The following is a 56,515-nucleotide window of genomic DNA, read 5'->3' on the forward strand; positions in this document are numbered from 1 at the left end:
CAACGACAAAAACAACGACAAGAAGGCGGCTTGAGCCCGACGACCGACATGAGCCACATCTCCACCTCCCCCTTGCTCGTTGAACTGTTTGTCGAGGAGCTGCCGCCCAAGGCGCTGAAGAAGCTGGGTGAATCCTTCGCCAGCGTACTGGCCGAAAGCCTGCGCAGCCAGGGTCTCGCGACGGCGGATGCCGTGGTGACGCCCTTTGCCACGCCGCGTCGCCTGGCGGTGCACATCAGCCAGGTGGCCGACAAGGCGGCCGACCGGGCGGTGCAGCAGAAGCTGATGCCGGTCAGCGTGGCGCTGGACGCCGCAGGCCAGCCCACGCCAGCCTTGCTGAAGAAGCTGGCGGCGGCCGGTGCCGATGCGTCGGTGGTGCCGCAGCTCAAGCGCGCGCCGGATGGCAAGGCCGAAGCCCTGTTCCTGGACACGGTGGTGCCGGGCGCGACTCTGTCGCAAGGCCTGCAAAAGGCGCTGGACGACGCGCTGGCCCGCCTGCCCATTCCCAAGGTGATGACCTATCAGCTGGCCGACGGCTGGAGCGACGTCAAGTTCGTCCGCCCCGCCCATGGCCTGGTGGCCCTGCATGGAGATGCGGTCATGCCGGTGTCGGCGCTTGGCCTGCAGGCCGGCCGAACCACCCGCGGCCATCGTTTCGAGGCGCGCCAGTCCGAGATTCAGCTGCGTCAGGCGGACACCTACGAGCAGCAACTGCGGGAAGAGGGCGCCGTCATCGTTTCCTTCGAGCAGCGCCGTGCCGACATCGTTCGCCAGCTGCAGGCCAAGGCCGATCCGCTGGGCCTCACCCCGATCGACGCGCCCGAGCTGCTGGACGAAGTCTGCGCGCTGGTCGAGCTGCCGAATGTGCTGGCCTGCCAGTTTGAATCGGACTTCCTGACCGTGCCGCAGGAGTGCCTCATCCTGACGATGAAGGCCAACCAGAAGTACTTCCCGCTGCTGGACAGCCACGGCAAGCTGACGAATCATTTCCTGGTGGTGAGCAACATCCACCCGGACGATGCCAGCGCCGTCATTGAAGGCAATGAACGGGTGGTGCGTCCGCGTCTGGCTGACGCCAAGTTCTTCTTCGACCAGGACCGCAAGCGCACGCTGGCGGACCGGGTGGGCGGCCTGGCCAAGGTGGTGTACCACGGCAAGCTGGGCAGCCAGGGCGAGCGCAGCGAACGGGTGCGGGCCATTGCCCACGGCATCGTCAATCAGCTGCGCATGGCCACGCTGCCTTACACGGTGGAAGCCAAGGACGAATTCGATGTGCTGGACAGCAAGGTCAAGGAAGCCTCGCTGCTGGCCAAGGCCGACCTGCTGACCGACATGGTGGGCGAGTTCCCTGAGCTGCAGGGCATCATGGGCGGTTATTACGCCCGTCATGAAGGCCTGCGCGACGGCGTGGCCATCGCCATCGAAGACCACTACAAGCCGCGTTTTGCGGGTGATGCGCTGCCGCGCAACCACACCGGCACGGTCGTGGCGCTGGCGGACAAGCTGGAAACGCTGGTGGGCCTGTTCGGCATCGGCCAGTTGCCGACCGGCGACAAGGATCCTTTTGCCCTGCGCCGTCATGCGCTGGGCGTGATCCGCATCCTGGTGGAGAAGAACCTGCCGCTGGAATTGCCCGCGCTGATCCAGTCGGCGGTACCGGCTTTCGGCGAACTGATCCAGGATCCGACCGAGGCGCTGCTGGGCTTCTTCGCCGACCGTCTGGCGGTGAGCCTGCGCGACCAGGGCTTCAGCGCCCAGGAAGTCGATGCGGTGCTGGCGCTGTCCCCGGCCCGTCTGGGCGACATCCCGCGCCGCCTGGAAGCGGTGCGCAGCTTCGCGGCGCTGCCGGAATCGGCTTCGCTGGCGGCAGCCAACAAGCGGGTCAGCAACATCCTCAAGAAGATCGAAGGCGAGCTGCCGACCGAGGTCAGGCCCGAGCTGCTCCAGGAAGACGCCGAGAAGGCGCTGGCCGAGGCGCTGGCGGCCGTCGGACCGGAGGCGGATCAGCGGTTCGAGCAGCACGACTACGCCGGTTCGCTCAAGGCCCTGGCCGCCCTGAAGGCGCCGGTGGACGCGTTCTTCGACCATGTCATGGTCAATGCCGACGACCTGGCGCTGCGGGCCAACCGTCAGGCGCTGCTCAAGCGCCTGCATGACGCGATGAATCGCGTGGCCGACCTTTCCCGCCTGGCGGCCTGATCGGCCGAGGACTGACACGATGCCCAACCGCTCCGACCATCCGCATGGCATGAAGCTGGTGATCCTGGGGCGGGATGGCACCATCAACCGCTACCGGGACGACCATGTGAAGTCGCCGGAAGAGCTGGAGCCGATGCCCGGCGCCCTGGAAGCCGTGGCGCGCCTGAACCATGCCGGCTGGCACACGGTGATGGCCACCAACCAGCCCGGCATCGGTCGGGGCCTGCTGGACATGGCGTCGCTCAATGCGGTGCATCTGCGGCTCAACCAGCTGCTGGCCGAAAAAGGCGGGCGTCTGGATGCGGCTTTCTTCTGCCCTCACGCGCCGGAAGACAACTGCAGCTGCCGCAAGCCGCTGCCGGGGTTGATCGAACAGATCGGCGAGCGCTTCGGTGTGGATCTGCCGCTGGTGCACATGGTGGGCGCGTCCATGCGGGATGTGCAGACCGCCATGGCGGCGGGCTGCCGTCCGCATCTGCTGCGGGGTGAGCGCATGGCGGGCGTGGACGAGCAGCAGTTGCAGGAGCAACTGGCCCTGGTGCCGGGCGTGCGTGTGCATGCCGATCTGGCGTCCTTCGCGGACAGCCTCATTCAAGAAGAGCGTCGTGCCCGCGCGGATGCGCGCGGCGGGACGCCTGTTCCCGATTCCCGTCCTGGAGACCTGAGCTGATGCTCGCTGCCCTGCGTTCCCTCCTGTTTGTTCTCTGGCTCGCCGTCACCGTCATTCCCTGGGGAACGGCGGTGGTGCTGGTCTCTCCCTTCCTCAGCAGCACCCGGCTCTACTGGATGTGCGCCGGCTGGCTGACGGTGGCCATGTGGGGCGCGCGGGTCATCTGCGGCGTGCGCTGGAAGGTGCAGGGCATGGAGCATCTGCCCAAGGGGCCCAGGGAATCGGTCATTCTGCTGTCCAAGCATCAATCGACCTGGGAGACCTTCGCTTACCCGATGCTGATGCCGCGCCCGCTGGCCTATGTGTTCAAGCGCGAGCTCATCTATGTGCCGTTTTTTGGCTGGGCGATGGCGCGCCTGGACATGATCCACATTGACCGCAGCAAGCGCAGCGAAGCCTGGTCCAAGGTGGCCGCGCAGGGCAAGCGCCTGGCGGCGCAGGGCACCTGGGTCATCATGTTCCCGGAAGGCACCCGTGTGGCGCGTGGGACCGCCGGCGACTACAAGACCGGCGGCACCCGCCTGGCGGTGGAGACCGGCCAGCCGGTGGTGCCGATTGCAGTGAATTCGGCCCGCTGCTGGCCGCGCAAGAGCTTCCTGCTGCGCCCGGGCGTGGTGGATATCTCCGTCGGCCCGCAGATTCCCAGCACCGGCCGTGCGCCTGCGGAACTGATGCAGGAAGTGCAGGCCTGGATCGAGGCAGAAATGCGCCGACTGGATCCGGACGCCTATCCAGCCAGCGCCCCTGCACCGGTGACGGCCCCTCCCGCGCCGGCACCGGTCTGAGTACACTTCGCGCCCATGCCGCCTTCCAAGCTGCGTGGCCTGGCCGAGCTTTTGAAATTCACTCAGCTGTCGCTCTTCGACAGCGCTCCGCCACCTGCCTCTGCGCCGACTGTCTCCACAGGTTCGCCTGAAGATCCGCCCGCTATGCGGGAGCGGCTGGGCGGGCCGGTGCAGCCGCCGCTGACGAAGCAGCCGTCTTTTCTGGCGCCGGACCCCAGCACTTTGACACCCTCGCCGCGCGCCCGCGCGGATGGCGCGGCCTTGCGCCAGGTGATCCTGCATGGCCAGCCGGTGCCTTACGAACTCAAGCGGGCCCGCCGCCGCAGCATTGGCTTCACCGTCAGCGAGGACGGACTGCGGGTCTCTGCGCCCAAGTGGGTGGCGATCGGAGATATCGACAAGGCCCTGCAGCAGAAGGCGGAATGGATTCTGCGCAAGCTGGTGGAGCAGCGCGAGCGTGCGCGCCGCACCCAGGCCGCGCGGGTCCACTGGGGAGATGGCTGCAGCCTGCCTTATCTGGGTGAGCCGCTGATTGTGGTGCTGGATCCCAGCATGAGCGGCGCACGTCTGGACGAAGGCCGTAGCGATGCCCAGGGCACGCTCTCCACTGTCGCCCGCCGGATGCTCTATCTCGGGCTGCCGCAGCAGGCCACGGCCGAGCAGATCCGCGACACGGTGCAGGCCTGGTTGCAGCGTCAGGCCAAGGCCTGGTTCGAGCCGCGCTGCCGTCACTTCGCCTCGCAACTCGGCGTCACCATGACGGGGCTGCGCCTGTCATCCGCGCAGACGCGGTGGGGCAGTGCCAATGCGGACGGCATCATTCGCCTGAATTGGCGTCTGATTCATTTCTCGCCGGCGCTGATTGACTATGTGGTGGCGCATGAGTTGTCGCATCTGCTGGAAATGAACCACAGCCCGCGTTTCTGGGCCGTGGTGCGCTCCGTCATGCCCGACTACGAACTGGCCCGCGACCGTCTCAAGCAGGCGGTGCTTCCGTTGATGGATACGGAGGGGGACGGAGCCGCGCCAGATCTCGACGGGGATGCCGGCCGACACGTGGGACGCGGCCACCCGCCAATGCCTTCCGGCTATTGAATCTTCTCTGACGCGGGGCACGGCTGGTCGGCCCGGCCGAGGGCAGTGCACGGTGTGGAGAAGACGGGGAGGCGGGGTCTGTTTGCGCAGGTTAAGGAAGGAATGGCCGGCGAAGCCGGACAGGAGGGACACGGAGCAAACGGACCCCGCCTCCCCGTCTTCGGACGGAGGCCACCGGGGCATTTCCAGAGACCGTGACAGCCCCGACCCCACCGTGTAAACCTCACACCGCCGCCGCCAAGGTCCTGAGTGTTTACCCGCAGCTTCATAGGTCATTTCCCCATCCCATCGGGGTAGCGGCTCAGGTTTCCCCCTTAGGGGGGGCTTGTCCCTCATTCTGGGTGGACGCACACTCGCCAACGCTGTCATCACCGCATCTGAGCCCAGGTTGTCCCCAGCTCCGTGCGGCGCTTACGATTTCCGCAGCCTGCGCTGTGTTCGGTCGATCCGCGCTGACGTTAATTGATGCATACAAGGCTCAGCGCCGCCGCCCCCGGAAGGGGCGGCGGCGACTGATTTCAGGCCGAGAACCGATACACCCCGTCGTCATCCAGACGACGCCGCAATTGTCCACCGAGCCACAGATGGTTCAGGTGCGCCACCGCTTCCCCCATCGCGAACGTTGTCTGGTGCAAATCCAGCGGCCGCCGGAACATCATCGGCAGCAGTTCTGCCGCATGGCTCGGCTGGGCCGTGCAGGCCTCCAGCACTTCCGCCAACCGTTCCGCATGGTGTTCCTGCAGCTGATCGATGCGGGCATGCAGCCCCTTGAACGGCTTGCCATGCGCCGGCAACACGAGCGTGTCGTCCGGCAGCGGCAACAGCCGTGCGAGCGAATCCAGGTATTGACGCAGCGGATCCGCCTCCGGCTCCACATCCACCACCGACACATTGGTCGAGATCCGCGGCAACACCATGTCACCGGCGATCATCACGCCCATGGAGGCGGACCACAGGCTCATATGCTCCGGCGCATGGCCATGCCCCACCAGGCAGGTCCATTCGTGACCGCCAATGGTCAGCACCATGCCGTCCATCAGCCGCCGGAACGCCGGCGGCACCGCGGGGACCATGTTCGGGTAATAACTCGCCCGTCCGCGGATCTTCTCCAACGCCGCCGGGTCTGTCAGCCCATGGCTGCCGAAGAATGCCGCGGCCGCTTCGCCCCCCATGCCCACCGTGGACGACGACGCCACCCGCGCCAGCTGGTAGTCCGTGGCGCTCATCCACAGCCGGCAGTTCCACCGCTCCGTCAGCCAGTGGGCCAGCCCCATGTGGTCGGGATGGAAGTGGGTCACCACCACGCGCAGCACCGGCAGCCCGTCCAGGTGATTCGCAAAAATCGTCTCCCAGTGAGCGATCGTCGCTTCACTGTGGATGCCGCAATCCACAATCGTCCAGCCGCGCTGACCGTCCACCTCGTCCTTCAACAGCCACAGGTTGATGTGGTCCAGCGCGAAGGGCAGGCCCATGCGCAACCAGCGCAAACCGGGCGCCACTTCCAGCACGTCGCCGGGAGCGGGCAATTGATCACCGAGGGGGTAGGACAGTTCGGATTCGCGCGGATTGGCCATGGCGGTAGACTTCAGGTTTACGTTTACGTCAACGTCACCGCAGTGTAGCCATGAGCACCGAGTCCCGCCCGACCCTTCCCCCCGACCCGCTGGAGGGTGTGCTCTCCGCGCCGGACAGCGACGACGGCCTGCCCGAGGTCCATCTGGGCGCCGGTCCGCTCTTCACCATCACCGAGCTGGCGACGGAATTCGACATCACCCCCCGGGCCATCCGCTTCTATGAAGACATGGGCCTGCTCACCCCGGCGCGCGCCGGCCGCAACCGCGTCTACACCCAGCGGGACCGCACCCGGCTCAAGCTCACCCTGCGGGGCAAGCGACTGGGCCTCTCCCTGCAGGACGTCAAACAGCTCGTGGACATGTACGACAGCCAGTCCGACACCGTGCCGCAATTGCGCGCCTTCCTTTCCGTGCTCGACCAGCACCGCCGTCAGCTGCGCCAGCAGCTCAGCGACATCGAAGTGACTCTGGCCGAGATCAGCCAGCATGAAGAGCGCTGCCTTGCGCTGCTGGCTGAAGCGGGACATCCTGCCGAACGCTGAGGCCGGGCCGCATCGCCATCGTCCCGAGCGGTCCTACACTGCCCGTTCATGAATGGACTGCATCTCACCGCCGACCTCAGCGGCTGCGCCGACCTGGCGTTGCTGGTGGACCGAACCGCCTTGGCGGCGCATTGCCGCCGCATTACCGAAGCGGCCGGCCTCACCGTGGTGGGTGAGCACTGGCACCAATTTCCCCACGGCGCCGACGGCCAACCCGGCGGCCTCACCGGCATGCTGCTGCTGGCGGAATCGCATGTGGCGCTGCATACGTGGCCCGAACTGGCAGCCGTCACGCTGGACGTCTATGTCTGCAACTACGGCAGCGACAACAGCGCCAAGGCCCGCGCCTTGATGGACGGCCTCGTCACCCAGTTCCAAGCGCGCAGCGCGGATCTGCAGTCGCTGCAACGGGGACGACGGCCCCTCTGATTCAAGCCCGCTGGTCCGCCAGGTGGCCGGTGTGTGCCGAAATCAACGAATCCGCGCATTCCGTCATGTACGTAGCGCTACCACCCGGGTTTCCACTCCCCTGAGCCGCGCACACCTGCGCGGCCGCTCTCCTAGACTTTGCGCCATTGCCCGCGAAGACGGGATCAGGGGAGTGAAGTGGAACAGAGCAACACCCGCCAGTGGGAGGCCGGGTGGCGGCCGTGGCCGTCGTCCGGAACCGCAAGACCTGACATGACCTTCAGCGCTCGAGCCGGAGCTTCCGGGTCGTCGGCCGTGCCTGCGTCTGCCCTCCGCATGGAGCAGAGCGAGGCGCAGGACGAGGACTTCGTCAGCACCCTGCCTTCCGATCTTTTCGATGAGGACGATGTCGACATCGTGCTGTCGGCGGAAGCGTCGCCGGCGCGCACTGCCGGTCCGTCGCGGCTGGATGCGATCGTGGCGTGGAGCCATGGGCAGATGCACGGTCGGCGCCTTGACGGCGGCGGTCGCGGCGAGCGCGGTGAGCCACCCTCTCTGATGAGCGGGACTCGATTCGACGTCTCTGCACATGCTGCCGACGGGCGCGCTTCTTCATTCGTCTCGGCATCGGCGGCATCCGCATCAACATCTGCATCTGCATCTGCATCCGCATCCGCATCCGCAGCGTCACGTGCCTCCGAGATGGCCGCGTGGACCGAAGGTCCCGCCCCTCGTCTGCGCTTCACCGGCACCGGCAGCGAATACTTCCGCATCTGGATCGTCCAGCTGATGCTGAGCGTGGCCACCCTCGGCCTGTATACCGCCTGGGCGCAGCGCCGCCACCTGCAGTGGTGGGCCCGTCACACCCTGCTGGACGGCGATCCCTTTGACTTTCACGGTGCGCCGCGCCGAATGCTGGCTCATCGCCTGATGGGTCTGGTGCTGGTGGTTGGCGTGTGGCTCTCGCTGCTGCAGCCGTTCTGGACCGGCGCGGCGATGCTTGGCGTGATGATGCTGGGCGCTGCCGCACTGTCGATTCGCATCCGTCGCTTCCGGCTGCACCACCTGAGCTGGCGCGGCCTGCGCCTGGGGCAGCGTCTGAGCGACGCGCCGCGAGCCGTCACCGCGCTGCCGCCGGTGCTGACGGGGCGTCCGCTGCTGCGTCTCACGCTTGCCACCCCGGTGCGCCGCCATGGCCCGTCTCCGTCCGTCCGTCTGTTGATCAGCCATGGCTGGCTGCTCCCGCTGACCTTCGGTCTGTACTGGCCCTTCCTGGCGGTGCGTCTGGCCCGGTTGCGTCTGGACGCGATGAGCGCCCGCGCGGACGACCTGCGGGCCGCGCTCGACACCCCCGCCCTGTCCAACGCCGACGCATCGGGTGCCACCGGCCGCGCCCTGGGCCTGGACATGGGCTGGTCGCGGTGACCGACGTCTATTCCACCAACGCGCGCTGGTTCAATGGCCGCGACCCGCGGCCACGCATGGCCCTGGTGCGCATCCATGGTCAGCACCTCGAACTCGTGCCGCATTCCAGTGAGTCCTCCGCTGGCTGGCCGCGCGGCGTGGCGGGCGACGATGCGGCGTTCGAGTGGCAAGGCTCGTCCCGCCGCTACGCCCGCAAACTGCTGAAGGTCGGCGAGCGCTGGCGCGGCACGCCGGTGCCGGTGCAGCTGCCCGACGGCGGCACGGTCCTGCTCAGCGCGGACAGTGCCGTGGCCAAGGCCCTGGCGTCGCAGGGCCTGGCCACGCGGCTGATGGGCAGCTGGACCGGCGTGGCCGCCAGTCTCGCGCTGCTGCTGACACTGCTGATCGGCGCCAGCGTGCTGGTCAACGCTTACGGACGGACCGCCTGGGACGCCTGGCTCGGGGTCTTCGCCGCGGCGGAGGCTGCGCTGCCCGCGCCTGCAGCGGCCGCCGCACCGGCCGAACCTGCCGGGTTCGCCACAGGCTCACCCGCCGCCTTCGGCTTGAACAGCCCCATCACATCGCGCTTGCCGCGCTCCAGATACGGCACCGGCTGATCCATCCACGCCGGCCGCGGCGCGTTCAGCAGGTAGTGGTCGAAGAACTCTCCCATGTGCACGGTGAAGTGCTTCATGTGGTCGCGGTCCTTCAGGCCGTGTTTCTCGCCGTTGTAGTTGAACCAGTAGGCTTCCTTGCCGAGGCGGCGCAGCGCGGTGAAGAACTCGATGCCCTGGTACCAGGGCACCGCATCGTCATCGTCGTTGTGGATGGTCAGATAGGGCGTCTGCACCTTGTGCACGTTGAAGATGGGCGAGTTCTCCATGTACAGGTCTGGCCGCTCCCAGGGCGTGGCGCCGATGCGGCTCTGGCCGTGCTCATACTGGAACGCCCGGCTGATGCCCGCGCCCCAGCGGATGCCGCCATAGCCGCTGATCATGTTGGCCATCGATGCCCCGGCCTCGGCGGCGCGGAACATCGTGGTGTGGGTGATCAGGTAGTTGATCTGATAGGCGCCCCAGCTGTGCCCCTGGATGCCGATACGCTTTGGATCGACAAAGCCCTTGGCCACGACCTGGCGGATCGCCGGCAGCACCGTGTTCATCGCACTCCGGCCGGGATGGCCGGTGGTGTAGACGATGTCCGGCCGCAGCACGATGTAGCCGTTGCTCACGTAGCGCGTCACATTGATGTTCTGCGCGGGCGCGGGCGGTACATAGCGGTAGCGGTTGTCCGTCATCTTTTCGTAGATGTAGACCATCAGCGGATACTTCTTCGACGGGTCGAAGTTGTCCGGCTTGGTCAGCAGGGCACGCAGCTTGCGGCCGTCCGCGGCGGTGTAGTCGATCTGCTCCTGCGTGCCCCAGATGAATTGCGATTGCTGGGGATTGGCCTGGCTGATGCGCGCCGGCTGGCGCAGGTCCAGCGACGAGGTCCACAGGTCCGGAAATTCGCTGAAGGTCTGCTGGGTGAAGACAATGCGGTCAGCGGACTTGGCCTTGATCAGGCCGCCGATCATCTTCTGGTCCTGGATCAGCACCGTCGGCTGTCCGCCGGTGGAGGGCACACGATAGAAGCCGCTGTCGCGGGTGCGGTCGTTGGTGCCGGCGAGGGTCCAGGCGCCAGTGTCCAGCGGACGCTTGTCCGCATCTTCCGGATCCAGCGCCACCAGGCGCAGCTGCACCTGCTGGCGGCGACCCCAACCCTGGGTGAGGTGGGTGGCCTGCAGGGTGTCCGGCTGCACCTGCCACAGGTCGTAGCGGTCGTAGAGCACGACGCTGCGATCGCCCTCGGTCCAGCCGGCCATGCCGTAGGACTCGGGCAGATCGGGCACGTCGCGTTCATCGTTGTCGAAGCGGGTCGGCAGTCGGGCGGTGAGCACACGCGCCGCGCCGGTATCGGTCCGCCACGCCGTCCAGCGGCGCTGGGCAGCCTCGAAGCCCAGGATGTAGCGGCCGGCCGGGGACAAGGTCGGCACCTGGCGCTGCTGGCGCGCCACCAGACGGGCGTCGCCGGTGCGCAGGTTCACCGCGTAGGCATCGGTGAATTCGCCGTCCCACGAGCGCAGCGGGCGGTAGGGCAGGTCGCTCAGGCCCAGCGCGAAGTCGGCGTTTTCGTTGACCTGCACGGTGGGCAGATCCAGGCGGGCCAGCTGCACGAAGCGGGCTTGATCCACCGAGGACGCCAGATGCACCACGGCGCGATAGCTGCGCTGCTTCTCCCGTTCGGCCTTCGCCTTCTGAGCGGACTGCAGTTCGGGATCCTTCCAGTGCCACAGGTCGACCTTGACCGGCTCGGGCGCATCGGCGGGTTCGGCCTTGGGCGTCTCGGCGGTGCCGAGGAACAGGCGTTGGCCGTCCTTGCTGAAACTCAGCGAGGCGAATTCACTCGGGCTCCAGCCGGCGGGCATGCCGGGCGTGGCCGAGGTGACCAGCGGCTGAGCGCTGGCAGCGGCGACCTCGGTGGAGACACCCCCGGGGCCGCCACTGCGCCAGAGGTAGAGCTTGTAAGGCGTGGGGGCGGGCTTGTCGGCAGCCTTGTCTGCTGGCGGCTCGCCGGGATTGGCTGCGGCGCGGGGGGCCGACGCGTCCGCGCCGGACGCCTTCGCTTCACCAGCCTTGGCGGCTGCACGGTCTGCGATCGCATCGCGGTTGCTCACGAAAGCCAGTTGCTCGCCCTGCGCGTCAAACTTCAGCTGGCGATAGCTGCCAGCGCCGCGAAGAACGGGGGAGCTGTGGTCGAGATGGGCGGGGTCCAGCAAATAGACCCCTTCGCGCGCGGCGGCGGCGTCGGCCATCAAAGGCACGACGGAGCCGGATACGCGCGTGGGAGCAGACGAGGATGCGGCCTCGCTCGACAGGGCGGCTGCGGAAGCAGCGCTCGATGCGAGGGATGCATTGGATGCTGCTGCTGATGCTGATGCGGGCGCAGACACGTCTGCCGTCTTGCGCTTGGCGGGCGATGTTTCCTTCACCGACACGACATACGCCAACCGACGTCCATCGTCCGTCCACACGAAGTCGGACACCTCCCTGATCGCTGACCGGGTGCCGCTCACGACATCCAGCAGGATCAGCTCGGTGCCTGGGGTCTTCTTGGTGGCCGCCACGGCGGCAGCTTCAGGATTGGCTTCCTGGTCGGCAGTGGTGGCGTCGCGCCAGCCAAGGCCAGGGTCCGCGCGATCGTCGAAGGGGGCAGAACCGAGATCATCGGCATTCGTCAGGTCCGCATCCGCCGCAGCCCCCTTGGCGCCATCGCCGTCCTTGCCTGCGTCCTTCTTCGCTGGCGTCGGCTCCAGCAACAGGGCCAGCGTACTGCCGCCGTCCTTCGGCCAGGCGAAGCGTTTCACCCGCTCGATGACTTCGACGCTGCCGCTGGTGAGGTCCATCACGGCGGCGCCGGCCTTGGGCGCGTCATCGCCTTTTTTCTTGTCCTTCTTCGCCTGACCCAGCACCGCGCGCGTGGGCTGCACCGCAAATGCGACGTAGCGGCCATCTGCACTGAAGATCGGCGCCGTGCCGCGCGGCGAGCGCCACTCGCGACCGTCCGTCAGATGGCGCACGACCAGTTCTCCATCCGCTTCCTGCGCCACCAGGGCGTAGGCCACCCACTGACCGTCGCGGCTCAGCTGGGTGCCCTGGATGCTGCGCCAGTTGGCGTAGACGTCATAGGTCAGCGGACGCCTGGCGTCAGTTGGTTGGACGGCAGCGGCGACTGGTGTCAATGCCGCGACCGAGGCCGGCACGGCAGATGCCGCGGACCCGGACGTGGGCGTGGCCGCGGGCAGCGCGGTGCTGGCCTTCGCCTTTGCATCCGGTGTCGCGGCCTGCAGGACCGCAGGCAGACCGGACAAGGCCAGCGACACCATCAGCGGCCACGCCAGCATCGGCTGCCGGTGCGAAGGCACCGCAGCCGAACCTGCGGAAGTTGCGGAAGTGGTGAACGCCGACGAATGGGCACGGAGGGAACGATGCGGAGAAGTCATGAGCCGGTGTTGAAAGCCGGACGGGGTCCGGCGAGGCAGGGATGGCGGGTTATAACAACCGCCACGCCCGCCGGAACAAAGACATTCCCGAAGCCCCGTTCAGGCCGGGTCGATTGGCGGAACGGGCGTGCGCATGGCGCCGAAGAACGCACTGGCTGGTATGGAGTGCCAAACCTTCAGTCTGAGCGCATGCCGCGCGTGGAGAGCGAGACGTGAAGAGCAAAGAGCAAAGAGCGAAGAGCTAAAACCGATCAGCCACCGTCGCGCATCGACAAGCGATCACCGACCCTCGACCTGCGGCAAGCTACAAGCGCTCAGCCGATCTTCACCAGCAGCTCACACAGCCACTGCGTCAGGTCGCCGACCTCTTCCTGGCAGACCTCATGCCCCATCGGATAGGTATGCCAGCTCACCGGCTGATGGAGCCGCTGCAGTTCCGCCAGTGAGGCGAGCGCGCGGGTGGGCGGCACCACCGGATCATGATCTCCGTGCGCCAGAAACACCGGCGTGTTCGCATTGGCCACGTGGCGTTCGGCTTCAGTGCTGTCCAGCATCGGCAGATAACCACTCAGTCCCACCAGCCCCGCCAGCGGGCGCGCATGGCGCAGCCCTGTCAGCAGCGTCATGGCGCAGCCTTGCGAGAACCCGGCCAGCACCACCCGCTCCGGCGGAATGCCGTGCTCCTGCTCCTCGCGTTGAATCAGCTCCTCGATCAGCGCCTGAGACTGCCGCAGCCCTTCGGCATCCTCCCGCTGACGCAGGTCGCCGTGGCGGATGTCGTACCAGGCCGGCATGGCCATGCCGTTGTTGATCGTCACCGGAATCACTGGCGCATCGGGCAGCACAAAGCGCAGGCCGCCCACCCGCTCCACCACGGGGCGCAGGTCCAGGGCCTGGCACAGCGGGGCCAGGTCATCCGAGGAAGAGCCCAGCCCGTGCATCACGATGATGCTGAAGCGAGGTGTCTCGCGGGTTTGCATGTCGAGGGTTTGCAAGGTCATACCCCCATGCTAGTGCAAGTGCAGAGGCCACCGTGGCGCCACGAAGTCCCGAAGCCGTGAAGCCGCGAGCCGCGAAGCCGTTTCGGGGGCCGCCATCGGCACTGTGTCGCCAGGGATGGCAGTTGATCGCAATCCGCTCGAAGATTTGGCCCATCCCGATAGTCTGCGAAGCATGCAAGCCATGAACGGAATACTCTCCATCCCGGAGGTGTCCGCAGCCAGAAGGAGCCCATCATGTCTGCCAGCGAAGAACTCCAGCGACTCGCCGACCTGCATCAGCGCGGCGTCCTCAGCGATGAGGAATTCGCCCGTGCCAAGGCCCGGGTGCTGGGGGACGACGAACGCTTTGCCGGTCCTGGCGGCGCCGGTGACTGGACGTCCGCCAGCGGGCCCCGCATGAGCGCCGGCACCAGCCCGCGCGCACCGGCCGTGGACGCCATCAACGCACTGCGCCGCAGCCGCGACGACCGCTGGCTGGGCGGCGTCTGCGGCGGCATCGGGCGCCTCAGCGGCCTGCCGTCCTGGTTCTGGCGCATCGTGTTCGTGCTGCTGGTGGCCTGCGCCGGAAGCGGCTTCCTGCTCTACCTGCTGCTCTGGATCTTCGTGCCGCTGGAAGATTGAGCGCCGCTGCCCCGCTGCACGTGCCGCAGCGCGGCGCGCCGATGCACGGGCTGGCGGCGCTGCATTGCCGCCTCCCTGCGTGGCTGTGCCGCTCCGCCACGTCGCACAGCGCTGAGCTTCGCTACACCCGGCCCGTCAGCAGATAGGCTGACTCCAGCCAGCGTCGCTCCACCTCGGCGCTGGCCAGTCGCGGTGGCAGGTCGTGCCAGGGCGCATCCAGCCGCTGCGGACTTGCGATCGAATGCGTCGCGGCGCCCCAGACGAACAGGTTGCTCAGCGGCCACCACGGCGACGCCCACACCAGCCCCGCGGCCACCACCCGGGCACCCGGTTTGAGCGCGCGGAACACCCGGTCCAGTCCCCGCGGTTGCTGCAGGGCATCATGGGTGAAGAAGAACAGGGCGGCATCGGCGCTGGCGACGGGCAGCAGCGACTCCAGCGCGGCGTCTTCCACGGCGCAGTCCAGCAGGTCCACCGGCGTGCGCCAGGGGCCGGCCTCGATCCGGCGCCTGGCCTGCGCCATCATCGCCTCACACGGCTCGACGCCGATGATGCGGCCGCTGTCACCGACCGCCTGCGCCAGGCCCGGCAGGCTCAGACCGGTGCCGGTGCCGATGTCGAGCACCGTCTCACCGGGCGACAGCGCCAGTGCATGAATGGCTTCCTCGCGCAGCGGTGCGACGGGCATCAGCTCATAGTCATACACGGCAGCACGACGGGTGTACAAAGCCTGCAGCCGCTGCGTCGTCAAGCTCATGGCGTTCCCTGAGGCCTCACGGCCGGATGACTGCGAATAACCGCGCAGCATCGGTGACATCACCCAAGCTTCGCGGTGCGCGCGGGTCCCGTCAAGCCATGCGGCGCCATCAGGGCCGACAGAATTTCCCGGGGGCGATACCGTACGTGTCACGGACCTGTCACAGCCCGCCGGAAGAATCCGCGCGCATGTGTGCCAACCGCTCCAGGGGCATGAAGCTTGCCCCGCTCCGTCCCTTCCTCCATCCCCGCCTGCTGGCGGCCCTCCCGGCGCTGATGCTGGCCGCAGGCCTGCAGGCCTCACCGGCGTCCGAGGCAGCTCCGCTCGCTGCGGTGGCCGCGCCACTGGACATCAAGTTCTCCCAGTTTTTCCGCCAGCCCATCGGTGATCGCGGCCTGGTGCTCTCCGACGCCCTGCGGGCGGCCGATGGCCGCGAGGTGCGTCTGGTGGGCTACATGGTGGCGCAGGAGCAGCCGCAGCCCGGACGCTTCTGGCTGACGCCGCGCCCGGTGCGCATGAGCGAGCATGCGGACGGCGAGGCCGACGACCTCCCACCGGCCACCGTCACCGTGCGGCTGGACCCTTCCCAGCAGGACCGCCTCATTCCCCATCAAGACGGCCTGCTGGTGCTGACTGGCCGCCTCCGGGTGGGCCGCGTCGAGGACGAGACCGGACGTGTGTCCTGGGTCCGTCTGGAACTGTCGCCTGACGCGCTCGCGGCTCAACCCGGCGCGCCGGCGGCGGCCCATGGTCACGCCTATGCGGCACCGACACCCGCACCGGCAACCGGGATCGCGCCCACACCCGCACCCGCCGCGCTCCCTCCCACCCATTGAGTCATCCACCTCCAGGCCTCATGACCTCCAAACCTCTGCCATCGCTGCTGATCCTTGCCAGCGCCCTCCTTGCCGCAACGGCCGCCCCGGCGGCGCCCACGGTGACCCGCCTCACGCCCCCCAGCGAGCTGTTCGCCAGCGGCCAGCCGGAGCCGGTGATTGCCCGCTTCCTGCCGGGCCAGCGCTTTGATCTGCAGGCGACGGTGAAGCCCGACGCCGGTCAGCGCATCACCGCGGCCCGCTTCTTCATCGACGGGAAGCCGGTGACGGGCAACGTGGCGCTGCGGGACTGCGCCAGCGGCTGCGTCAAGGGACTCGCCGCCGAAACCGCCATCGCCACCGTCCGTGCGGTGAGCCTGGACAAGCCGGGCCGCCACGAGCTGCGCATCGAAGCCACGCAGGCCGACGGTCAGACCGCCACCGCCCGTGGCAACTTCGACGTGGTGCCGTTCGCCGCCGCCATGGGCCCGAAGGTCAAGAATGTGATCATCCTGCTGGGCGACGGCATGGGCGCAGCCCAGCGCACGGCGGCCCGCATCGTCAAGGGCGGTTATGCCCAGGGCAAGGTCGTCACGCCGCTGGCGATGGACAGCTTCCCGGCCACCGCGCTGGTGAAGACCGCGTCGCTCAATTCGGTGGTCACCGACTCCTCGCCGGGCATGACCTCCTATGTGTCGGGCAACAAGAACAACAACAATGAAGAAGGTGTGTTCCCCGACGACACACTCGATGCCTTCGACAATCCCCGCATCGAATACCTCTCCGAATACCTGCATCGCACCGAAGGCAAGGCGCTGGGCATCGTCACCACGGCGGACGTGTTCGACGCCACCCCCGCCGGCAATGCGGTGCACACCAGCAATCGCGGCGCCGGGACCGGCATCGTGGACCAGTTCTTCGACGACCGCGAGCGCACCGGCCTGACGGTGCTGCTGGGCGGCGGCCGCAAGTGGTTCCTGCCGGCCGGCACGCCGGGTTCGGAGCGCGCCGAGTCAAACGACTACGCGTTCTCCAGCACCGATGCGCACACCGCCGACATCGTCAGGCGCTGGGGCGTCGCCCCGGGGGCCAAGGACAAGGACCGCGACCTGATCAAGGACTTCCAGTCCGCCGGTTACCGCTACGCCCCCACGCGCACGGAGCTGATGGCGGCCGATGGCGCCGACAAGCTGCTGGGTCTGTTCTCTTTCTCCAACATGAATGTGGCGCTGGACAAGATCGACGGCCGTCGCGGCGCGAAGAAGGGGCTGAGCGGCACGGTGGTGGACGACTACGGCTTCCCGGACCAGCCGATGCTCGACGAAATGGCGCGCGCCGCCCTGAACACGCTCAAGAAGCAGCCCAAGGGCTTTGTGCTCATGATTGAAGGCGCGTCCATCGACAAGCAGGCGCACAACATGGACACCGAGCGCTGGATGCTGGACACGATCGAGTTCGACCGTGCGGTGCAGGTGGCGCAGGACTTCGCCCGCGAGAATGGCGACACGCTGGTCATCGTGACGGCGGACCATGAATGCTCTGGCGCCGCCCTGATCGGCGGCTCGATGCTGACCGACAAGGCGCTGCAGGAGGCCATTCAGAAGAAGGGCGCGGCCCACCTGCGCGACAAGGTGGTGGGCGTTTATGAGAAGGCCGGCTTCCCACGCTATCGCCTCGCGGCCGACGGCTATCCGGAAGCGACGGACATCGACTACCGCCTGCTGGTGGGTTACGGCGCCAACGCGGACCGCTATGAAGACTGGCGCACCAACAACACGCCGCTGCGCGATTCACAGCAGCCGATGGCCAAGACCGAGCCGCTGAAGTGGTACCCGCCGGCACCGCTGGAGCGTGACGATGCGCTGGGCGACTTCCTGGTGACGGGCCAGGTGCCCGGCGAGTCCGCAGTGCACACGGCCACCGACATTCCGCTGTCGGCCTTCGGCCCGGGCGCGCTGGCGTTCACTGGCGTGATCGACAACACCGACGTGTTCTTCAAGCTGGCTCAGGCGGCGGTGAAGGGGACCACGGCACCGGCCGATACGACGGGGGCCAGGCGGCCGGCCAAGGCGCGTCGCTGAGTCGGCTGAGGCGGCTGAGGCGGCTGAGCGGCTGGGGCGCTGAGCCCTCGGGCCACTCAGGCCACTCAGGCCACTCAGGCCGCTGAGACGTCTGCGGCGCCAAGGCCCTCGGCGCCTACTGTGGTCACGGCGCTGGCCCACCCAGTGCGCGGATCAGTGCGATGCGGTTCTCCAGCTCGGTCTGCTGCAGGCGGATCAGGTCGTTGTCCTGCGCATAAAGATTGCGCTGCGCGTCCAGCTCCTCCAGATAGCCCGCATAACCGGCTTCGTACCGGTCGTGGGCATATTGCAGCGACCGGGCCAGCACGTCCCGGCGCTGCAGTGCAAAGCGGCGCTGCTCGGCGAGTCGGTCGATCCCTGCGAGCGCGTTTTCAACTTCCGAGAAGGCGTTCAGCACCCGGGCCCGGTAGGTGAAGGCGGCTTGGTCACGCTGCGCCGCTGCAATGTCGAACTGGGAGCGCAGGCGCCCGGAATCGAACAGCGGCGCCAGCACGCTCGCGCCGACCGACCACACGCGGATCGGGTCGTAGTCCAGCGCGTTCACATACAGCCGACCGGCGGATGCGCTCAGCGACACCTGTGGCAGGAAGGCCTGCCGTCGAGCGGCGAGCGTGGCATCGGTGGCGGCCAGCTGGCGCGCTGCCTGGACGATGTCGGGGCGTCGCTCCAGCAAGGCCGAAGGTACGGCGGCCGGCGGGGCAGGCAAGGCCAGCCGGTCGAAGGCCACGCCGCGGGGCTGCTCGGTGCCGCTGTCTCCGGTCAGCAGCGCCAGCGCTTGCTCCTGGCGGCGGATGGCCAGCTCCTGCTGCGGAATCGCCTGGGCCACCGACGCGTATTCCGCCTGCGCTTGCGTCAGCTGCAACTGCGAGATGTAGCCGACCCGCGCCTGATCCTCGGCGAGGCGCAGCGCTTCCTGCCGTGAAGCCAGCGTGGCGCGGGACAGGGCCAGCTGCGCATCGAGCGCCAGCAGCGCCACATAGGACTGCACCGTGGTGGCGGAGATGCTGAGCGCCGCGCCGCGCTGGTCGGCCTCGCTGGCCTGCAGGCGAAGGGCGGAGGCGCGTGTCAGGTCTCCATTGCGACCCCACAGGTCCAGCTCCCAGCTGGCGGCGATGGCCGGCTGGATCACGCGGCTGTTGGAAACGCCCGAGGATTGCAGGGATCGGGTGGCCTGGTACGGCACCTGAAGATTGACGGTCGGGCCTTCTGTGGCGCGACTGGCGGCCAGGGTGGCACGGGCTTCCTCCAGCCGTGCGCCGGCCAGCAGCAGGTCGCTGTTGTGGGCCAGCGCGCGGGCGACGAGGTCGTTCAGAACCGGATCACCAAAGACGTTCCACCAGGGAGCGACCAACGCACCATCGGTCGCCGTATCGGAGAGTGTCCCGGCGGGTGGGCCAGCGGTTGGGGTCACGGGATCGCTGGGGAGGGTGGGGGATCCGTTCCGCCATTGATCGGGCACCGTGACGCGGGCCGAGTCTGGTAGCGGCGGCAGGGTCGGGGCGCAGGCGGTGAGCAGGCCCAGCATCGCCAGCGACGCGCCGGTTCGTGCGCGCGTCTGCGGCCACCGCCCTTGGATGCAGCGGTTCATCGTGACGCTCCGGGAGTGGAGTCACCATGCGCTGCCGGGCGGGCGTCGCCAGTCGCCGGGTGGCTCGCCGCATTGGGCGAGGCTTTCGGCGCCGCGGTTGGCGCCGCGGTTGGCGCCGCAGTCGGCGTCGCACTGGGTGCCGCAGGACCCGCAGCGCCATTCACGGACCCGCTTGCCGCCGTGTCCACGCTGACCACCACCGACATCCCGGGCCGCAAGCGCGCGGTCATCACCTGGTCGGGGTCCAGCGCGATCCGCACCGGCAGCCGCTGCACCACTTTTGTGAAGTTGCCGGTGGCGTTGTCGGCCTTCAGCACACTGAACTCCGAGCCTGTGGCGGGTGCGATCTGCTGCACACGTCCGGTGAACTTCACGCCCTTGAGCGCATCCGCCTTCAAGCTGACGGGCTGCCCCACATCCATGCGCCCGGTCTGGGTTTCCTTGAAATTGGCGACGACCCAGAACTGCTTCGGCACCAGAAAGAGCAACTGTGATCCGGCGGACACGTATTGCCCCAACCGCACCGACACCTCGCTCACCTGGCCACTGGCAGGCGCCTTCACCACCGTGTTGGCCAGATTGATGCGCGCCTGTGCCAGCTGGGCGTCGGCCGCTTCCACCTGCGCCCGCAGACCGGCGCGGCCGACCGTGGTGGCCTTGACCCGTTCTTCGCCGATGCGGATGTCGGCCCTGGCCTTTTCCACATTGACCTGCGCGAGTCGATGGCTGCTGCGCACCCGGTCGCGCTCATTCAGCGAGACCGATCCGCGCTGGGCCAGTGCTTCCACCCGGCCCAGCTCGGCGTCGGCGCGCGCCAGCTCGGCCTGCGCCGACGCCAGCGTCGCGCGGGAGGCGGACAGCGTCGCCTGGTTCTGCGCCTGGGTCTGGGCGAAGTTGTCGAACTGCGCCGCAGCGTTGGCGCGCTGCGCCTGCGCAAGGTCCACCGCTGCCTGATACAGCCGATCGTCGATGCGGACCAGCGGCTGGCCGGCCTGCACCTCCTCAAAGTCCTTCACCAGCACCTCCACCACATAGCCGTTCACCTGTGGCGACAACACGGTGACAGCCCCCCGCACGTAGGCGTTGTCCGTGGTCTCGACGCTGCTGTTGAACGGACCGAGTTCCCACGCCCGCAGGATGAGCACGATGCCGACCACCATCACCACCAGCATCAGCACGATGGCGGTGGTGGAGGCCTTCAGATACTTCGGAGGCGAGGCGGGTGGCGGCGCCGCTGGCGGGGACAGAGCGGGCGGAGGGGATGAAGGGGGCGGGGGCGGCAGCGGGGCGGGCGGCGAGGGGGGCGGCGTCGGCGGCATTGCGGACGTGGGGGCCGAAGGCGTCATGGCGGCGGATGGTGAGACGGTCGAGTCGACCGTGCGGAAGGGAGCGTCGGCCTCCGACGCATTCGCGACGCCCGCCGCGTCCCCGGTCGTTCCTGAAACGGACGCTGGCGAAGGTCGCGGCGTCGTGACCGACACGTCTTCGGGGGTCGTGCTGTCCGTCGGCAGCGGGATGTCGGCACTGGCGCTGTCGGCGGACGACGAGGCCAGATCCAGTGCGACGGCAGCCTGCGCGTCGCCGGTCGTGGAGGCAGTGGCACGCTCCGGCGGATAACCGGGCACGTGGCCCGACGGATGGACCGGAGCGGCGCCGGGTGTGGGGCCCGGTGTGGGGCCCGTTACCTGGCTCGAGGGCGGCGCGGTCTGCACGCTTGCGGAGGAGGTCGTCACCGGCGGAATGTCAGGGCGGCGGTCTGAGGCAGGCGGCTTGGAACTCATGCGGGTCGGCTCGGTGCAAGGGCGGAAGAAGACAGGGGCGGCGAGGGGGAGGATCCAGACGGTGGCCCTGTTGCTGCTGCATATCCCTCTGCATGTTCCTCTGCATTTCGGGCCGCCGCCGCGTCCGCGTGAGGCACCGCTCGTGCCGCTCGTGCCGCCTCACGCCGTTTCGCCCACGCGGTGCGGCCGAGCAGCGCCAGCAGCCAGACCAGGAATCCGATCGCCGTCATGGCGCTGAACATGAACACATCGTTGTAGGCCCGCACGTTGGACTCGCGCCGCGCCACCTGCGCCAGTTGCGCCGCCCCCTGTGCGGACCGCAGGACCGGGTCGCTGATGACGCCGGACAGGGCTGCCGCCTGCGCCGCAATGCGCTGCGCCACCAGCGGATCGGTCCGGTCCAGGGTGGACACCAGCGACGCCGAAAACTCATGCTCCCGGTGCAGCTGATAGGTGTTGAGCAGCGCCGACCCCATCAGTCCGCCCAGCGTCTGGGTGACCGAGAACATTACCGAAAACGTCACCATGTAGGCGGGACCGTTCTTGAGCGCCTGCCCGATGCCGATCAGCATCAGCGGCCCCATGAACATGCCGGCACCCACCGACAGCAGGAACTGGCTCAGGAAGAAATCCTGCGGCCGGTCCAGGCTGGTGCGGTGATGGTCCAGCAGCCCCGCCACCGCAAACAGCACGATGGAAAAAAGGATCTGCGGAATCAGCGTTTTGGGGGTGAAGGTGAGGGAGCAGGCCAGCATGCCGATCACCATGCCGGCCAGCACCACGGCAAACAGCGGTTGCAACTGGTCCGGCCCCATGCCCTGCGCCCGCAGGAAGTTCACTGCGCCGACCGACTGCTCGGCCGTCAGAAAGCGCAGGATCAGCGCCCCCAGCACAAAGCGCAGGGTGGCGCCATTGGCAAACCATCGCGTCTGGATCAGTGGATTGACCCGGTGGTGCTCGATGAGCACCGAGAGGGTGACCAGCACCAGCGCGCCGATCAGCAGCCAGGCCAGCCACGGGGTGTCCAGCCACCAGTGCAGGTAGCCCTGCACCAGCACCGCCACGATCATCGCGACCGCGGGTGCCATCAGGGCGAAGGTCAGGAAGTCCAGCGGTTCGAAGACCTTCATCTGTACGCCCGGCGGCAGCTTCAGCATGACCACGCTCGCGAAGGCACACAGCGCCAGGCCGGCTTCAAACAGGTAGAGGTTGTGCCAGGTGCCGCCGCCCTGGTCCAGCAGCGCGGGTGAGATCACCCAGGCCAAGGGCGCCGCCAGTTGCCCGATGCCCACGCCGATGACCAGCATCTTGCCGGTATGGGTGCGCGGCATGCTTTGCAGCATGTACAGCAGGCACAAGGTGCTGCAGGCGGCGCCGGCCAGGCCGCTTGCCGCCCGCACCATCAGCGTGGTGGCGTAGCCGCCCACCAGCAGGTGCAGCAGCGCCAGCATGGCGTAGATGCCCAGTCCCACTTCGGCAAACCATCGCATGCCGAATTGCTGGCGGCATTTGAAGACCAGCAGATTGGCCGTCACATTGACCATCACATAGGCGGCGGCCAGCCACGCGCCCTGGCTGGGGGTCAGGCCGAGCTGGCCCTGCAGCACCGGCAGGTTGGCGGTCACCAGCCCGCTGCCCAGGGCCCCGGTAATGCCCACCAGCACGGCCACCAGCGCATAAGCCACACGCCGCCAGGGCGGATGCCACGGCATGGACGGGGAGCCCGGCATCGACGGCTTTTCGTGCTCCTGCCAGTCGGGAACCGGCTTGAGCAGCTGCGGCGTCGCGGTCGGAGGCGGCGACGGGGCAGGCGGCAGTGGCGATGGGGGCGGCGCGGGCACGGAACCTCCCTGGGCAGGTCCCAGAACAAGTGCCGGGACATAGGGCAAGCGACGGGCCCATTATTCGGACGGCGGACAACTGCGGCCATCCCCCTCAACGGGTGGCTCCAGCGGATCACGTTGTGTCACGGCGCGATCGCCGCTTAACACGGACGCGGGTGGATCCGTGCGATCCATTCAGGTGCCCGTTGCACCCGCTTCGGTGCGACGTCCCCCAGCGGCCGAAGCCGGTGAGGTCCGGCGTCGTCAGGCGACTGGGCTGAGCTGCTCGCCCAGCCTTGCCCTCCACGACTCCGCTGCCCGGACGAGGCACACCGCTGACGCGCCGGCCTGCCACGCAGCCTCCACCTGGCGCTCCTCCAGAATGCCGCCAATGGCCACCACCGGCCGACCGGCCATCGCGGACCACCAGGCCAACTGCGCCATGCCTTGCGGCTGCCAGGGCATGTCCTTGGTCGTGGTGGGCCAGAGCGGGCCGCAGGCGATGTAGGTCGGCGCGACCGCGCGCGCCCGGCACAATTCCCAGAGGCTGTGGCTGGAGAGCCCCAACTGAAGCTGTCCCTGCCGGCAGCGCTCCTGCAGATCGGCCCGTTGATCGGGCGTCAGCGATGTCCAGTCCTCCTGGCCCAGATGCAGTGCGGTGGCACCAGCATCGAGCGCCAACCGCCAGTGGTCGTTGATCCAGACGGTGCAGCGGCTGCCCGAGGTGCTGTCCAGGGCCTGCCGAATGCTGGCGCGCAAGGTGTCGTCACTGGCCGTGCCGCCGGGGCCCCGCTTGATCCGCAACTGCACATGCTCGAACACACCGGACGTCGCCAGGGCGGTCACCCGTGAGGGCTGGTCGGTGATGGCGTACAGCCCGCGGCGGAAGTCGTGAGACGCCGGGCGTTGCAGAGCGTCGGACCACTGCTGCAATCGCGCATCCGACAGCACCTCGTCATCGGCCTGGGACATCAGCGGCATCGCCGCAGCCTCGGAGACGAACCCGCTGCCGGGGCGCAGCGGTCCGGCGCCAGTGCCGGCAGCATGCCCGTCGCGCAGGGCGGTCCAGGTCAGCATTTTGGCCAGGATCACCGCATCCGGCAGCGGGAAGCCCCGCGCCAGGGCCGCCGCAGCGGCGGTGGCGAAGGTGCAGCCCGAGCCATGGTGATGCATCGGCTGACCCGGCGCTGCATGCAGACGCGGAAGGGCCATCCAGCCGGTGGCGAGCGGCGAGTCCAGCCAGTCCAGCGCGAGCGCCGGCGCAGGGCCCGATGCCGACAACAATGCCGATGCCGATGCCGATGCCGATGCCGATGCCAGGGCACCCGTCGCCACATCATCTCCCCCGGTGATGCACACCGCCTGCGGTCCCAGCCGACGCAGCCGACGTGCCAGCTCCGGCACGCTGAACTGCCCTGCGGCAACACCCAGCAGTCGCTCCGCCTCTCGCCGGTTGGGCGTGATGAGCGTCGCCTGGGGTAGCAGCTGATGCCGGTAGGCGGCCAGCAGTTCATCGTTGCAGAAGGCGGTGCCGCCAGCACTGGCACCCAGCACCGGATCGACGACCAGCAGCGCATCCCCGCGCTGCGCCAGCAGCACATCGACGGCCGAGGCCCTCGCCAGCAATCCGGTCTTGATCACCCGTGCCGGCAGGTCGGCCCGGAGCGCCTGCAACTGAGCCCGCAAGGCGGACGGGTCCACCGGAAAGACGCCTTGCACGCCCATCGAGTTTTGCGCCGTGATCGCAGCCACGACGGTGCACAGATGCACGCCCATGGCAGCCGCGGCCCGGGTGTCTGCCGCCAGACCGGCGCCGCCGCCGCTGTCGGTGCCGGCCACGCTCCACATCAGCGGCGGCGTGGGATCGTCCGTCCAGGGGCGCAGCGTGGGCGACCAGAGGTCCACCCCCGGGGACCACGGCGAGGGAAGCGACGGATGCGGCACACGGACCTGCGGGGTCATCACTGATCCCCCAGCAGAAACGCATGGCCACTGACCGGCGTGCTGGCCACCGCCATCGACTGAGGCGCCATCAGCCCGGCACGCCAGGCGTCGCGCCCCGCCTGCACCGCCTGCCGGAAGGCGCCGGCCATGGCCACCGGATCACGGGCCTGAGCAACGGCGCTGTTCAGCAGCACCGCGTCATAACCCAGCTCCATGGCCAGCGCCGCCTGCGACGGCGCACCGATGCCGGCGTCCACCACCAGCACCGTGTCGGGCAGACGCTCCCGCAGCGTACGCAGACCCGTCAGATGCAGCAGCCCCTGACCCGATCCGATCGGTGCGCCCCAAGGCATCAGCAGCGGGCAGCCGGCGTCGAGCAGGCGCCGGCCCATCACCAGATCTTCGGTGCAGTAAGGGAAGACGACGAAGCCTTCGCGCACCAGCTCGGTGGCAGCGGCCAGCAGTTCGATCGGGTCCGGCTGCAGGGTGTAGTCGTCCCCCACCACTTCCAGCTTGATCCATGGCGTGTCGTAGAGCTCGCGGGCCATGTGGGCCAGGGCGACGGCCTCCCGCGCGCTGCGACAGCCGGCCGTGTTCGGCAGCAGCCGAGCGCCGCGGGCGCGGGCGTCAGACAGCGCATGCGCGAGGGCGCCGTTGTCGCCCTGCAGCGTGCGCTTGAGGCCGACCGTCAGCACTTCGCTGCCGGAGGCTTCGATCGATTCGCGCAGGACCTGCGGGCTGGGATGGCCGGCGGTGCCGAGGAAGAAGCGGCTGCTCAGGGAGACCTCTCCGATGCGCAGGGGATCGGTGGGGGACGGCGTTGTCTGGGGCGTGGGTGGTGTCTGGGACGTGCCGGAACCCTGAGGCGCTTGGGGTAGGTGAGACATGTCAGCCTCCGACGATGGGTTGGAAGAGCAGGACCTGATCGCCGTCCGACAGCGGCGTGGCGGCGCGGGCAGCACGGGGAACGAAGCGTCCATTCAGCGCGGTGGCGACGCTCGTGGGCACCAGCGCTTCCCGCGCCAGCAGGTCGGACAGGTGGCTACCCGCAGGCACTTGCAGCGGACGGTCGTCCAGGCGGATGGTGATGGTGTCGGCAGTCATGAGGACGAAGGCGGAAGGGGGATGCCCGCAAGGGGAGACAGTGGGGAAAACGCAGGAGGAGACGCAGGAGGAAACGCAGGAGGAAACGCTGGCGTCGGTGGCGTCGGTGGCGTCGGTGGGATCGTTCTCTCGCCCACGGGTGGGCGGAGAGGCGACTGCTGGTGCGGCACCGCGGCCGGAGCCGCACCAGCAGCAGCAGCTGCAGCCGTGATGGGCGCCACCTGCGCCAGCGCATGCAGGCTCGCCAGCCCCGCGCCGCCCAGCATGTGCTCGACCATCGCCGGCGCCAGCAGCCAGCCGTGCCGGTACAGCCCGTTGAGGCGCAACAGCCCGGGGGCGTGCGCCAGCGCCGGCAGGTTGTCCGGCAGCGCTGGGCGCAGATGCCGATCCAGCCGCAGGATGCGCGCTTCCGTCAGGGCCGGCATCACGCTGTGCGCCGCGGCCATCAGCTCCACCGCCGAGCGCAGCGACACGGGGCTGCGGTCTTCACTTTCGATTTCGCTCGCACCCACGGCCAGCTCATCCGCCGTACGCGGCACGAGGTAGACACGATGCCGCGGATGCAGCAGCCGCACCGGCCGACGCAGTCCATGGCCGGGCAGCGACAGGGTCACGATCTCTCCGCGCACGCCCCGCACCGGCAGGTCGGGGGCGGCGCCCAGGCCCCGGGTGTCGATCACCCAGTCGGCGGCGAGCCGCTCCCCGGAGGTCAGCACCAGGGCGCAGGGCATCACCGCCTGCACCGCGCATCCCCATCGCCAGTCCACATGCGGAGCGGATTGCAACAGCGCCCGCATCGCCGCGACCGGTCCGATCAAGCCTTCTTCCGGCAGCAGCCAGCCATGCAGACCGGGCACCAGCGTCGGCTCCAGCGCCTGCAAGGCCGACGCCGACAGCGCCTCCGATCCCGGAATCAGCGCCAGGATGCGCTGTGCCGAACCGAGATCGCTGCGATGGGCCAGCAGCAGACTCCCGTCACGCCGGAAAGGCACTTCCAATGGCCGCAGGGCCTGGACGATGCCTGTCCACAGCGTCAGCGAACGCCATCCCCAGGCGGCCACCCGCGCACCGCCCTGTTCCTGCTCGGCCAGGGGACTGAGCATGCCGGCCGCGGTGAAGGCCGCGGCGCCGGTGCCGTCGAAGCGGGCGCCGGCGTCCGGCGACGGGTCGCAGACCGTCACCGCATGGCCGGTCCGGCTCAGGGCCCACGCGCAGAGGCGGCCGGCCAGGCCAGCGCCGGCGATGAGGATCCTGGCCATGGCTCAGGCGGGCTGGATGGGAATGTAGAGCTCGCTGCCTGCGGCGCGGAACTCCGCGCTCTTGGCGCGCATGCCCGCCGCCACGCCTGCATCCAGGCCCGCTTCCGCGCCTGCTTCCGCGCCTGCTTCGCCCCGGCCCTGCGTCGCGGCCTGCCCATCGGCCTCCAGCCTGGCGCTGTAGTCCCGCACATCCTGCGTGATCTTCATCGAGCAGAACTTGGGCCCGCACATCGAGCAGAAGTGGGCCACCTTGGCGCTGTCCTTGGGCAGCGTCTCATCGTGGAACTCGCGTGCCGTCTCCGGATCCAGTCCGAGGTTGAACTGGTCTTCCCAGCGGAATTCGAAGCGTGCCTTGGAGAGCGCATCGTCCCGCGCCCGCGCCGCCGGATGGCCCTTGGCGATGTCGGCCGCGTGGGCCGCGATGCGGTAGGCCATCAGGCCCTGCTTGACGTCGTCGCGGTCGGGCAGGCCCAGATGCTCCTTCGGCGTCACATAGCAAAGCATGGCGCAGCCGAACCAGCCGATCATTGCGGCGCCGATGCCGCTGGTGATGTGGTCGTAGCCCGGGGCGATGTCGGTGGTCAGCGGGCCCAGGGTGTAGAACGGCGCTTCATCGCAGTGCTTGAGCTGCTCGGTCATGTTGGCCTGGATCATGTGCATCGGCACATGGCCCGGGCCTTCGATCATCGTCTGCACATCGTGCTTCCACGCGATCTTGGTCAGCTCACCCAGGGTGCGCAGCTCGGCAAACTGGGCCTCGTCGTTCGCATCCGCCAGCGAGCCGGGGCGCAGGCCGTCCCCCAGCGAGAAGCTGACGTCATACGCCTTCATGATCTCGCAGATCTCCTCGAAGTGGGTGTAGAGGAAGTTCTCGCGATGGTGGGCAATGCACCACTTGGCCAGGATGGAGCCGCCGCGGGAGACGATGCCGGTGCGGCGCTTCACCGTCATCGGCACAAAGGGCAGGCGCACGCCCGCATGGATGGTGAAGTAGTCCACCCCCTGCTCGGCCTGCTCGATCAGCGTGTCGCGGAAGAGTTCCCAGGTCAGGTCCTCGGCCACGCCGCCCACCTTCTCCAGCGCCTGGTAGATGGGCACGGTGCCGATGGGCACGGGGCTGTTGCGGATGATCCAGTCGCGGGTGGTGTGGATGTTGCGCCCAGTGGAGAGGTCCATCACCGTGTCCGCGCCCCAACGGGTGGCCCACACCAGTTTCTCGACTTCCTCCTCGATGCCGGAGCTCACCGCCGAATTGCCGATGTTGGCATTGACCTTCACCAGGAAGTTGCGGCCGATGATCATCGGCTCCAGCTCCGGATGGTTGATGTTGGCCGGCAGGATGGCGCGGCCGCGAGCGATCTCGTCCCGCACGAACTCAGGCGTGATGAAGCCGGGGATGGTGGCGCCGAGGCCCTGGCCGCGCAGGCGGCTTTCGCGTTCGGCGTCGGCGCAGTACTCCTTCATCCAGGCGCGGCGGCCGTTTTCCCGGATGGCCACGTATTCCATCTCGGCGGTGATGATGCCGCGGCGGGCATAGTGCATCTGCGTGACGTTGCCGCCGCTGCGGGCGCGTCGCGGTGCGCGGGTGAGGGCGTCGGTCTGGGCGCGCAGGGCCTGCTGCTGGGTGGCTTCGCGCAGGCCATCGTCGAAGAGCTGGATGGGGCGCCCGGTGTAGGGCTCGGTATCGGCACGTGCTTCGATCCAGGCGGCACGGGGCGAGGGCAGGCCGCGGCGCACGTCGGTGGCCTGCGCCGGATCGGTGTAGGGGCCGGAGGTGTCATACACCGCGACACGCTCGCCGTTGGTCAGCTGGATGTCGCGCAGCGGCACCCGCAGGTCCGGGAACAGCGTGCCCGGCTCGTAGGTCTTGGTGGACGCCGGCAGCGGGGCACGGCTGGCGGCCAGGCGCTGCTGCACGTCCAGCGGCTGCACGGCGGCCGGGGAGGCGGCTGCGGACGACGAAGGGGACGCGGAACCCTGCGGCTGCAGGACAGGGACATCAGGGGACAGGTGTTGCGACATCGAGGCTTCTCCGGTAGGGCACCGGAGGCTGGGCCTGAACGGAACGCGGGCGCGATCGACCAGGACCCGGCCGCACAACGGGACTCATCGCTTGGGCCATCCGCCAGAAGGGGAGGACTCTGCAAGGTCACCACCCAGGACGTTTCCTGGGGCGCGAGGGGCAGGCTCTTCTTACGCCGGTACGAACCGGATCAAGTTCAGCGGGTCCATGGCTTCTTCGCCATGTCTCAGCCCGTGCCGCGATGTGCGGCCCAGGGCTCCCCGGAGCAGGCCCGCAGTATAGGAGCGTTCCGAACCGAGGCTCAAGATCGCTGCAGTCTGGCGGAGCGTCGCAGGCACGACATGGGGGCGCGCCGCACCGCCGCGGGGCGGGTCCATCCGGGGGCTGCACCATGTGATGGCAGTGCCCTGAGACGTCCGCCGGGCGCGCGCAAACGCCGATGTCATCGGCCTTTCCTCGTCGTTACATCTCCGTGCAACCCGCACATGCATGCCGGGCGCATCTGCGGTGTTTTTTTACGATCAATGCGGCAAACACGGCACAAACCTCGGGCAAATACCGAGCGTGCGTCGCGGGGGTGACTTCTTACACTTTGTCTCCATTGGCCGCGAGTTTGCTTACAAAGAAGAAGCGGCATTGCCTTAAGAGGGTGGGAATCATGAGCAGTCGTTCTCGCATGGGCCTGGTGCCCAGCTGTCTGTCGGTATGCCTGATGCTGGCCGGGGGCAGTGTGTGGGCGCAGGCCACCGGGGCCAGCGCGCCGGGCACCACGCCAGCGGCCGCCGCCGCGGCCACCGATAACAAGGCCCAGCTCAGCGATGTCGAGCGCGCCAAGCGCGATGCCGACAAGGTCTTCCAGTGGATCAAGTTCCACGCGGAAAAGGGCGAGACCAAGAAACCCGAACATCAGGCAAAGACCGACGCCAAGCCGGAGCCCAAGCCGCAACCGGCCGTGGCCAAGTCCGCCGCACCGGCCCCGGCGCGCAAGTCCGACGAGGACAGCCGCACCGTGGTGGCCGCCGCTTCCGATTCACAGCGTGGCGATGCAGGCGGCGGCATGACCCGCACCTCGCTGACCTCCAGCAGTGCAGGCGCTGCCAGCACCACGCCGCCCGCCTACACCGGTCGCATTCCCGAGAGCATGGCGATGGCCGCCCCGGCCACCGCGCCGGTGGTGGGTGCTCCCGCAGCGCCGGCCCAGCAGCCGGAGCCCGAACCTGCGCCGCTGCCGGAAGAAGACACGCCGCTGCGCCTGGTCAACAAGGTGGATCCGGAATATCCGCGCGCACTGCTGACCCAGCAGCGCAATGGCTCGGTCATGGTGAAGTTTGTCGTGCAGACCGACGGTTCGGTGGAACAGGTGGAAGCCATCAAGTCGCCGGACCGCAAGCTCAGCGTTGCCGCCGTGGCTGCGGTGAAGCAGTGGCGCTTCGCCCCGATCAACAAGCCGCGCCCGGTCAGCGTGGAAATCGGCTTCCAGATGGAATGAGGCCCGTGGTGCCGGAGGCTCACGTCGTCGTGGGCGTCCGGTATCGCTCAAAGAGCGGCGCCTGATCCAGCGGCGTCAGCACCTCCGCCAGCGCGTCCAGAAACACCCGGGTTCTCAGCGGCATCAAGCGCCGCTGCGGAAACACCGCCCAGCAGGTGCTGGGTTCGGCGCACCATTGCGGCAGCACCCGCACCAGCTCGCCGCGGTCAACAAAGGTCTGCGCATACTGGTTGCCGACCCAGGTGATGCCCAGCCCGTCCCGTGCCATCTGCAGCAGCATGTCCGGCGCGTTGACCAGGGTGCGCTTCTCCGGCACGCCCACCCAGGTGGCCTGCGATTCCGGCGCTTCGCCGACGTGGGAGATCAGCCGCCAGGGCAGCGCGTCCCCGCTGCGTCCCAGAATCATCAGCCCATGCATGCTGATCAGACCTTCCGGCATCTGCGGCTCACCGTGACGCTGCAGATAGGACGGTGAGGCATACAGCCCGCTGCCGAAAATGGCCATGCGCCGCGCGGCGAGCTGACTGTCCGCCGGCAGCTCGCCCATGCGCAGCGCCAGGTCGAAGCCCTCGGCGATCAGGTCGACACGCCGGGGAGACAGATCCAGCTCCAGCTGCACTTCCGGATAGGCCCCCACGAACTGGCTGAGCATCGGCCGCAGCATCTGATGGGCGAAGTCCGCGGGCATGGAGACCCGCAGCCGGCCCGTTGGCCGCTGCTGCCGGTGCAGGGCCAGCGCCAGCGCGCCGTCCACCTCCCCGGCCAGCGCTCGCGCATGCTCCAGCACGCCCTGCCCGAATTCGGTGAGCGTCAGCCGCCGGGTAGTGCGCTGCAGCAGCTTCTCACCCAGCCGCTCCTCCAGGGCCGCAATGCGCCGGGACACGGTGGATTTGGGCAGCTGCAGGCGCTCGGCGGCGCGGCTGAAACTGCCCGCATCCATCACGCGGGCGAAGACGAGCAGGTCATCGGCATCAAGGCTCATGGCAACGTGATTGTTCTATCAGTGGAACAATCTTATCCAAACGGTGGTCTTCTGGTGCTCAGGGGTTCTCAATACAGTGAAGCCATTCCCTCACACCCCTGATGCAACCGGAGAGTCACCATGAACATCCTGCAAATTAACTCCAGCGCCCGCCGTCTGCATGACGGCCAAGGTTCGGTCTCCACCCTGCTGGCCAATGAAGTGGTCGCTGGCCTGGTGGCCCGCAACCCCGGCGCCAAGACCACCGTGCACGATCTGGCCGCCAACCCGCTGCCTCCGATGGACGAAGCCACGCTGGGCGCCCTGTTCACCCCGGGTGAGCAGCGCAGCACGGACCAGCAGGCCCGCGTCGCCCTGAACGACAGCCTGATCGGCGAACTGCAGGCCGCCGACGTGGTCGTGCTGGCCGCCCCGATGATCAACTTCGGCGTGAGCTCGCAGCTGAAGAACTGGATCGATGCGGTCGCCCGCGCTGGCGTGACCTTCCGCTACGGCGCCAATGGCCCCGAAGGCCTGGTCACCGGCAAGAAGGTGATTGTGGTGACCACCCGCGGCGGTGTGCATCGCGGCCAGCCGACCGACAATGTGGTGCCTTACCTGAAGGTCGCACTGGGCTTCCTGGGCATGACCGATGTGGACTTCATCTACGCCGAAGGCCTGAACATGGGTCCGGAAGCCACCGCCCAGGGCCTGGCGGGCGCCCGCGCCGACATCGCGGCGGTGCTGGCCTGATCGCGAGGGGACCGTCCAAAGACGGGCGGTCCATTGAACGCTCTCCAAGGAAAGGAAAAATTCATGTCTGCCGTTGTTTCCCCGAACTTCACCGTTGCGACGCCTCGTCAGGTCGAGCGCCTGGTGCAGGGGATGGCCACCAGCGACGGGGCGGGCGTCAAGCTCACCCGCGTGCTGACCCATGACCTGCAGCGGCGGCTGGATCCTTTCCTGATGCTGGACGCTTTTGGCACCGACAACGCCGACGACTACATCGCCGGCTTCCCCGACCATCCGCACCGCGGCTTCGAGACGGTGACCTACATGCTGGAAGGCCAGATGCGTCACCGCGACTCCGCCGGCAATGAAGGCCTGCTGGGCAGTGGTGGTGTGCAGTGGATGACGGCCGGCCGCGGTGTGATTCACTCCGAATTGCCGGAGCAGCAGGAGGGCCGCATGGAAGGCTTCCAGCTGTGGCTGAACCTGGCCGGCCGCGACAAGATGCGCGACCCCTGGTACCGGGACATCACCAGCGCCGAGATTCCGGAAGCCCGGCTGCCGGGTGGCACGGTGCGGGTGATCGCCGGCAGCAGCCATGGCGTGGACGGCGCGATGCAGCGCGAGACCACCGAGCCGCTGTACCTGGACATCCACCTGGCAGCCGGCGCGCATTTCGAGCAGCTGATTCCCCAAGGCCATAACGCCTTCCTGTATGTCTACCGGGGTGACGTGCGCTTTGACACCGGCTGCAAGGTGCCGGCCGGACGGATGGCCATCCTCGCCAACACGGCGGGTGCGGATGGCGTCCGGTTCGATGCGGGCGACGACGGTGCGCGGCTGATCCTGATCGCCGGCAAGCCGCTGAACGAGCCGATTGCGCAGTACGGTCCCTTCGTCATGAACACCGAAGGCGAATTGCTGCAGGCGGTGCGGGACTTCCAGGCGGGACGCTTCGCCTGAACTTCTGCTGCGGCCGCCCGACTGAGGGAGTTTCGCGACTTCAGGAGGGCGGCGCATGTCGTTATCGATCTCACGGGGCGCCCCCTCGGGAGCGGCTCTGGACCCGTCGGCGCAGACCGACGCAGCAGGCAGTTCCTCTGCCCACGCGGGGAGGGCGGAGCGGGCCCCGTCACCACCGCAGGTACAGCTCCACACACCGACCCAGACCGCGCCCCGGTCCCTTCCGTTGCAGCAGGCGCTGTATTTCACCAGCGATGTCCCGTTGCGGCTCTTTCTGGGCACCGACCTGGCCGTGGCGGTCCGTCGCGAGCTTGATGGCGCACTGGAGGGTCTGGAGCAAGCCATGGCCCCGGTCGACCTGCACCGACGCCTGCCTGCTACGCTGGGACAATTGAAGGACTCGCTGGACCGGGACGATGATCGGCTCGCGCAGATGCTGGGTCACGGCAAGCGCTGGCTGACCGGGCTGCTGCGTCTGCTGGAGACGCATCCCAATGTGGACATCACGGACCGACGGGCCGCCTGTGAGCTGCTGGTCGACGGCTTCCATGCCCAACTGAGCCCGCCCGCGACCCTCTTCGGTCAGGCACTCAGTGCCCTGAGGGACCGCCTGCCCGGTGGTGCCGACGCGCGCGGTTTCCGCATGCTGCTTCAGCAGCGGGTGCTGCAGGCCATGCTGGATCAGTGGCCGCAGGAGACCGGTGCGCGCAAGATGAGTGCGCATCAGCGGGTGAGGGCCTTGATGACGGGTTTCGGCGTCCCAGTCGACCCGTCAGGATCCAAATCGGCGGGCGCAGCCCTCCCAGTGGAACAGCTGAACCGGGCAGCCCCCTTTATCGAAGAGCGTCTGCAGAACCAGATCTTCGCGGTGGCCCATGACTTGATGGGGCGCCTGGAAGACTGCTATGAAGGCGCAGCCAGGGCCCCCTTGCCTCGTGCGGAAGGGCTGTCCACCGCGGAAGATGCTTCCGTTCGGGCCGCGCTCAACATGGTGCGTTCCGTGATCGGCGTGAACCTTCTGCCCTTCCTGACGACGCGGGACGCCACCGGGCGCGAGGTCTGGCACTTGCGAACATCCGATCATCTGGCCGACTGCATCAGAGCTGCACTGCCGGAGCTTTCGCCGCCGCACATCACCCCGCCGCACATCACCCCGCCGTCGCTCCACCTGCCAGCGTCCACAGCGCTGGAGGGCGTTGACCCCGCCAGCGACGATGAACTCGAGCCGCTCGGTTCCCCATCGGGCGCCGGCACCTGCGCATCGAACCCGTCCTCGAGCCCATCCTCCGAGGCCTTGCCCGTGCTGCGCAAGCGTCCGGCGGGGCTTTAGGAGAGCGGCTCCGGCGCGACCGGCACCTTCAAGGCCGGCACTGGAGGCGCGAGCAGCCGGGGGCCGACATAGCCGTGCACGGCCCCGAACACCGAGCCGTCCTCCTGTTGGTTCCACTCGGCCGCATACGCATGCATCTCCTCCCGCGTGCGGCCGACAAAGTTCCACCAGAGCAACACAGGCTCGTTGAAGGGCGGTCCGCCAAGCAGCAACGCACGGCTGCGTCCGCCGCCGGAGAGCAGCCTCAGTGACCGGCCGCCCGGCGCCACATACAGCAGCTGACCCGGCTGGCTGAGGCCGGTGTCCTCGTCGCCCACGGTGACGGCCATGTCGCCCTCCAGCACCATCAGCCCGTATTCGTAGTCGGGATGCAGCAGCACTTCGGCCTCGGCAGCATGGGAGGCGCTGAGATCCACGCCCAGCAGCGGCGTGTGGCTGGGCACCGGGGAGCGATGCCCCTGAAATTCGCCCATCAGCAGCATGGTGTCAAAGCCGCCCGTCTTGAACTGTGGCATCACCGGAAAGTGCTCAAACGCTGGCGGCATGTGGCGCACCGCGTCTGGCAGGGCAATCCAGAGCTGGGCCAGTTGCAGGCGGGAGGTCAGCGACTCCTCGGAATGGCTGATGCCCCGTCCCGCCGTCATCAGGTTCACCTGACCGTGCCGCAGCACCTGCTCCGAACCCAGGCTGTCGCGATGCAGGATCTCGCCTTCGATCAGCCAGCTGAAGGTCTGTAGCCCGGTGTGCGGATGCGGACCCACCCGCATCGGGCGGTCAGCGGGCAGGTCGGCCGGGCCCGCGTGGTCCAGGAAGCACCAGGCGCCGACCATGCGGTGCTTGGGCGTGGGCAGGGCGCGGCGGATGGTCAGCCCACCCACATCGCCCAGGTGGGCCTGGAGGCGTTCCCAGCGGGCAGGTGCGGCATCGGTATCGAGAATCATCGGGGGCCTCCTTGGGCAAGGTCATCAAGAATGGGGCAATCGGGGCGATCGTCCCCGTGGCAGCAGTCCGCCAGCTCGGCCAGCGTGCGGCGCATGGCCTGCATCTCGGCCATGCGGCGGTCCAGGTCGGCGATATGGGTCTGCGCAATCCGCTTGACCTGCGCGCTGGCGCGGCGGCGGTTCTGCCACAGTGCCAGCAGTTCGGTGATTTCCGCCATCGAGAATCCAAGGTCTCGGGCGCGGCGAATGAAGCGCAGCAGATGCACCTCGCGCTCACCATAAAGCCGGTAACCGGCCTCGGTGCGGGCGACCGGCGGCAGCAGACCCAGTTGCTCGTAATGGCGCAGCATCTTGGCGGAGACGCCCGAGCGCTCGGCCGCTTCCTTGATCGTCCAGCGCGATTCGTTCCCGAGGATGCCGGTCATCGGGTCTGTCCCTTCCAGCGCTTGAGCAGCAGCGCATTGCCCAGCACCGACACGCTCGACAGCGCCATCGCCGCCCCGGCGATCACCGGGTTCAGCAGCCCCAGGGCCGCCAGCGGAATGCCGAGCAGGTTGTAGACAAAGGCCCAGAACAGGTTTTGGCGGATCTTGCGCACCGTCGCCCGGGAGATGCCGATGGCCTGCGCCACCAGGCGTGGGTCGCCGCGCATCAGCGTGATGCCGGCCGTCTCCATCGCCACGTCGGTGCCGCCGCCCATGGCCAGGCCCACGTCCGCCGCCGCCAGGGCCGGCGCATCGTTGATGCCATCGCCCACCATGGCGACATGGGCCCCGCCGCTGCGCAGGGCGGCGACACGCTGGGCCTTGTCCTCCGGCATCAGTTCGGCGTGGACCTCGTCCAGCTTCAGGCTACCGGCCACCGCCTCGGCCGCCGCGCGGTTGTCGCCGGTCAGCATGACGGTGCGCAGTCCCATCGCGCGCAACTCCGCCACCGCGTCAAAGGCTTCCGGCTTGAGGCGGTCACCGAAGGCGAGCAGGGCCAGGGGCAACGGCGGTTGACCGTCGCGGCGCTCGGCGAGCCAGGACACGGTCATGCCCTGGTGGTGGGCGGGAGCGGATGCTGCCTCGAGCGTCTGGGTGGGCACCCCGAGTGAGATCAGCCACTGCTGGCTGCCGAGCATCAGCGGGCGACCTTGTACCTGTGCCTCGATGCCGCGGCCGGCAACAGCGCGGGTATCGACGGCGGGTGGGAATTGCAGGCTGCGCTGCGCGGCAAGCTCGCGCACCGCGCGGCCCAGCGGATGTTCGCTGCCCTGTTGAAGCCCGGCGGCGAGGGTGAGGGCCTCGTCCTCGGACAAGCCCTCGAAGGGCGTCAGCGATTGCAAATGCGGCCGGCCTTGCGTGAGCGTGCCAGTCTTGTCAAACACCACCGTCGTGACCGCGCGGGCCTGCTCCAGCGCCTGCGCATCCTTGATCAGCAGACCCCGCCGTGCGGCCACGCCGGTGCCCACCATGATGGCGGCGGGTGTGGCCAGGCCCAGGGCGCAGGGGCAGGCGATGACCAGCACCGCCACCGCATGGATCAGCGCCTGCGACCAGTCGCCGCCCGCGACGCCCCAGGCCAGCCAGGTCAGCAGCGCGATGCCGATCACCACCGGCACGAACACCGCACTGACCTGGTCCACCAGACGCTGGATCGGCGCCTTGCGGGCCTGCGCGTTCTCCACCAGCCGCACGATGCGGGACAGCGTGGACTCGGCGCCCAGTGCGGTCACCGTCACCAGCAGCAGGCCTTCGCCGTTGACCGAACCGCCCACCACCGCATCGCCGGGGCCCCGCGACTGGGGCAGGCTTTCGCCGCTGATCATCGATTCATCGACCAGGCTCTGGCCCTCAGCGATGCGGCCGTCAGCCGGCATGCGCTCCCCGGGACGGACCACCAGCAGGTCGCCGCGCTGCAGGCGCGCCAGCGGCACCTCGGTGTCCTGGCCGTTGCGACGCACCCGTGCGGTGTCCGGGCGCAGCGCCTTCAGCGCCGCGAGTGCGCCCAGGGTCTGGCGCTTGGCACGGGCTTCCAGCCACTTGCCCAGCAGCACCAGCGTGATGACGGCGGCGGAGGATTCGAAGTAGAGCGCAGGCTCCGCCCCGGCATGACCGCCATGGGATGCCTCCGTCAACAGCCCATACAGGCTGAGGCCATAGGCGGCGCTGGTGCCCAGGGCCACCAGCAGGTCCATGTTGCCGCTACGATCCTTCAGGGCGGCCCAGCCCGCGCGGTAAAAACGGGCGCCGAGCCAGAACTGCACCGGCGTCGCGAGCAGCCACTGCCACCAGCCGTTCAGCATCCAGTGCTGTCCGATCAGCATGCCCACCATCGGCAGCACCAGCGGGGCGGAGAGCAGGGCCGCCACCAGGACCGGACCACCAGTGGCCGACCAGGGCGTGGGCGGACGTGGCGCAGCGCCGTCCTGCCCGACCGCGCCGGCGCCTGGGTCGGCGATCCCCTCATCGGCCGTCGCGGCATAACCGGCTTTCTCCACCGCCGCCACCAGCGCGGCAGTGCTCACGCCGCCCAGGCTGGTGACCCGCGCCGTCTCGGTCGCGAGATTGACCTCCGCCTGTTGAACCCCGGGCACCCGGCGCAGCGCGCGCTCCACCCGGCCCACGCAGCTCGCACAGGTCATGCCGGTGATGGCCAGTTGCATCGATTGCTCCGGCACCTGGAATCCGGCCCCTTCCACCGCATGCTTCAGCGCTTCGACCGTAAGTGCCGGGTCCGCTTTCACGGTGGCGCGTTCGGTGGCCAGATTCACCTCGGCGCTGACCACGCCCGGCACCGCGTTCAGCCGCTTTTCGACACGGCGCACACAACTGGCGCAGGTCATGCCCTGGATGGGCAACTGGAGCTCGACCGGGGCGGTCGCCCCCACACCGCCCGCCGAGGTAGGCGGGAGGACGGGGGAGGGTGTCGGTGCAGGGGTGGCGGTGTTCATGGTGGAAGTCTCAAGCTTGCCATGATGGGAAGGTCAAGGCCATGCCCCTCCCGGGAGAGGGGCGGCGCATCGAAGGAGGACGGGTGGCTTGACCTTCCCACCGTGGAAAGGTTTAGGCTTGCATCATCGTTCCTCAAACTTCCTTCTGGAGTTCCCATGCATGAATTCAATCTGCCCGACATGAGCTGCGGCCATTGCCTCGCGGCCGTCACCGAAGCGCTCAAGAGTGCGGACGGCCAGGCCGACGTGCAGGTCAGCCTGGAGCAGAAAATGGTGAAAGTGCAGAGCGGCCTGCCGAGAGAGGCACTGGCGGCCGCATTGACCGAAGCGGGGTACCCACCGGCGGACTGAGCCCGGCGCGTCGTCCGCGACAGGTCCGGCTCACCCACGAAAAAAAGCGCCTCCCGGGGGAGGCGCTGTGTCGATGCGCGAGAGGCCCTGATCGAGCGCTCTCGAGGGCTTCTTTGCCGTCGAGCGCGTGCGTTGCGCTCAGGTGCCGTCAGGCCTTTTTCAAGGCCGCCGTATCGAACGGCAGGGCACGCAACCGCTTGCCGGTGGCGGCAAAGATGGCGTTGGCCACGGCTGGTGCAATGGGCGGCGTGCCGGGTTCACCGATGCCGCCGGGCGCTTCATTGCTGTCCACGATGTGCACGTCCACCTTGGGCATCTCGTTCATGCGCAGGACCGGGTAGTCGTGGAAGTTGCTCTGTTCCACCTTGCCGTCCTTGAAGCTGATGCGGCCATACATCGCCGCAGTCAGCCCATACACCACCGCGCCTTCGATCTGCCGGGCAATGGTCTGCGGATTCACGGTCTGGCCGCAGTCCACCGCCGCCGTCACCTTGTGCACCCGCACCGCGCCGTCATCGGCCACCGACACCTCGGCCACTTCGGCCACGAAGGTGCCAAAGCTCTCCGCCACCGCCACGCCGCGGAAGTGGCCCTTCGGTGCGGGCGTCTTCCAGCCGGCCTTGCTGGCGGCCAGTTCCAGCACCCGCTTGGCGCGGGGCTGCTTGTCCAGCAGCGCCAGGCGATATTGCAGCGGGTCGGCCTTGGCCGCGTGCGCCAGTTCATCGATGAAGCTTTCGATGAAGAAGGCATTTTGCGAATGGCCGACGGAGCGCCAGAACCACACCTGCGGGCCCGGCTCCGCGCGACCGTAAAGGATGCGCTGGTTGGGGATGCTGTAGGGATGATCGGCCAGGCCTTCCACCGCCATGCTGTCCACGCCGGTGTCCGGGATCTTCATGAAGCCGGACGCGGCCATGATGGACGGGCTGGCCACTTCGGCCTTGAGCTGAGACGGGCGACCCTGGTCGTCCAGCGCGGCGGCAAAGCGCACTCGCGAGGTCGGACGGTAATAACCGGCGGCCATGTCGTCTTCGCGGGCGTAGATCAGCTTCACCGGGCTGCCGCTGATCTTGGAGAGCAGCGTGGCGTCGATGGTGAAATCCGGCGCAAAGCGGCGGCCGAAGCCCCCGCCCAGCAGCAGCGTGTTGACCTTGACCTTCGCCGGGGTGACCTGGGCCACCTGCCCGAGGATGCCCTGCGCCGGACCCTGGCTCTGCGTGCCGGCCCAGATGGTCACCGAGTCGCCCTGCACCCAGGCGAGGCAGTTCAGCGGTTCCATGCAGGCATGGGCGAGGTAGGGCACGTCGTACTGCGCTTCGATGCGCGCGGCGGCGGCATCCGGCGCCTGGCCTTCTTCGCGGGCGACGGCTTTGGCGTCCTTCAGGCCCTGGTCCAGGGTGGCGGAGATCTTCTCCTGCGAGAGGTCCGCATGCGCGCCGAGGTCCCATTCCACCCCGAGGGCATCCCGGCCCTGGCGCGCGGCCCAGTAGCCGTCGGCCAGCACCGCCACGCCGGAAGGCAGGGTGATGATCTTGCGCACACCCGGGATGGCCCTGGCCTTGGCTTCGTCGAATGCCTTGGGCTTGGCGCCGGCGATCGGCGCGCGGGCCATGACCGCGATCAGCATGCCGTCCACATGGGCGTCGATGCCGAACTTGGCGGTGCCGTTGATCTTGGCGGCGCTGTCCAGACGCCGGGTCGGCTTGCCCATGATGCGGAAGTCCTTGCGGTCCTTCAGCGCGGGTTTGTCGGGCACCGGCAGGGTGGCGGCGGCGCTGACCAGCGAACCGTAGCTGGCCTTTTTGCCGCCGGGGCCGATCACGAAACCGCGCTCGGTGCGCAGGTCGGTGGCGGGCACCTTCCATTGCTGGGCCGCCGCGGCCACCAGCATCTGTCGAGCGGCCGCGCCGGCCTGACGCACCGGCGTCCAGTGGGCGCGCACGGTGGTGCTGCCGCCGGTGGCCTGCATGCCAAACATCGGATTGTTGTAGGCCTGATCGACCGGGGCCTGTTCGACGCTGACCTGCGACCAGTCGGCATCCAGCTCCTCAGCCACCATCATCGGGATGGCGGTGAGCACACCCTGGCCCATTTCGGCGGAGCCGCAGACCACGGTGACACGGCTGTCCGGCGTGATGCGCAGCCAGGCGTTCGGGGCGAAGGTGTTGGTGGCGGTGCCGGTTGCCGCGCTGGCGGCCTGGGCAGCGGTGGCCGCCTGGGCCATGCGGCCGGCAGCCAGGGGCAGGGTGAAGGACAGGCTCAACGCCGCGCCGCCCTTGAGCAGCGAGCGACGACGGGTGCCTGCGGGGCTGAGGAGATCGTGGCTCATGCGCGGCCTCCCTTGTTCAGCTGGGCGGAGGCGTCGTGGATGGCGGCGCGGATCTGGTTGTAGGTGCCGCAGCGGCAGATGTTGCCGCTCATGGCGTTGTCGATGTCGGTGTCGGTCGGCTTGCGATTGCCGGCCAACAGGGCCGAGGCGCTCATGATCTGGCCGCTCTGGCAGTAGCCGCACTGGGGCACGTCGATCTTCAGCCAGGCGTATTGCACGGCCTTGCCGGCGGGCGTGGCGCCGACGCCTTCGATGGTGGTGATCTTCTTGCCGGCCGCCGCTTCGATCGGGGTCTGGCAGGAGCGAACGGGCTGTCCGTCCAGATGCACGGTGCAGGCGCCGCACAGCGCCATGCCGCAACCGAATTTGGTGCCGGTGAGCTGCAGCTGCTCACGCAGGGCCCACAGCAGGGGCATTTGCGGGTCCGCGTCCAGCGAGACCGGCGTTCCATTGACCGTCAGCTTGATTGTCATGACTCTCCTCCGGGGGGAATGCCACGGTCGTTCCATCCCGGATGGGCGGCAGCGCCGGGGCGAAGGTGCGCAAGCGTATCCAAAAACGGACCGGCGTGCTTGCCTGATCCTACGAACGGATTGCGTGATCGCCCGGGCGGTTGAGGCTCGGCGTCGGGAGCATGCGGGTCGAATTGCGTTCAACCGCAGGGTAGGGGCGCGCGGTCATCAACGCTGCCACTGCGCGTCAGCGGTCGATCAGCGCTGCGGAGCGGATGCCGGAGGTGTGTGAGGCTGCGCGGGAGCCGGCGCCGGCACGACGCCGATGGGAATGACCCGGCTGCCCGAAGCCCGTGCGCCGGGCTGCGCCGGCGGGGCAGAGGGGGCCGAGCGTTTGGCGGTGTTGGCTTGAGCGGCGGCGAACATGCCAGCGACGCCCTCCCGCATGCGGGTGGCAACGACCAAAAACGCGATGGCCATCAGGATGGCAATGACACCGGCAACGACCTTGACGGGAGAGAGCTTCTGCATCGGGGAAGGGCTTTCGAATGGGGAGAGGGTAACAGCCTCAAAGGTGCCATCCGACAAGGCAGTCTTGGGAAGGACCACTTTTAAACGGTCATCCATCCACGTCGCATCAGCGCGAACCGAAGGCCGAGGCTTTCCACCCAGCGCGGTCTGACTGCTAGACCGCTGAGCCACCCTCGACTTGCGTCATCGCCGCCTCCACCTGCGCCTTGAAGCGCCGTAGCGACTGCAGCTCATGATCCGGCGCCTGGAGCGCCGGCCATAGCAGGGCGACAAGGTCGCGGGCGGCGCGGTCCACCTGGATCTCGCGGCCGGCGATGATCACCTCCCACAGCAGGTGCTCCATCGGCCCGAAGACCAGCGAGCGCAGCATCCGCAGCGGAATGTCCTGGCGCACCTCACCCGCTTTCTGGCCGCGGGACAGCAGGTCCATCAGCGGTGCGGTGTAGCGGCGCTGCAGCTCCACAAACGCCGCGCCGAAAGACTGGCCGTCGTCCTGGCTCAGCGTCAGCGTGGCTTCCCGCTTGCGGCCTTCAGATAGCACCAGCTCACACAGCCCCGTGCCCTGGATCAGAAACAGCCGCAGATGGGTGTGGACCACGAACTCCAGTTGGTCCCGCACCGGGCGCTCCCGCGGCAGACCGGTTTCGATCGCGTCGATGATCTCGTCGTACCAATCGCCGATCACCCGCATGCACAGCTCACGCTTGCCGCGGAAGTAGGTGAACACCGTCGCTTCTGAAATCCCCAGCCGCTGGGCGATCTCGGTGGTGGTGGCCCTTTCGTAGCCGCGCTCCGCAAACACCGCGCGGCTCTCCCGCAGGATGTCCCGCACCCGCTGTTCCGCCTTGGCGCCCACCGGTGAGCGCCGCTGCGAGGGCAGGCCGGTGGCGCTGGCCGAGGCCGCAGCAGCGGTGCCCCGGGGAGCACCGGGTGAAGACGTAGACGCCGGCAACGGGGAGGAGGAGGGCGAGGGGGCGGAAGCGCTCATGGCGTCCGCATTGTGCTGACTTCTTGAGCCCGACTCAAGTATGGTTGTTGAGACCCGGCCTTCTTGTGTATGCTTCGCGCCGCCACCCGCTCCGGCTGCCGGCCGATTCACCATCGATTGCCATCAGCCGCCGGGTGCGGAACCCGCCCATCCGGCGGTTTCCTCCAGAATTGAGCCATACTCACAAAGCCCGCGCACCCGCCCATGGCGCCGGGCACCCAGGAGACTTCATGCCCGTGCTGTCCACCCAGCTGAACGCCCGCTCGGCCGACTTCAAGGCCAATGCCGCCGCCATGCAGGCATTGATCGACGATCTCAACGCCAGGCTCACCACCATCGCCCAGGGCGGCGGTGAAGCGGCGCGTGCCAAGCATGTGGCGCGTGGCAAGCTGCTGCCCCGGGACCGGGTGGAAATGCTGCTGGACCCCGGCACCCCCTTCCTGGAAATCGCCCCGCTGGCGGGCCTGGACATGTATGACAACGCCGCCCCCGGCGGCGGCGTGATTGCCGGCATCGGCCGGGTGTCCGGCGTGGAATGCGTCATCGTCTGCAATGACGCCACCGTCAAGGGCGGCACGTACTACCCGATCACCGTCAAGAAGCATCTGCGCGCGCAGGAGATTGCGGACCAGAACCGCCTGCCCTGCCTCTACCTGGTGGACTCCGGCGGCGCCAACCTGCCCAATCAGGACGAGGTGTTCCCCGACCGCGATCACTTCGGCCGCATCTTCTTCAACCAGGCCAACCTGTCTGCCAAGGGCATTCCGCAGATCGCGGTGGTGATGGGCTCGTGCACCGCCGGCGGCGCCTACGTGCCGGCCATGAGCGACGAGACCGTCATCGTGCGCAACCAGGGCACCATCTTCCTGGGCGGCCCGCCGCTGGTGAAGGCCGCCACCGGTGAGGTCGTCAGCGCGGAAGACCTCGGCGGCGGTGATGTGCACACCCGCCTCTCCGGGGTGGCCGACCATCTGGCCGAAGATGACACCCATGCCCTGGCCATCGCCCGCCAGTCGGTGGCGCGGCTGAACTGGCGCAAGCAGGGAAGCCTGCTGACGCAGCCGGCCCGCGCACCGCTGCATGACCCCAGCGAGCTGCACGGCGTCATTCCCACCGACACCCGCAAGCCCTTTGATGTCCGCGAGGTCATCAGCCGCATCGTGGACGGCAGCGAGTTCGATGAATTCAAGGCCCGCTACGGCAACACCCTGGTCTGCGGCTTTGCCCACATCGAAGGCATGCCCGTGGGCATCGTGGCCAACAACGGCATCCTGTTTGCGGAGAGCGCCAACAAGGGCGCCCACTTCATCGAGCTGTGCTGCCAGCGCAAGATCCCGCTGGTGTTCCTGCAGAACATCACCGGCTTCATGGTCGGCCGCAAGTACGAGAACGAAGGCATCGCCCGTGCGGGCGCCAAGATGGTGACCGCGGTGGCCTGCGCCCAGGTGCCCAAGTTCACCGTGATCATTGGCGGCAGCTTCGGTGCCGGCAACTACGGCATGTGTGGCCGCGCCTATTCGCCGCGCTTCCTCTGGATGTGGCCCAACGCCCGCATCTCGGTGATGGGTGGCGAACAGGCCGCGTCGGTGCTGGCCACGCTGCGCCGCGACGGCATCGAGTCCAAGGGCGGCCAGTGGAGCGCCGACGAGGAAGAGGCGTTCAAGTCGCCGATCCGTGCCCAGTACGAATCGCAGGGCCATCCGTATTACGCCAGCGCACGCCTGTGGGACGACGGCGTGATCGATCCTGCCGACACCCGCCGGGTGTTGGCCCTGGGGCTGTCGGCATCGCTGAATGCGGAGATTCCCGAGACCCGGTTCGGCGTCTTCCGCATGTGAAGATGGCGGCTTCTCCGCTGCCGGAATCCCTTCGATGAATGCCACTCTTCCGCCCGATGTCCGCCTGCGTCCGCTGACGCCGGCCGACTCGCTGGAACTGCTCACCTCGCTGCTGCATCAGGCCTATGCGTCGCTGGCGGCGCAGGGCTGGAATTTCACGGCGGTCGATCAGCCGGTGTCGCTGACGGCCAAGCGGGTATCGGCCGGTCAGTGCCTGCTGGCGGAGCAACTGGATGCGCAGGGGGCGGCGCGTCTCGTGGGCACGGTGATGGTGCGCGGTCCCTATCGGCCGGGTGTGGATGCGTGGACCTTGGACGCGCCTTGCTACAACGAGCCCGGGACGGCCATCCTGTCCCAGTTGGCGGTGCATCCGGACTGCCGCGGGCTGGGGTTGGGCGAGCGGCTGATGGATGCTGCCGAGGACTGGGCCCGTACCGAAGGCTATACCGCTGTGGCGCTGGATACCGCCCTGCCCGCAGTGGCGCTGCGCCAGCGTTATGAACGCCGGGGCTATGTGCAGGTGGGCGACGTGCAGTGGGAAGGCAAGACCTATCGCAGCGTGCTGATGCGCAAGGCGCTGAGCGCTGCGGTCCCGGCGGTGGAGGCGTGACGGCATGAGCCTGGGGCGCGTAACAGGGGGTGCACGGACGGTCAGCCACGAGGCCGCCACCGTGGCTCGGACGGTCGCTGTCAGCGATGCTGCGAGTATGGCGGCGGGTGCCGGTGAGGCCCTTGCTGCGGCGACTGCAGCAGCCGCTGCGGCTGCGGCTGCCGCTGCCGCTGTTGCAAGGGTGACTGCGCGCGCGATTGCCGCGTTCGCGCTGTCCGTCGTGCTGCCCGCCACAGCGCTCCACGCACAGACGTCCCTCGCGCCCACGGCGGACCGACCCGCAGTGGGTTCCGACCGATCCCCCTCGGTGCCGACCGCCGCTTCCTGGGCCCCAGACCTGCGCGAGCGCATCGACCGCGTCCCGGTGCGTGTCACCGATGCGGCTGGTCGCATCGTCAGCGGCGAATTGCCTGTCACCGTCTTCCGTCCTGCCGGGCCCGGCCCGTTCCCGCTGGCCCTCATCAACCACGGTCGCGACTGGCGCGAACGCGGTCGTTATGGACGGCAGCGTTATGAATCCGCTGCGCGGTTCTTCGTGCGCAAGGGCTATGCCGTCGCGGTGCCGCTGCGCCTGGGCTATGGCGAACTTGCAGCCGCCGGCGACCCGGAAACCAATGTCCGCTGCGATCAGCCCCGCTACACCGCCGCGCTGAATGCGGCGGGTCAGCAGGTGGCCGACGTGCTGCGCTTCATGGCGGCGCAACCGGACATCGATGCCTCGCGCACGGTCCTGGTCGGCCAGTCGGTTGGCGGGCTTGCGGCCCTCGCGGCACTGCCGCAACTGGCCGATGTCGCGCCGGCAGCACCCACCGGGTCGGCAGGACCGGCCGTGCTCGCCGTCATCAACGTCTCCGGCGGTCATGGCGGCCGCCCGGAGGCCGCTGCCAGCCCCTGCCGCCCGGACGTTCTGGAACAGGAAATGTCCCGCCTGGGCAGCCTGCAGCGCGCCCGCGCACGGGCCATCCCCACGCTCTGGCTGTATGCCGACAACGACCATCTCTTCGGCACCCGCTGGCCCCGTCAATGGGCCCAGGCGTATCAAGCCGCAGGAGGGGCGATGACCTGGCGCCTGCTGCCGCCCGTCGGACAGGAAGGTCACCGACTCTTCACCGACGGGAACGACCAATGGCAGCCGGTGGTGGACGCCTTCCTGCGCCCGCTGGGCGTGGACATTCCCGGCGCGTTGCTGTATCCCCCCGACCACGACCCGGGCCGCGCCGATGTGGCGGACCTGTCCGCGTTGCCCTCATCCTCATCCTCACCCGAGCTGCAGCGCCTCTACCGCGCCTTCCTGGCTGCGCCGCTCCCGCGCGCCTTTGCGATGAACGGCCAGTCCCGCTCCTCCTTTGCCACGGGGGACGACGCCCAGTCCCGCGCGCTGGCGCGGTGCGAAGAGGGCGCCCAGGCCGAAGATCCCTGCCGCCTCTACGCGGTCAACCGTACTGTTGTCTGGAGCCAGCCATGAGCCTGCCCACCCTGCCACCCACCACCACCCTGCGCTTGTCCCGCGAGGGCGCGGTGGCCCGTGTCACCCTGGCACGTCCGGACGTTCGCAATGCCTTCAACGACATCGTCATCCAGGAACTGACCCACACCTTCGAGGCGCTGAGCCAGGACGCCTCGCTGCGCGCCGTGGTGCTGGCCGCCGAAGGCAAGGCCTTCTGCGCCGGTGCGGACCTGAACTGGATGAAGGCCATGGCCGGCTACAGCTGGGAGGACAACCATGCCGACGCCTCCCGTCTGGCGCAGATGCTCTGGACACTCTACAGCTGCCCGGTCCCGGTGATCGCGCAGGTGCAGGGCGATGTCTACGCGGGCGGCGTCGGGCTGGTCTCCGTCTGCGATGTCGTGGTGGCGGTCGACTCGGCAGGCTTTTGCCTGTCCGAAGCCAAGCTGGGCCTGCTGCCGGCGACCATCGCCCCATATGTCGTGCGGGCGATGGGAGAACAGGCTTCCCGGCGATACTTCGTCACCGCTGAACGGTTCTCCGCGGCTGAGGCGCACCGCCTCGGCCTCGTGCATGCGCTGGCTACCGCCGAGACGCTGGATGAGACCGTCCAGGGGCTGTGCAATGCCGTCGTGGCCAATGGTCCGATGGCCGTGCGGGCCTGCAAGCAGCTGGTGAAGGATGTGGCGCATGCGCCGCTGACCCAGGCGCTGCGGGATGACACCGCCCGCCGCATCGCCGACATCCGCGCCAGCAGCGAAGGTCGCGACGGGGTGCAGAGCTTTCTCAACAAGTCCCGCCCTGGCTGGCAGGGCTGATGTCGAGGCCTTCCGCCGACCGCGATGCCGCGGCCGCTGGAAGTCCGGTGACCCTTTGATGTCCGTTTTCCATGTCCGAAGCAGTACAACATGACTGGCAACGCCGCAGCCTCCGCGCGGTGTGGCATCCCTGCACCCAGATGGCACGCGCCGAGCGGGTGCCCCCGCTGCCCATTGCCCGCGGCGAAGGCCCCTGGCTGTTTGACCATCAGGGCCGCCGCTACTTCGATGCCAACAGCTCCTGGTGGGTGAACCTCTTCGGCCATGCGGATCCGGCGCTGAACGATGCCATCAAGCATCAGCTCGACACGCTGCCGCATGTGATGCTGGCCGGCTGCACCCATGAACCGGCGGTGCGGCTGGCCGAGCGGCTGTCCGCGCGCACGCGGGGCGTGCTGGGCCACCTCTTCTTCGGCAGCGATGGGGCGAGCGCAGTGGAGATCGCGCTCAAGCAGAGCTTTCACAGCTGGCGCAACCGTGGCCAGAGCGACAAGCGGGAATTCGTCTGTCTCAAGAATGGTTATCACGGAGAGACCATCGGCGCCCTGGCGGTGACCGATGTGGCGGTGTTTCGCGACGCCTATGACCCGCTGCTGATGCGGGCCCATATCGTCACCTCGCCGGACCAGCGTCTGGGCAATGAGCAGCAGGCGCTGGACGATCTGCGGACGCTGCTGCGGGAGCGTGCCGCGCACATTGCCGCGGTCATCGTGGAACCGCTGGTGCAGGGCGCGGCCGGCATGGTGATGCATGCGCCGTCTTATCTGCGCCGCTTGCGCCAGTTGTGCCGTGAATTCAATGTGCACCTGATTGCCGACGAGATCGCGGTCGGATGCGGCCGCACCGGCACCTTCTTCGCGTGGGAACAGACCCAGCCCGCATCGGCCGATGAGTGGCCGGACTTCGTGCTGCTGTCCAAGGGCATCACCGGGGGCACGCTGCCGCTGTCGCTGGTGCTGACCACCGACGAGGTCTACCAGGCCTTCTGGTCAGAAGACGTGACCCGCGGATTCCTGCACTCCCACAGCTACACCGGCAATCCGCTGGCGTGTGCGGCGGCCAATGCGGTGCTGGACCGGTTCGAGGCGGGGCAGCTCGTGAGTAATCAAACGCAGGCGGCGCTCCTGACCGAGGCGTTTGCACCACTGGCCACGCATCCGGCGGTGGCCCATCTGCGCCAGCGGGGCACCATCCTGGCGTTTGATGTCCAGGCACCGGTCGAGCGCTTTTCGGAGCGCTTCCACCTGGCCGCACGTGACCATGAGCTGCTGATCCGCCCGATCGGGCAGACGGTCTACCTGATGCCGCCGTATCTGATCGACGCCTCCACCGCCGGCTTCCTGGCCGATGCGGTGCAGGCGACCCTGCAGGAGGTGCTGCATGCTGCTTGAGCACCTGCAGGCGAAGCTCGACGAGCTGAAGTCGCAAAGCCTCACCCGTTTCACCCGCGTGGCCGAGACCGGCACCGCGCCCCGCCAGATCGTGCGCGGCGCTGACGGCGTGGCGCGCGAGCTGTTGATGTTCTGCAGCAATGACTATCTCGGCCTGGCGGCGCATCCCGAGATTGCGGAGGCGCTTGCGGAAGGCGCCCAGATCTACGGCGGGGGCTCCGGCGCTTCGCCGCTGGTGAGCGGACATTCGCGGGCCCACCATGAGGTGGAGACCCAACTCGCCGACTGGTTTTCGCCTTGGATTCCGCAAGCGCGGGCCATCGGCTTTTGCACCGGCTACATGGCCAACCTGGCGGTGGTCGCCGCACTGGGCGATGCGCAGGCGGAGATCTTCAGCGAGTCGCTGAATCACGCGTCGCTGATCGACGGCACCCGCCTGGCCAAGGCCCGTGTGACCCGGTACGGCCACGTGGACCTGCAGGAACTGCGGACTCAACTGGCAGCCAGCACGGCACGCATCAAGTTGATCGTCACCGATGCGGTCTTCAGCATGGACGGGGACATCGCCCCGCTGCCGGAGCTTCTCGCCCTGGCGGAGGCGTTCGACGCCTGGCTGATCGTGGACGATGCCCATGGCTTCGGCGTGTTGGGCGAGACCGGTGCCGGCTCGGTTGAGCACTTCGGGCTGCGCAGCGAGCGGCTGATCGTGATGGGCACGCTGGGCAAGTCCGCCGGGCTGGCCGGTGCCTTTGTCGTCGCACATGCCACCATCACCGACTACCTGCTGCAGGCGGCGCGCAATTACATCTTCTCCACCGCTTCGCCGCCTGCGGTCGAGCATGCGCTGCTGACCAGCTTCGCGCTGATCCGCGGGGCCGAGGGTCGGCGCCGTCGCGCGCAGCTCATGGCCCTGCAGGCGCATCTGCGCGAAGGCATGGCCGCGCTGCTGGACCGCCATCCGGCGCTGCCGTGGCGGCTCGCACCGTCCAGCAGTCCTATCCAGCCCTTGATCATCGGCGGCAATGCCGAGGTGATGGCGCTGGCGGCGGCACTGGAGCAGCAGGGTCTGCGGGTGCCGGGCATCCGTCCCCCGACGGTGCCCAGGGGCGAGGCCCGCCTGCGCATCACCTTGTGTGCCACCCACACCCATGACGATGTGGATCGCCTGCTGGCGGCCCTGGAGGACTGCGCATGAGCGCCGCGCCATTCAACGGATTTTTCATCACCGGCACGGACACCGAAATCGGCAAGACCTGCATCACCGCTGGCCTGACGCATGCCTTTCAGCAGCTCGGCTGCCGGGTGGCACCGGTGAAGTCCCTGGCGGCTGGACAGACCCCGGATGCCAGCGGCCAATGGGTCAATGAGGATGTGGCCCAGCTCCATGCCGCCCAGACCCTGGGCCTGCGCATGGAGGAGGTCGGCCCGCTGCAGTTTCGCGAGCCCTGTGCGCCGCACATTGCTGCCCGTCTGGAAGGTCGCAGCATCGACCGTGAAGCCCTGCTGACGGCCATCGCCGCCACCGCCGCCCGCGCCGACCTGACGCTGGTGGAAGGCGTGGGTGGCTTCCGGGTGCCGCTGACCGACACCTGGGACACCGCCGACCTGGCCGTGGACCTGGGCCTGCCGGTGGTGCTGGTGGTTGGCCTGCGGCTGGGCTGCATCAACCATGCGCTGCTGACGGCCGAAGCCATCCGGGCGCGCGGCCTGCGCCTGGCCGGATGGGTGGCCAACACCGCCGACCCGCATCAACCGCATGTGGCGGACAATCTGTCCGCACTGAGCGCGCGCCTGGACCCGATCGCGGGCGGGCCGTGCTGGGGCCATGTGCCCCGACTGACCGATCCCTCTCCTGCGGCCGTGGCCGCGCACCTGCAGCAGCCCCTGCTGCTGAACGCCTTGAAAGCATGACGATGAAGCAGACCGTCAACCAGATCCAGACGCTGACGCCCACCACCGATGAGCAGCGCCGCAACACCAAGCCCTGGACGGTGAATGAGATCGCAGCCCTGTTCGAGCTGCCGTTCAACGACCTGCTCTTCCGCGCGCAGCAAGTGCACCGTGAGCATTTCGATGCGAATGCGGTGCAGCTGTCCACGCTGCTGTCGATCAAGACCGGCGGCTGTGAGGAAGACTGCAAGTACTGCCCGCAGTCGGCCCACTTCGACACCGGCCTGAAGGCGGAGAAGCTGATCCCGCTGCAGGAAGTGCTGGAAGCCGCCCGCGCCGCCAAGGCCAACGGCGCCACCCGCTTCTGCATGGGCGCCGCCTGGCGCTCGCCCAAGGAACGTCATCTGGAAGCCATCGGCGAGATGATCTCCGAGGTCAAGGCCATGGGCCTGGAGACCTGCCTGACCGCCGGCATGCTGGGCGACGGCCAGGCCGAGCAGCTGCGTGACGCCGGTCTGGACTACTACAACCACAACCTGGACACCTCGCCGGAGTTCTACGGCCAGATCATCACCACCCGCACCTATCAGGACCGCCTGGACACGCTGGACCGCGTGCGTGGGGTCGGCCTGAAGGTTTGCTCGGGCGGCATCGTCGGCATGGGCGAAACCCGCCGCCAGCGCGCCGGCCTGATCGCACAGCTGGCCAATCTGGATCCGTATCCGGAGTCGGTGCCCATCAACAACCTGGTGCAGGTGGAAGGCACGCCGCTGGCAGGCACCGAGGCGCTGGACCCGTTCGAATTCATCCGCACCATTGCAGTGGCCCGCATCACCATGCCGCGCGCGATGGTCCGCCTGTCGGCCGGCCGTGAGGAGATGCCCGAGACCATGCAGGCCCTGTGTTTCCTGGCGGGCGCCAACAGCATGTTCTACGGCGACAAGCTGCTGACCACCAGCAATCCGCAGGCCGAGAAGGACCGCCGCCTGATCGACCGTCTGGGCATGCACTGCGCCACCGAAGCGGACCTGAGCGCGGAAGCATCCGCCGCGGGTGCTGCTGCCGCTGCCGCCGTTGCTGCCGGCGCGGACAGCGCCTCGGCTGGCGCCTGCGGCCACTGCCACTGAGCTTTTCCGGGGTCGCAAGGCCTGGACCCCGGACCCGGGCCGCGTCGGGCGGCCGATATCCCGACCACCACCACCACCGGAGCGTGCCGGCAGCCGCAGCCACAAGCGGCGGCGCGCCAGGCACCCGGGGCTTGAGGAGACAACCTTGTTCAAGAAGATCCTGATTGCCAACCGCGGCGAAATCGCCTGCCGGGTGGCCGCCACTGCCCGGCGCCTGGGCGTGAAGACGGTTGCGGTCTACAGCGACGCGGATGCGCAGGCACGTCATGTGCGGGCCTGTGATGAAGCGGTGCATGTGGGCGGTCCAGCCCCGCGGGACAGCTACCTGCAGTGGCAACGCATTCTGGAAGCGGCACGCAAGACTGGCGCCGAAGCCGTGCATCCGGGATATGGCTTCCTGAGCGAGAACGAAGAGTTTGCCCAGGCCTGCGCCGATGCAGGGCTGGTGTTCATCGGCCCGCCGCCGTCGGCCATCCGTGCGATGGGCTTGAAGGCGGAATCCAAGCGGCTGATGGAGCAGGCCGGGGTGCCGCTGGTGCCCGGTTATCACGGGGCCGACCAGGACCCGGCTCTGTTGCGCCGCGAGGCGGCCCGAATCGGTTATCCGGTGCTGATCAAGGCCAGCGCCGGCGGCGGTGGCAAGGGCATGCGCGCGGTCCATCGGGATGAAGAATTCGATGCGGCGCTGGCGTCCTGCAAGCGCGAGGCGATCAGCAGCTTCGGCGATGACGCCGTGCTCATTGAGCGGTATGTGCAGCGTCCGCGGCACATTGAAATCCAGGTCTTTGGCGACAGCCATGGCGACTGCGTCTACCTGTTCGAGCGGGACTGCTCGGTGCAGCGTCGCCATCAGAAGGTGCTGGAGGAAGCGCCTGCGCCGGGCATGACACCGGAGCGACGCGCCGAGATGGGGGCGGCCGCCGTGGCCGCTGCGCGTGCGGTCGGGTATCAGGGCGCTGGCACGGTTGAATTCATTGCCGAGCAGGACGGGCGTTTCTACTTCATGGAAATGAATACCCGGCTGCAGGTGGAGCATCCGGTCACCGAGGCCATCACCGGGCTGGACCTGGTGGAGTGGCAGTTGCGCGTGGCTGCGGGTGAGCCGCTGCCGCTGCGGCAACAGGACCTGCGCATCCACGGCCATGCGATTGAAGCGCGCATCTGCGCTGAAAACCCGGACGGTGGTTTCCTGCCGGCGACGGGTCGTCTCTCGGTGGCTCGCTGGCCTGCGCATGACGCCTTCCGGCCGGCCGATGTGCGCATCGATTCGGGGGTGGGCGAGGGCGACGAGATCAGCCCCTATTACGACTCGATGATCGCCAAGCTGATCGTCCATGGGGATACCCGTGAGCAGGCGCTGGCCCGTCTGGATGCCGCGCTGCGCGACACCCACATCGTCGGACTGCACACCAATGTGGCCTTCCTGCGCCGATGCGCGGCGACGGACTCGTTCACCGGGGCGGACCTGGACACGGCGCTGATCGAGCGCGAACGGGCCGTGCTGTTCGACCAGCCGGGCCTGCCGGTGGCGCAGGCTGCCGCGGCGGTGGTGGCGCATACGCTGGCGGAAGAAGGCCTGACGGAAAGCGCCGACCCGTGGAGCCGCCGCGATGGCTGGCGCCTCTTCGGTGCCGCCCAGCGGCGGTTCGAGCTGGAGATCCACGGTGAGCACCAGACGGTGCTGCTGGCGCGTCATCATCAGGGCAGCCAGTCGCTGACGGTGGCCGGGCAGACGGTAAACCTGAGCCTGCGCTCGGACGGCGCGGAGCAGCATGAGCTGTATCTGGACGGCCAGCGGGTGCAGGTGCGGACCTACAAGGTGGGCGAGCAGGTGGCAGTTTTCGGGGCGGACGGTTCCGCTCTGGTCACCGAGGTGGATGTGCTGGCTCACGCTGGACAAGGCACCGGCGAAGGCGGCCGGCTGAGCGCGCCGATGCCCGGCAAGCTGATCGCCTTCCTGGCGCAGCCTGGCGACTCGGTCAGCAAGGGCCAGCCGCTGGCGGTGATGGAAGCAATGAAGATGGAGCACACCATCACCGCGCCGCGCGACGGTGTGGTGGATGAGCTGCTGTTTGCCGTGGGCGATCAGGTCGGCGATGGCGCCGAGCTGCTGCGTCTGCGGGCGCAGGCCTGAAGGAGCGGGGCATGAATGCGAACTTCAACCGGGCAACGGGTCACCTGCCCAGCCGCGTGACGCTGGTGGATGTCGGCCCGCGGGATGGGCTGCAGAACGAGAAGGCGCAGGTCGGCACCGCCGACAAGGCACAGCTGGTGGCGATGCTGCAGGCGGCGGGTCTCAAGGAGATTGAGGTCACCAGCTTCGTGTCGCCGAAGTGGATTCCACAGATGGCGGACAACACCGAGGTGATGGCGGCCATTGAGCGCCAACCCGGCGTGCGCTACAGCGTGCTGGTGCCCAACATGAAGGGCCTGGAAGCCGCGCTGCCGACCCGGCCTGATGAGGTGGTGGTGTTTGCGGCGGCGTCTGAGGCGTTTTCGCAGAAGAATATCAACTGCTCCATTGCAGAGAGCATTGAGCGCTTTGCTCCTGTGGTGGCAGCGGCGCATGAGGCGGGCTTGAAGGTACGCGGGGCGTTGTCGTGCGCGGTGGGTTGCCCGTATCAGGGGGCCGTCTCACCGGACGAAGTGGATCGTGTGGCGGGGCTGCTGCGCGCCATCGGGGTCGACCATCTGGGCGTGGCGGACACCATCGGCGTGGGCACGCCGCGTCAGGTGCAGGCAGCGATGGAGCGCGCACTGCGGCACTTCCCGCTGGTGGAAGTGAGCGGGCATTTCCACGACACCTACGGCCAAGCGCTGACCAACATCTATGCCTGCCTGGAGATGGGCATCCACAGCTTCGATGCAAGCGTGGCGGGCCTCGGGGGCTGCCCCTATGCAAAGGGCGCGACGGGGAACGTGGCGACCGAAGATGTGCTGTTCATGCTGCAGGGGCTGGGCATCGATACAGGCATCGATCTGGACCGGCTGGTGGATGCGGGAGCGTTCATCTCTGGCGTGCTGGGGCGGCCGCCGGCATCGCGCGTGGCGAGGGCGGTGCTGGCGAAAAGGCAGGGGTGAGGGATTGAGAACCTGGCTCGCCGCTATTGCAGCGATCGCAATACAGCCCTTTGTGTTCATTGCACTGCTGCTGCCGGGGCTGTTCCATTCATCGTCCCCAATGAATGGATTGGGCATCGTCGTCACGGCTGTCGCTGCTGTTGCGGCCGCTGTGACTGTGCTGCTCGGAGTGCCGGCCTTCTGGGTGCTTCGTAGGTTCGGTCGGGAAGGATGGCGCTCGTTGGGCGCAGTTGGTGCCGCGCTTGGTGTTTTGCCGGTCGCATTCTTCTGGCCTCGCCATTTTGCGGGGTATTCATCGGGGCAGAACTGGCACGGCCATGACGTTGACTTGTACGTGGATGGCATGCCGACCGTGTATGCCTGGCTCATCTATGCGGAGAAGGTTCTCACTTTCGGGCTCCACGGCTTGATTGGCGCGCTCGTCTTTTATGCCGTGCTGCGTCGTTTGAGTCGCGGGCCCCGGCTCATTAAGGGATGACTGGCGCTGCCGAACGCTGATTGTGCGGCAGGGGGGAGCGTCAGGCGCGCTGACCAGTCCTGCCTATGAGATCAGGCTTCCGGCAGCTCACGAAGCAGATGCTGGATGAGTTGCACCAGGGCCACTGCCTGAGTGACCGTGAGCAGTGCAGCACCTTGACCGTCATACGAGAGGGCCAGGAAGGGCTTGGAATCGTGCGCGATCAAGGTCACAACGCCGGAAGCGACGGTCAATCGGAAAGCGCGTGAATCGCCGTCCACCGACGCTTTCGGCTCGGGCGATCTGTCAGACGCTTCCCAAATCGAGCGCGCTCGCTCGGT

The 56,515-nt window shown here is 68.3% G+C and carries 47 protein-coding genes, 2 pseudogenes and 1 riboswitch (2 of these 50 only partly in view); of the genes and pseudogenes, 28 read left to right on the forward strand and 21 right to left on the reverse strand.

Going from position 1 to position 56,515, the window contains the following annotated elements; translation table 11 throughout:
• The 5 genes in view from glyQ to FHS28_RS23155 are tightly spaced (at most 19 nt apart) and all read left to right on the forward strand, a layout consistent with a single transcriptional unit that may run on beyond the window.
• Positions 1-34, forward strand: partial view of a glycine--tRNA ligase subunit alpha gene (gene glyQ / locus FHS28_RS23135; RefSeq protein WP_088454438.1) — the end only. 968 nt of this gene lie to the left of the window's left edge; 34 of the gene's 1,002 nt are visible here — the last part of the coding sequence; its start codon lies off the left edge, out of view; the stop codon is at positions 32-34.
• Positions 35-48: 14 nt separating this feature from the next.
• Positions 49-2,199: a glycine--tRNA ligase subunit beta gene (gene glyS, locus FHS28_RS23140; protein ID WP_088454437.1), complete on the forward strand. Its 2,151-nt coding sequence runs from the start codon at positions 49-51 to the stop codon at positions 2,197-2,199.
• A 19-nt stretch (positions 2,200-2,218) separates the two neighbouring features.
• On the forward strand, positions 2,219-2,869 hold the full coding sequence (gene gmhB / locus FHS28_RS23145; RefSeq protein ID WP_246410511.1) for a D-glycero-beta-D-manno-heptose 1,7-bisphosphate 7-phosphatase: 651 nt from the start codon (positions 2,219-2,221) through the stop codon (positions 2,867-2,869).
• Entirely contained in the window at positions 2,869-3,654 is a 786-nt protein-coding gene (locus FHS28_RS23150; RefSeq protein ID WP_088454436.1) for a lysophospholipid acyltransferase family protein, read from the forward strand. The genes gmhB and FHS28_RS23150 overlap by 1 nt, the downstream gene beginning before the upstream one ends.
• A gap of 15 nt (positions 3,655-3,669) precedes the next feature.
• On the forward strand, positions 3,670-4,749 hold the full coding sequence (locus tag FHS28_RS23155; RefSeq protein WP_088454435.1) for a M48 family metallopeptidase: 1,080 nt from the start codon (positions 3,670-3,672) through the stop codon (positions 4,747-4,749).
• A 518-nt stretch (positions 4,750-5,267) separates the two neighbouring features.
• Here FHS28_RS23155 and FHS28_RS23160 read toward each other — a convergent pair.
• Entirely contained in the window at positions 5,268-6,323 is a 1,056-nt protein-coding gene (locus FHS28_RS23160) for an MBL fold metallo-hydrolase (RefSeq protein ID WP_088454434.1), read from the reverse strand.
• A gap of 89 nt (positions 6,324-6,412) precedes the next feature.
• Here FHS28_RS23160 and FHS28_RS23165 point away from each other — a divergent pair, with 89 nt between their 5' ends.
• The 4 genes from FHS28_RS23165 (at position 6,413) to FHS28_RS24815 (ending at position 9,294) form a co-directional block, all read left to right on the forward strand.
• A complete protein-coding gene (locus FHS28_RS23165) occupies positions 6,413-6,865 on the forward strand; it encodes a MerR family transcriptional regulator (RefSeq protein WP_375140800.1) in 453 nt (150 codons plus the stop codon).
• Between the two features lie 48 nt (positions 6,866-6,913).
• Complete coding sequence (gene speD, locus FHS28_RS23170) at positions 6,914-7,294, forward strand: adenosylmethionine decarboxylase (protein ID WP_088454432.1); 381 nt, start codon at positions 6,914-6,916, stop codon at positions 7,292-7,294.
• A gap of 252 nt (positions 7,295-7,546) precedes the next feature.
• Positions 7,547-8,698 (forward strand): DUF898 family protein, encoded by a 1,152-nt coding sequence (locus tag FHS28_RS23175; RefSeq protein WP_088454431.1) that lies wholly within the window; start codon positions 7,547-7,549, stop codon positions 8,696-8,698.
• Complete coding sequence (locus FHS28_RS24815) at positions 8,695-9,294, forward strand: DUF7092 domain-containing protein (protein WP_445677843.1); 600 nt, start codon at positions 8,695-8,697, stop codon at positions 9,292-9,294. Before FHS28_RS23175 ends, FHS28_RS24815 begins: the two co-directional genes overlap by 4 nt.
• Positions 9,295-9,335: 41 nt before the next feature.
• Here FHS28_RS24815 and FHS28_RS23180 read toward each other — a convergent pair.
• A pseudogene (locus FHS28_RS23180) lies at positions 9,336-12,719 on the reverse strand (S9 family peptidase); the annotation flags it as partial.
• 314 nt (positions 12,720-13,033) lie between these two features.
• Positions 13,034-13,720, reverse strand: a complete 687-nt coding sequence (locus FHS28_RS23185; protein ID WP_088454428.1) for an alpha/beta hydrolase — start codon at positions 13,718-13,720, stop codon at positions 13,034-13,036.
• A gap of 234 nt (positions 13,721-13,954) precedes the next feature.
• On the opposite strand from FHS28_RS23185, the gene FHS28_RS23190 reads away from it, so the two are divergent.
• On the forward strand, positions 13,955-14,341 hold the full coding sequence (locus tag FHS28_RS23190) for a PspC domain-containing protein (protein WP_088454427.1): 387 nt from the start codon (positions 13,955-13,957) through the stop codon (positions 14,339-14,341).
• A 121-nt stretch (positions 14,342-14,462) separates the two neighbouring features.
• Here the strand turns inward: FHS28_RS23190 and FHS28_RS23195 are convergent, their stop codons facing one another.
• Positions 14,463-15,098, reverse strand: a complete 636-nt coding sequence (locus FHS28_RS23195; protein ID WP_184295518.1) for a class I SAM-dependent methyltransferase — start codon at positions 15,096-15,098, stop codon at positions 14,463-14,465.
• A gap of 212 nt (positions 15,099-15,310) precedes the next feature.
• On the opposite strand from FHS28_RS23195, the gene FHS28_RS23200 reads away from it, so the two are divergent.
• Both FHS28_RS23200 and FHS28_RS23205 read left to right on the forward strand, forming a co-directional pair.
• Positions 15,311-15,934 (forward strand): hypothetical protein, encoded by a 624-nt coding sequence (locus FHS28_RS23200; protein ID WP_088454425.1) that lies wholly within the window; start codon positions 15,311-15,313, stop codon positions 15,932-15,934.
• Between the two features lie 20 nt (positions 15,935-15,954).
• Positions 15,955-17,994, forward strand: a complete 2,040-nt coding sequence (locus FHS28_RS23205) for an alkaline phosphatase (RefSeq protein ID WP_088454424.1) — start codon at positions 15,955-15,957, stop codon at positions 17,992-17,994.
• A gap of 124 nt (positions 17,995-18,118) precedes the next feature.
• On the opposite strand, the gene FHS28_RS23210 is transcribed toward FHS28_RS23205, so the two are convergent.
• From FHS28_RS23210 to thiC, 8 genes and pseudogenes are all read right to left on the reverse strand, one after another.
• A complete protein-coding gene (locus tag FHS28_RS23210) occupies positions 18,119-19,582 on the reverse strand; it encodes an efflux transporter outer membrane subunit (RefSeq protein ID WP_088454423.1) in 1,464 nt (487 codons plus the stop codon).
• Between the two features lie 74 nt (positions 19,583-19,656).
• A pseudogene (locus tag FHS28_RS23215) lies at positions 19,657-20,901 on the reverse strand (HlyD family secretion protein); the annotation flags it as partial.
• A gap of 458 nt (positions 20,902-21,359) precedes the next feature.
• Positions 21,360-23,204: an MFS transporter gene (locus FHS28_RS23220; protein WP_184295521.1), complete on the reverse strand. Its 1,845-nt coding sequence runs from the start codon at positions 23,202-23,204 to the stop codon at positions 21,360-21,362.
• Positions 23,205-23,450: 246 nt separating this feature from the next.
• Positions 23,451-25,148: a bifunctional hydroxymethylpyrimidine kinase/phosphomethylpyrimidine kinase gene (locus FHS28_RS23225; RefSeq protein ID WP_088454419.1), complete on the reverse strand. Its 1,698-nt coding sequence runs from the start codon at positions 25,146-25,148 to the stop codon at positions 23,451-23,453.
• Positions 25,148-26,017, reverse strand: coding sequence for a thiazole synthase (locus FHS28_RS23230; protein WP_088454418.1), 870 nt, complete (start codon positions 26,015-26,017; stop codon positions 25,148-25,150). Before FHS28_RS23230 ends, FHS28_RS23225 begins: the two co-directional genes overlap by 1 nt.
• Before the next feature lies 1 nt (position 26,018).
• A complete protein-coding gene (gene thiS, locus FHS28_RS23235) occupies positions 26,019-26,234 on the reverse strand; it encodes a sulfur carrier protein ThiS (protein WP_221194208.1) in 216 nt (71 codons plus the stop codon).
• Positions 26,231-27,493 carry an FAD-dependent oxidoreductase gene (locus FHS28_RS23240; RefSeq protein ID WP_184295524.1) on the reverse strand — a complete coding sequence of 421 codons (1,263 nt, stop codon included), beginning with the start codon at positions 27,491-27,493 and terminating at the stop codon, positions 26,231-26,233. The genes thiS and FHS28_RS23240 overlap by 4 nt, the downstream gene beginning before the upstream one ends.
• Positions 27,494-27,496: 3 nt before the next feature.
• Entirely contained in the window at positions 27,497-29,515 is a 2,019-nt protein-coding gene (gene thiC, locus FHS28_RS23245; protein ID WP_088454417.1) for a phosphomethylpyrimidine synthase ThiC, read from the reverse strand.
• Between the two features lie 151 nt (positions 29,516-29,666).
• Positions 29,667-29,789: riboswitch (TPP riboswitch) on the reverse strand.
• Positions 29,790-30,174: 385 nt separating this feature from the next.
• On the opposite strand from thiC, the gene FHS28_RS23250 reads away from it, so the two are divergent.
• On the forward strand, positions 30,175-31,005 hold the full coding sequence (locus FHS28_RS23250) for an energy transducer TonB (protein ID WP_184295527.1): 831 nt from the start codon (positions 30,175-30,177) through the stop codon (positions 31,003-31,005).
• A 19-nt stretch (positions 31,006-31,024) separates the two neighbouring features.
• Here FHS28_RS23250 and FHS28_RS23255 read toward each other — a convergent pair whose 3' ends face one another.
• Entirely contained in the window at positions 31,025-31,987 is a 963-nt protein-coding gene (locus FHS28_RS23255; RefSeq protein ID WP_088454415.1) for a LysR family transcriptional regulator, read from the reverse strand.
• Positions 31,988-32,107: 120 nt separating this feature from the next.
• On the opposite strand from FHS28_RS23255, the gene FHS28_RS23260 reads away from it, so the two are divergent.
• From FHS28_RS23260 to FHS28_RS23270, 3 genes are all read left to right on the forward strand, one after another.
• A complete protein-coding gene (locus FHS28_RS23260; protein ID WP_088454414.1) occupies positions 32,108-32,719 on the forward strand; it encodes an FMN-dependent NADH-azoreductase in 612 nt (203 codons plus the stop codon).
• A 63-nt stretch (positions 32,720-32,782) separates the two neighbouring features.
• A complete protein-coding gene (locus FHS28_RS23265) occupies positions 32,783-33,658 on the forward strand; it encodes a pirin family protein (protein ID WP_088454413.1) in 876 nt (291 codons plus the stop codon).
• Positions 33,659-33,713: 55 nt separating this feature from the next.
• Positions 33,714-34,988 carry a hypothetical protein gene (locus FHS28_RS23270; protein WP_184295530.1) on the forward strand — a complete coding sequence of 425 codons (1,275 nt, stop codon included), beginning with the start codon at positions 33,714-33,716 and terminating at the stop codon, positions 34,986-34,988.
• On the opposite strand, the gene FHS28_RS23275 is transcribed toward FHS28_RS23270, so the two are convergent.
• From FHS28_RS23275 to FHS28_RS23285, 3 genes are read right to left on the reverse strand one after another with little or no spacing between them, the layout of a single operon-like run.
• Entirely contained in the window at positions 34,985-35,929 is a 945-nt protein-coding gene (locus FHS28_RS23275; protein WP_088454411.1) for a pirin family protein, read from the reverse strand. The two genes, FHS28_RS23270 and FHS28_RS23275, sit on opposite strands and share 4 nt — an antisense overlap.
• A complete protein-coding gene (cueR, locus tag FHS28_RS23280; protein WP_088454410.1) occupies positions 35,926-36,354 on the reverse strand; it encodes a Cu(I)-responsive transcriptional regulator in 429 nt (142 codons plus the stop codon). The genes FHS28_RS23275 and cueR overlap by 4 nt, the downstream gene beginning before the upstream one ends.
• On the reverse strand, positions 36,351-38,864 hold the full coding sequence (locus FHS28_RS23285) for a heavy metal translocating P-type ATPase (protein ID WP_088454409.1): 2,514 nt from the start codon (positions 38,862-38,864) through the stop codon (positions 36,351-36,353). The genes cueR and FHS28_RS23285 overlap by 4 nt, the downstream gene beginning before the upstream one ends.
• 156 nt (positions 38,865-39,020) lie before the next feature.
• On the opposite strand from FHS28_RS23285, the gene FHS28_RS23290 reads away from it, so the two are divergent.
• Positions 39,021-39,215 (forward strand): heavy-metal-associated domain-containing protein, encoded by a 195-nt coding sequence (locus FHS28_RS23290; protein WP_088454408.1) that lies wholly within the window; start codon positions 39,021-39,023, stop codon positions 39,213-39,215.
• 148 nt (positions 39,216-39,363) lie between these two features.
• On the opposite strand, the gene FHS28_RS23295 is transcribed toward FHS28_RS23290, so the two are convergent.
• The 4 genes from FHS28_RS23295 to FHS28_RS23310 form a co-directional block, all read right to left on the reverse strand.
• On the reverse strand, positions 39,364-41,544 hold the full coding sequence (locus tag FHS28_RS23295; RefSeq protein ID WP_088454407.1) for a xanthine dehydrogenase family protein molybdopterin-binding subunit: 2,181 nt from the start codon (positions 41,542-41,544) through the stop codon (positions 39,364-39,366).
• Positions 41,541-42,017 carry a (2Fe-2S)-binding protein gene (locus FHS28_RS23300; RefSeq protein WP_088454406.1) on the reverse strand — a complete coding sequence of 159 codons (477 nt, stop codon included), beginning with the start codon at positions 42,015-42,017 and terminating at the stop codon, positions 41,541-41,543. The genes FHS28_RS23295 and FHS28_RS23300 overlap by 4 nt, the downstream gene beginning before the upstream one ends.
• A gap of 237 nt (positions 42,018-42,254) precedes the next feature.
• Complete coding sequence (locus FHS28_RS23305) at positions 42,255-42,527, reverse strand: hypothetical protein (protein WP_184295533.1); 273 nt, start codon at positions 42,525-42,527, stop codon at positions 42,255-42,257.
• A gap of 154 nt (positions 42,528-42,681) precedes the next feature.
• Entirely contained in the window at positions 42,682-43,515 is an 834-nt protein-coding gene (locus tag FHS28_RS23310; protein WP_088454404.1) for a TetR/AcrR family transcriptional regulator, read from the reverse strand.
• 230 nt (positions 43,516-43,745) lie between these two features.
• On the opposite strand from FHS28_RS23310, the gene FHS28_RS23315 reads away from it, so the two are divergent.
• The 11 genes from FHS28_RS23315 (at position 43,746) to FHS28_RS23365 (ending at position 56,195) form a co-directional block, all read left to right on the forward strand.
• Positions 43,746-45,353, forward strand: coding sequence for a carboxyl transferase domain-containing protein (locus tag FHS28_RS23315; RefSeq protein WP_088454403.1), 1,608 nt, complete (start codon positions 43,746-43,748; stop codon positions 45,351-45,353).
• Between the two features lie 34 nt (positions 45,354-45,387).
• Positions 45,388-45,963, forward strand: coding sequence for a GNAT family N-acetyltransferase (locus FHS28_RS23320; protein WP_088454402.1), 576 nt, complete (start codon positions 45,388-45,390; stop codon positions 45,961-45,963).
• A 283-nt stretch (positions 45,964-46,246) separates the two neighbouring features.
• Positions 46,247-47,428 (forward strand): dienelactone hydrolase family protein, encoded by a 1,182-nt coding sequence (locus FHS28_RS23325; protein ID WP_221194211.1) that lies wholly within the window; start codon positions 46,247-46,249, stop codon positions 47,426-47,428.
• A complete protein-coding gene (locus tag FHS28_RS23330; RefSeq protein ID WP_088454400.1) occupies positions 47,425-48,228 on the forward strand; it encodes an enoyl-CoA hydratase/isomerase family protein in 804 nt (267 codons plus the stop codon). The genes FHS28_RS23325 and FHS28_RS23330 overlap by 4 nt, the downstream gene beginning before the upstream one ends.
• A gap of 71 nt (positions 48,229-48,299) precedes the next feature.
• Positions 48,300-49,619, forward strand: coding sequence for an adenosylmethionine--8-amino-7-oxononanoate transaminase (bioA, locus tag FHS28_RS23335; protein WP_088454399.1), 1,320 nt, complete (start codon positions 48,300-48,302; stop codon positions 49,617-49,619).
• The gene (gene bioF / locus FHS28_RS23340) at positions 49,609-50,814 is read left to right on the forward strand and encodes an 8-amino-7-oxononanoate synthase (RefSeq protein ID WP_088454398.1); all 1,206 of its coding nucleotides are present in this window, start codon (positions 49,609-49,611) and stop codon (positions 50,812-50,814) included. The genes bioA and bioF overlap by 11 nt, the downstream gene beginning before the upstream one ends.
• Positions 50,811-51,530: a dethiobiotin synthase gene (gene bioD, locus FHS28_RS23345; RefSeq protein WP_088454397.1), complete on the forward strand. Its 720-nt coding sequence runs from the start codon at positions 50,811-50,813 to the stop codon at positions 51,528-51,530. Before bioF ends, bioD begins: the two co-directional genes overlap by 4 nt.
• The gene (gene bioB / locus FHS28_RS23350) at positions 51,527-52,636 is read left to right on the forward strand and encodes a biotin synthase BioB (protein ID WP_375140799.1); all 1,110 of its coding nucleotides are present in this window, start codon (positions 51,527-51,529) and stop codon (positions 52,634-52,636) included. Before bioD ends, bioB begins: the two co-directional genes overlap by 4 nt.
• Positions 52,637-52,781: 145 nt before the next feature.
• Positions 52,782-54,770 (forward strand): acetyl/propionyl/methylcrotonyl-CoA carboxylase subunit alpha, encoded by a 1,989-nt coding sequence (locus FHS28_RS23355; RefSeq protein WP_088454395.1) that lies wholly within the window; start codon positions 52,782-52,784, stop codon positions 54,768-54,770.
• An 11-nt stretch (positions 54,771-54,781) separates the two neighbouring features.
• Positions 54,782-55,717, forward strand: a complete 936-nt coding sequence (locus FHS28_RS23360) for a hydroxymethylglutaryl-CoA lyase (protein WP_088454394.1) — start codon at positions 54,782-54,784, stop codon at positions 55,715-55,717.
• 4 nt (positions 55,718-55,721) lie between these two features.
• Positions 55,722-56,195, forward strand: coding sequence for a hypothetical protein (locus tag FHS28_RS23365; RefSeq protein WP_184295539.1), 474 nt, complete (start codon positions 55,722-55,724; stop codon positions 56,193-56,195).
• A 71-nt stretch (positions 56,196-56,266) separates the two neighbouring features.
• Here the strand turns inward: FHS28_RS23365 and FHS28_RS23370 are convergent, their stop codons facing one another.
• Positions 56,267-56,515, reverse strand: partial view of a hypothetical protein gene (locus FHS28_RS23370; protein WP_088454392.1) — the 3' portion only. 138 nt of this gene lie beyond the right edge of the window; only the last 249 of its 387 coding nucleotides appear in the window; its start codon lies beyond the right edge, outside the window — the gene reads right to left on this strand; the stop codon is at positions 56,267-56,269.

The organism is Roseateles terrae (assembly GCF_014192155.1).
GTDB lineage: Bacteria > Pseudomonadota > Gammaproteobacteria > Burkholderiales > Burkholderiaceae_C > Roseateles > Roseateles terrae.

What these genes read in the sequence shown, in the direction of transcription:
- glyS (WP_088454437.1), top strand. Translation starts at nt 49, where the DNA reads ATGAGCCACATCTCCACCTCCCCCTTGCTCGTTGAACTGTTTGTCGAG.
- gmhB (WP_246410511.1), top strand. Translation starts at nt 2,219, where the DNA reads ATGCCCAACCGCTCCGACCATCCGCATGGCATGAAGCTGGTGATCCTG.
- FHS28_RS23150 (WP_088454436.1), top strand. Translation starts at nt 2,869, where the DNA reads ATGCTCGCTGCCCTGCGTTCCCTCCTGTTTGTTCTCTGGCTCGCCGTC.
- FHS28_RS23155 (WP_088454435.1), top strand. Translation starts at nt 3,670, where the DNA reads ATGCCGCCTTCCAAGCTGCGTGGCCTGGCCGAGCTTTTGAAATTCACT.
- FHS28_RS23160 (WP_088454434.1), bottom strand. Translation starts at nt 6,323, where the DNA reads ATGGCCAATCCGCGCGAATCCGAACTGTCCTACCCCCTCGGTGATCAA.
- speD (WP_088454432.1), top strand. Translation starts at nt 6,914, where the DNA reads ATGAATGGACTGCATCTCACCGCCGACCTCAGCGGCTGCGCCGACCTG.
- FHS28_RS23175 (WP_088454431.1), top strand. Translation starts at nt 7,547, where the DNA reads ATGACCTTCAGCGCTCGAGCCGGAGCTTCCGGGTCGTCGGCCGTGCCT.
- FHS28_RS23185 (WP_088454428.1), bottom strand. Translation starts at nt 13,720, where the DNA reads ATGACCTTGCAAACCCTCGACATGCAAACCCGCGAGACACCTCGCTTC.
- FHS28_RS23190 (WP_088454427.1), top strand. Translation starts at nt 13,955, where the DNA reads ATGTCTGCCAGCGAAGAACTCCAGCGACTCGCCGACCTGCATCAGCGC.
- FHS28_RS23195 (WP_184295518.1), bottom strand. Translation starts at nt 15,098, where the DNA reads ATGAGCTTGACGACGCAGCGGCTGCAGGCTTTGTACACCCGTCGTGCT.
- FHS28_RS23200 (WP_088454425.1), top strand. Translation starts at nt 15,311, where the DNA reads ATGAAGCTTGCCCCGCTCCGTCCCTTCCTCCATCCCCGCCTGCTGGCG.
- FHS28_RS23205 (WP_088454424.1), top strand. Translation starts at nt 15,955, where the DNA reads ATGACCTCCAAACCTCTGCCATCGCTGCTGATCCTTGCCAGCGCCCTC.
- FHS28_RS23210 (WP_088454423.1), bottom strand. Translation starts at nt 19,582, where the DNA reads ATGAACCGCTGCATCCAAGGGCGGTGGCCGCAGACGCGCGCACGAACC.
- FHS28_RS23225 (WP_088454419.1), bottom strand. Translation starts at nt 25,148, where the DNA reads ATGACCCCGCAGGTCCGTGTGCCGCATCCGTCGCTTCCCTCGCCGTGG.
- FHS28_RS23230 (WP_088454418.1), bottom strand. Translation starts at nt 26,017, where the DNA reads ATGTCTCACCTACCCCAAGCGCCTCAGGGTTCCGGCACGTCCCAGACA.
- thiS (WP_221194208.1), bottom strand. Translation starts at nt 26,234, where the DNA reads ATGACTGCCGACACCATCACCATCCGCCTGGACGACCGTCCGCTGCAA.
- FHS28_RS23240 (WP_184295524.1), bottom strand. Translation starts at nt 27,493, where the DNA reads ATGGCCAGGATCCTCATCGCCGGCGCTGGCCTGGCCGGCCGCCTCTGC.
- thiC (WP_088454417.1), bottom strand. Translation starts at nt 29,515, where the DNA reads ATGTCGCAACACCTGTCCCCTGATGTCCCTGTCCTGCAGCCGCAGGGT.
- FHS28_RS23250 (WP_184295527.1), top strand. Translation starts at nt 30,175, where the DNA reads ATGAGCAGTCGTTCTCGCATGGGCCTGGTGCCCAGCTGTCTGTCGGTA.
- FHS28_RS23255 (WP_088454415.1), bottom strand. Translation starts at nt 31,987, where the DNA reads ATGAGCCTTGATGCCGATGACCTGCTCGTCTTCGCCCGCGTGATGGAT.
- FHS28_RS23260 (WP_088454414.1), top strand. Translation starts at nt 32,108, where the DNA reads ATGAACATCCTGCAAATTAACTCCAGCGCCCGCCGTCTGCATGACGGC.
- FHS28_RS23265 (WP_088454413.1), top strand. Translation starts at nt 32,783, where the DNA reads ATGTCTGCCGTTGTTTCCCCGAACTTCACCGTTGCGACGCCTCGTCAG.
- FHS28_RS23270 (WP_184295530.1), top strand. Translation starts at nt 33,714, where the DNA reads ATGTCGTTATCGATCTCACGGGGCGCCCCCTCGGGAGCGGCTCTGGAC.
- FHS28_RS23275 (WP_088454411.1), bottom strand. Translation starts at nt 35,929, where the DNA reads ATGATTCTCGATACCGATGCCGCACCTGCCCGCTGGGAACGCCTCCAG.
- cueR (WP_088454410.1), bottom strand. Translation starts at nt 36,354, where the DNA reads ATGACCGGCATCCTCGGGAACGAATCGCGCTGGACGATCAAGGAAGCG.
- FHS28_RS23285 (WP_088454409.1), bottom strand. Translation starts at nt 38,864, where the DNA reads ATGAACACCGCCACCCCTGCACCGACACCCTCCCCCGTCCTCCCGCCT.
- FHS28_RS23290 (WP_088454408.1), top strand. Translation starts at nt 39,021, where the DNA reads ATGCATGAATTCAATCTGCCCGACATGAGCTGCGGCCATTGCCTCGCG.
- FHS28_RS23295 (WP_088454407.1), bottom strand. Translation starts at nt 41,544, where the DNA reads ATGAGCCACGATCTCCTCAGCCCCGCAGGCACCCGTCGTCGCTCGCTG.
- FHS28_RS23300 (WP_088454406.1), bottom strand. Translation starts at nt 42,017, where the DNA reads ATGACAATCAAGCTGACGGTCAATGGAACGCCGGTCTCGCTGGACGCG.
- FHS28_RS23305 (WP_184295533.1), bottom strand. Translation starts at nt 42,527, where the DNA reads ATGCAGAAGCTCTCTCCCGTCAAGGTCGTTGCCGGTGTCATTGCCATC.
- FHS28_RS23310 (WP_088454404.1), bottom strand. Translation starts at nt 43,515, where the DNA reads ATGAGCGCTTCCGCCCCCTCGCCCTCCTCCTCCCCGTTGCCGGCGTCT.
- FHS28_RS23315 (WP_088454403.1), top strand. Translation starts at nt 43,746, where the DNA reads ATGCCCGTGCTGTCCACCCAGCTGAACGCCCGCTCGGCCGACTTCAAG.
- FHS28_RS23320 (WP_088454402.1), top strand. Translation starts at nt 45,388, where the DNA reads ATGAATGCCACTCTTCCGCCCGATGTCCGCCTGCGTCCGCTGACGCCG.
- FHS28_RS23330 (WP_088454400.1), top strand. Translation starts at nt 47,425, where the DNA reads ATGAGCCTGCCCACCCTGCCACCCACCACCACCCTGCGCTTGTCCCGC.
- bioA (WP_088454399.1), top strand. Translation starts at nt 48,300, where the DNA reads ATGTCCGAAGCAGTACAACATGACTGGCAACGCCGCAGCCTCCGCGCG.
- bioF (WP_088454398.1), top strand. Translation starts at nt 49,609, where the DNA reads ATGCTGCTTGAGCACCTGCAGGCGAAGCTCGACGAGCTGAAGTCGCAA.
- bioD (WP_088454397.1), top strand. Translation starts at nt 50,811, where the DNA reads ATGAGCGCCGCGCCATTCAACGGATTTTTCATCACCGGCACGGACACC.
- bioB (WP_375140799.1), top strand. Translation starts at nt 51,527, where the DNA reads ATGACGATGAAGCAGACCGTCAACCAGATCCAGACGCTGACGCCCACC.
- FHS28_RS23360 (WP_088454394.1), top strand. Translation starts at nt 54,782, where the DNA reads ATGAATGCGAACTTCAACCGGGCAACGGGTCACCTGCCCAGCCGCGTG.